This is a genomic window from Paenibacillus sp. Paensp111 (genome assembly GCF_059492195.1).
Map to the genome: position 1 here is coordinate 2,501 of NZ_CP168527.1, position 57,671 is coordinate 60,171.

Annotated in this window: 54 protein-coding genes, 2 rRNA genes and 1 riboswitch (2 of these 57 running past the window's edge); of the genes, 54 read left to right on the forward strand and 2 right to left on the reverse strand. The window is 49.8% G+C overall.

Translation table 11 applies throughout. The features are described from left to right. The 12 genes from ACEN86_RS00010 to rsmI form a co-directional block, all read left to right on the forward strand. Positions 1 to 2,546, forward strand: a 23S ribosomal RNA gene (locus ACEN86_RS00010) (it extends 381 nt beyond the left edge of the window). 155 nt (positions 2,547 to 2,701) lie between these two features. Next, positions 2,702 to 2,818 (forward strand): 5S ribosomal RNA (gene rrf / locus ACEN86_RS00015). A gap of 878 nt (positions 2,819 to 3,696) precedes the next feature. Further along, positions 3,697 to 3,882, forward strand: a complete 186-nt coding sequence (locus ACEN86_RS00020; RefSeq protein ID WP_127201030.1) for a sigma factor G inhibitor Gin — start codon at positions 3,697 to 3,699, stop codon at positions 3,880 to 3,882. A gap of 144 nt (positions 3,883 to 4,026) precedes the next feature. Next, complete coding sequence (locus ACEN86_RS00025; RefSeq protein ID WP_495632386.1) at positions 4,027 to 5,700, forward strand: aminotransferase class I/II-fold pyridoxal phosphate-dependent enzyme; 1,674 nt, start codon at positions 4,027 to 4,029, stop codon at positions 5,698 to 5,700. After that, positions 5,690 to 6,322, forward strand: coding sequence for a dTMP kinase (tmk, locus tag ACEN86_RS00030; protein WP_495632387.1), 633 nt, complete (start codon positions 5,690 to 5,692; stop codon positions 6,320 to 6,322). The genes ACEN86_RS00025 and tmk overlap by 11 nt, the downstream gene beginning before the upstream one ends. A gap of 64 nt (positions 6,323 to 6,386) precedes the next feature. Next, entirely contained in the window at positions 6,387 to 6,716 is a 330-nt protein-coding gene (gene darA, locus ACEN86_RS00035; protein WP_068621674.1) for a cyclic di-AMP receptor DarA, read from the forward strand. A gap of 62 nt (positions 6,717 to 6,778) precedes the next feature. Next, complete coding sequence (locus ACEN86_RS00040) at positions 6,779 to 7,222, forward strand: YaaR family protein (RefSeq protein ID WP_495632388.1); 444 nt, start codon at positions 6,779 to 6,781, stop codon at positions 7,220 to 7,222. Between the two features lie 37 nt (positions 7,223 to 7,259). Further along, the gene (gene holB, locus ACEN86_RS00045; protein ID WP_495632389.1) at positions 7,260 to 8,240 is read left to right on the forward strand and encodes a DNA polymerase III subunit delta'; all 981 of its coding nucleotides are present in this window, start codon (positions 7,260 to 7,262) and stop codon (positions 8,238 to 8,240) included. A 148-nt stretch (positions 8,241 to 8,388) separates the two neighbouring features. Next, positions 8,389 to 9,189 (forward strand): PSP1 domain-containing protein, encoded by an 801-nt coding sequence (locus tag ACEN86_RS00050; protein ID WP_127201035.1) that lies wholly within the window; start codon positions 8,389 to 8,391, stop codon positions 9,187 to 9,189. Positions 9,190 to 9,217: 28 nt separating this feature from the next. Further along, entirely contained in the window at positions 9,218 to 9,586 is a 369-nt protein-coding gene (yabA, locus tag ACEN86_RS00055) for a DNA replication initiation control protein YabA (protein ID WP_495632390.1), read from the forward strand. Between the two features lie 64 nt (positions 9,587 to 9,650). Further along, a complete protein-coding gene (locus ACEN86_RS00060; RefSeq protein WP_495632391.1) occupies positions 9,651 to 10,406 on the forward strand; it encodes a tRNA1(Val) (adenine(37)-N6)-methyltransferase in 756 nt (251 codons plus the stop codon). After that, positions 10,403 to 11,290, forward strand: coding sequence for a 16S rRNA (cytidine(1402)-2'-O)-methyltransferase (gene rsmI, locus ACEN86_RS00065; protein ID WP_495632392.1), 888 nt, complete (start codon positions 10,403 to 10,405; stop codon positions 11,288 to 11,290). Before ACEN86_RS00060 ends, rsmI begins: the two co-directional genes overlap by 4 nt. A gap of 138 nt (positions 11,291 to 11,428) precedes the next feature. Here rsmI and ACEN86_RS00070 read toward each other — a convergent pair whose 3' ends face one another. Beyond that, complete coding sequence (locus tag ACEN86_RS00070; protein WP_068621685.1) at positions 11,429 to 11,683, reverse strand: AbrB/MazE/SpoVT family DNA-binding domain-containing protein; 255 nt, start codon at positions 11,681 to 11,683, stop codon at positions 11,429 to 11,431. A 308-nt stretch (positions 11,684 to 11,991) separates the two neighbouring features. Between ACEN86_RS00070 and ACEN86_RS00075 the strand changes: the two genes are divergently transcribed. From ACEN86_RS00075 to ACEN86_RS00135, 13 genes are all read left to right on the forward strand, one after another. Then, positions 11,992 to 13,278, forward strand: a complete 1,287-nt coding sequence (locus ACEN86_RS00075; RefSeq protein ID WP_495632393.1) for an HD domain-containing protein — start codon at positions 11,992 to 11,994, stop codon at positions 13,276 to 13,278. A gap of 22 nt (positions 13,279 to 13,300) precedes the next feature. Continuing rightward, positions 13,301 to 14,065, forward strand: coding sequence for a TatD family hydrolase (locus ACEN86_RS00080; RefSeq protein WP_495632394.1), 765 nt, complete (start codon positions 13,301 to 13,303; stop codon positions 14,063 to 14,065). Positions 14,066 to 14,345: 280 nt separating this feature from the next. Next, positions 14,346 to 14,547: riboswitch (cyclic di-AMP (ydaO/yuaA leader) on the forward strand. A 260-nt stretch (positions 14,548 to 14,807) separates the two neighbouring features. Next, positions 14,808 to 15,953 carry a resuscitation-promoting factor gene (locus tag ACEN86_RS00085; protein WP_495632395.1) on the forward strand — a complete coding sequence of 382 codons (1,146 nt, stop codon included), beginning with the start codon at positions 14,808 to 14,810 and terminating at the stop codon, positions 15,951 to 15,953. A 250-nt stretch (positions 15,954 to 16,203) separates the two neighbouring features. Continuing rightward, entirely contained in the window at positions 16,204 to 16,749 is a 546-nt protein-coding gene (rnmV, locus tag ACEN86_RS00090) for a ribonuclease M5 (protein WP_495632396.1), read from the forward strand. Between the two features lie 5 nt (positions 16,750 to 16,754). Continuing rightward, on the forward strand, positions 16,755 to 17,639 hold the full coding sequence (rsmA, locus tag ACEN86_RS00095; protein ID WP_495632397.1) for a 16S rRNA (adenine(1518)-N(6)/adenine(1519)-N(6))-dimethyltransferase RsmA: 885 nt from the start codon (positions 16,755 to 16,757) through the stop codon (positions 17,637 to 17,639). A 54-nt stretch (positions 17,640 to 17,693) separates the two neighbouring features. Continuing rightward, positions 17,694 to 18,599 (forward strand): sporulation peptidase YabG, encoded by a 906-nt coding sequence (gene yabG / locus ACEN86_RS00100; protein WP_495632398.1) that lies wholly within the window; start codon positions 17,694 to 17,696, stop codon positions 18,597 to 18,599. Positions 18,600 to 18,862: 263 nt separating this feature from the next. Continuing rightward, on the forward strand, positions 18,863 to 19,144 hold the full coding sequence (gene veg, locus ACEN86_RS00105) for a biofilm formation stimulator Veg (protein WP_127201046.1): 282 nt from the start codon (positions 18,863 to 18,865) through the stop codon (positions 19,142 to 19,144). A gap of 169 nt (positions 19,145 to 19,313) precedes the next feature. Further along, the gene (locus ACEN86_RS00110) at positions 19,314 to 19,493 is read left to right on the forward strand and encodes a small, acid-soluble spore protein, alpha/beta type (RefSeq protein WP_495632399.1); all 180 of its coding nucleotides are present in this window, start codon (positions 19,314 to 19,316) and stop codon (positions 19,491 to 19,493) included. A gap of 181 nt (positions 19,494 to 19,674) precedes the next feature. Continuing rightward, positions 19,675 to 20,529, forward strand: coding sequence for a 4-(cytidine 5'-diphospho)-2-C-methyl-D-erythritol kinase (ispE, locus tag ACEN86_RS00115; protein ID WP_495632400.1), 855 nt, complete (start codon positions 19,675 to 19,677; stop codon positions 20,527 to 20,529). A gap of 140 nt (positions 20,530 to 20,669) precedes the next feature. Then, on the forward strand, positions 20,670 to 21,509 hold the full coding sequence (gene purR / locus ACEN86_RS00120; RefSeq protein WP_495632401.1) for a pur operon repressor: 840 nt from the start codon (positions 20,670 to 20,672) through the stop codon (positions 21,507 to 21,509). Positions 21,510 to 21,682: 173 nt separating this feature from the next. Then, on the forward strand, positions 21,683 to 21,973 hold the full coding sequence (spoVG, locus tag ACEN86_RS00125; protein WP_495632402.1) for a septation regulator SpoVG: 291 nt from the start codon (positions 21,683 to 21,685) through the stop codon (positions 21,971 to 21,973). A 136-nt stretch (positions 21,974 to 22,109) separates the two neighbouring features. After that, positions 22,110 to 23,507 (forward strand): bifunctional UDP-N-acetylglucosamine diphosphorylase/glucosamine-1-phosphate N-acetyltransferase GlmU, encoded by a 1,398-nt coding sequence (glmU, locus tag ACEN86_RS00130; RefSeq protein WP_495632403.1) that lies wholly within the window; start codon positions 22,110 to 22,112, stop codon positions 23,505 to 23,507. A 149-nt stretch (positions 23,508 to 23,656) separates the two neighbouring features. Then, complete coding sequence (locus ACEN86_RS00135) at positions 23,657 to 24,610, forward strand: ribose-phosphate diphosphokinase (RefSeq protein ID WP_068621711.1); 954 nt, start codon at positions 23,657 to 23,659, stop codon at positions 24,608 to 24,610. Between the two features lie 105 nt (positions 24,611 to 24,715). Here the strand turns inward: ACEN86_RS00135 and ACEN86_RS00140 are convergent, their stop codons facing one another. Continuing rightward, positions 24,716 to 24,916 carry a hypothetical protein gene (locus ACEN86_RS00140; protein WP_495632404.1) on the reverse strand — a complete coding sequence of 67 codons (201 nt, stop codon included), beginning with the start codon at positions 24,914 to 24,916 and terminating at the stop codon, positions 24,716 to 24,718. Between the two features lie 188 nt (positions 24,917 to 25,104). Between ACEN86_RS00140 and pth the strand changes: the two genes are divergently transcribed. From pth to folP, 29 genes are all read left to right on the forward strand, one after another. After that, on the forward strand, positions 25,105 to 25,665 hold the full coding sequence (gene pth / locus ACEN86_RS00145; protein ID WP_495632405.1) for an aminoacyl-tRNA hydrolase: 561 nt from the start codon (positions 25,105 to 25,107) through the stop codon (positions 25,663 to 25,665). 87 nt (positions 25,666 to 25,752) lie between these two features. Continuing rightward, complete coding sequence (fin, locus tag ACEN86_RS00150; RefSeq protein WP_127201053.1) at positions 25,753 to 25,983, forward strand: anti-sigma-F factor Fin; 231 nt, start codon at positions 25,753 to 25,755, stop codon at positions 25,981 to 25,983. A gap of 148 nt (positions 25,984 to 26,131) precedes the next feature. Further along, on the forward strand, positions 26,132 to 29,656 hold the full coding sequence (gene mfd / locus ACEN86_RS00155; RefSeq protein ID WP_495632406.1) for a transcription-repair coupling factor: 3,525 nt from the start codon (positions 26,132 to 26,134) through the stop codon (positions 29,654 to 29,656). Next, complete coding sequence (locus ACEN86_RS00160) at positions 29,643 to 30,770, forward strand: peptidylprolyl isomerase (RefSeq protein ID WP_495632407.1); 1,128 nt, start codon at positions 29,643 to 29,645, stop codon at positions 30,768 to 30,770. The genes mfd and ACEN86_RS00160 overlap by 14 nt, the downstream gene beginning before the upstream one ends. Positions 30,771 to 31,009: 239 nt before the next feature. Beyond that, positions 31,010 to 31,552 (forward strand): stage V sporulation protein T, encoded by a 543-nt coding sequence (gene spoVT, locus ACEN86_RS00165; RefSeq protein ID WP_127201056.1) that lies wholly within the window; start codon positions 31,010 to 31,012, stop codon positions 31,550 to 31,552. A gap of 166 nt (positions 31,553 to 31,718) precedes the next feature. Continuing rightward, the gene (locus tag ACEN86_RS00170) at positions 31,719 to 33,398 is read left to right on the forward strand and encodes a putative polysaccharide biosynthesis protein (RefSeq protein WP_495632408.1); all 1,680 of its coding nucleotides are present in this window, start codon (positions 31,719 to 31,721) and stop codon (positions 33,396 to 33,398) included. A gap of 112 nt (positions 33,399 to 33,510) precedes the next feature. Then, positions 33,511 to 35,019: a bifunctional methyltransferase/pyrophosphohydrolase YabN gene (yabN, locus tag ACEN86_RS00175; protein WP_495632409.1), complete on the forward strand. Its 1,509-nt coding sequence runs from the start codon at positions 33,511 to 33,513 to the stop codon at positions 35,017 to 35,019. Between the two features lie 191 nt (positions 35,020 to 35,210). Next, positions 35,211 to 35,483 (forward strand): HU family DNA-binding protein, encoded by a 273-nt coding sequence (locus tag ACEN86_RS00180; RefSeq protein ID WP_495632410.1) that lies wholly within the window; start codon positions 35,211 to 35,213, stop codon positions 35,481 to 35,483. Further along, on the forward strand, positions 35,483 to 35,764 hold the full coding sequence (locus ACEN86_RS00185) for an RNA-binding S4 domain-containing protein (protein WP_127201059.1): 282 nt from the start codon (positions 35,483 to 35,485) through the stop codon (positions 35,762 to 35,764). The genes ACEN86_RS00180 and ACEN86_RS00185 overlap by 1 nt, the downstream gene beginning before the upstream one ends. Positions 35,765 to 35,921: 157 nt before the next feature. Continuing rightward, complete coding sequence (yabP, locus tag ACEN86_RS00190) at positions 35,922 to 36,203, forward strand: sporulation protein YabP (protein ID WP_495632411.1); 282 nt, start codon at positions 35,922 to 35,924, stop codon at positions 36,201 to 36,203. Next, a complete protein-coding gene (gene yabQ / locus ACEN86_RS00195) occupies positions 36,200 to 36,769 on the forward strand; it encodes a spore cortex biosynthesis protein YabQ (protein ID WP_495632412.1) in 570 nt (189 codons plus the stop codon). The genes yabP and yabQ overlap by 4 nt, the downstream gene beginning before the upstream one ends. A 22-nt stretch (positions 36,770 to 36,791) precedes the next feature. Further along, positions 36,792 to 37,139 (forward strand): FtsB family cell division protein, encoded by a 348-nt coding sequence (locus ACEN86_RS00200; protein WP_495632413.1) that lies wholly within the window; start codon positions 36,792 to 36,794, stop codon positions 37,137 to 37,139. A gap of 119 nt (positions 37,140 to 37,258) precedes the next feature. Continuing rightward, the gene (locus tag ACEN86_RS00205) at positions 37,259 to 37,753 is read left to right on the forward strand and encodes a S1 domain-containing RNA-binding protein (RefSeq protein ID WP_495632414.1); all 495 of its coding nucleotides are present in this window, start codon (positions 37,259 to 37,261) and stop codon (positions 37,751 to 37,753) included. Between the two features lie 525 nt (positions 37,754 to 38,278). After that, a complete protein-coding gene (spoIIE, locus tag ACEN86_RS00210; RefSeq protein ID WP_495634171.1) occupies positions 38,279 to 40,780 on the forward strand; it encodes a stage II sporulation protein E in 2,502 nt (833 codons plus the stop codon). A gap of 235 nt (positions 40,781 to 41,015) precedes the next feature. Further along, on the forward strand, positions 41,016 to 41,756 hold the full coding sequence (locus ACEN86_RS00215; RefSeq protein ID WP_495632415.1) for a hypothetical protein: 741 nt from the start codon (positions 41,016 to 41,018) through the stop codon (positions 41,754 to 41,756). Further along, complete coding sequence (locus ACEN86_RS00220) at positions 41,740 to 42,669, forward strand: serine/threonine protein kinase (RefSeq protein ID WP_495632416.1); 930 nt, start codon at positions 41,740 to 41,742, stop codon at positions 42,667 to 42,669. The genes ACEN86_RS00215 and ACEN86_RS00220 overlap by 17 nt, the downstream gene beginning before the upstream one ends. A 57-nt stretch (positions 42,670 to 42,726) precedes the next feature. Next, positions 42,727 to 44,175 carry a tRNA lysidine(34) synthetase TilS gene (gene tilS, locus ACEN86_RS00225; RefSeq protein ID WP_495632417.1) on the forward strand — a complete coding sequence of 483 codons (1,449 nt, stop codon included), beginning with the start codon at positions 42,727 to 42,729 and terminating at the stop codon, positions 44,173 to 44,175. Between the two features lie 52 nt (positions 44,176 to 44,227). After that, positions 44,228 to 44,767, forward strand: coding sequence for a hypoxanthine phosphoribosyltransferase (gene hpt / locus ACEN86_RS00230; RefSeq protein ID WP_495632418.1), 540 nt, complete (start codon positions 44,228 to 44,230; stop codon positions 44,765 to 44,767). A 99-nt stretch (positions 44,768 to 44,866) separates the two neighbouring features. After that, entirely contained in the window at positions 44,867 to 46,984 is a 2,118-nt protein-coding gene (gene ftsH / locus ACEN86_RS00235; protein ID WP_495632419.1) for an ATP-dependent zinc metalloprotease FtsH, read from the forward strand. 243 nt (positions 46,985 to 47,227) lie between these two features. Beyond that, on the forward strand, positions 47,228 to 48,166 hold the full coding sequence (gene nadA / locus ACEN86_RS00240; protein ID WP_495632420.1) for a quinolinate synthase NadA: 939 nt from the start codon (positions 47,228 to 47,230) through the stop codon (positions 48,164 to 48,166). A gap of 39 nt (positions 48,167 to 48,205) precedes the next feature. Then, the gene (gene nadB, locus ACEN86_RS00245) at positions 48,206 to 49,822 is read left to right on the forward strand and encodes an L-aspartate oxidase (RefSeq protein WP_495632421.1); all 1,617 of its coding nucleotides are present in this window, start codon (positions 48,206 to 48,208) and stop codon (positions 49,820 to 49,822) included. Beyond that, positions 49,812 to 50,678, forward strand: coding sequence for a carboxylating nicotinate-nucleotide diphosphorylase (nadC, locus tag ACEN86_RS00250; RefSeq protein WP_495632422.1), 867 nt, complete (start codon positions 49,812 to 49,814; stop codon positions 50,676 to 50,678). The genes nadB and nadC overlap by 11 nt, the downstream gene beginning before the upstream one ends. A 5-nt stretch (positions 50,679 to 50,683) precedes the next feature. Next, the gene (locus tag ACEN86_RS00255; RefSeq protein WP_495632423.1) at positions 50,684 to 51,451 is read left to right on the forward strand and encodes a type III pantothenate kinase; all 768 of its coding nucleotides are present in this window, start codon (positions 50,684 to 50,686) and stop codon (positions 51,449 to 51,451) included. Between the two features lie 89 nt (positions 51,452 to 51,540). After that, entirely contained in the window at positions 51,541 to 52,428 is an 888-nt protein-coding gene (hslO, locus tag ACEN86_RS00260) for an Hsp33 family molecular chaperone HslO (protein WP_495632424.1), read from the forward strand. Positions 52,429 to 52,683: 255 nt separating this feature from the next. Continuing rightward, complete coding sequence (gene cysK, locus ACEN86_RS00265; protein WP_495632425.1) at positions 52,684 to 53,622, forward strand: cysteine synthase A; 939 nt, start codon at positions 52,684 to 52,686, stop codon at positions 53,620 to 53,622. Positions 53,623 to 53,818: 196 nt separating this feature from the next. Beyond that, a complete protein-coding gene (locus ACEN86_RS00270) occupies positions 53,819 to 55,405 on the forward strand; it encodes an anthranilate synthase component I family protein (protein ID WP_495632426.1) in 1,587 nt (528 codons plus the stop codon). Then, positions 55,402 to 55,983, forward strand: a complete 582-nt coding sequence (gene pabA / locus ACEN86_RS00275; protein ID WP_495632427.1) for an aminodeoxychorismate/anthranilate synthase component II — start codon at positions 55,402 to 55,404, stop codon at positions 55,981 to 55,983. The genes ACEN86_RS00270 and pabA overlap by 4 nt, the downstream gene beginning before the upstream one ends. Continuing rightward, positions 55,980 to 56,867 carry an aminodeoxychorismate lyase gene (gene pabC, locus ACEN86_RS00280; protein ID WP_495632428.1) on the forward strand — a complete coding sequence of 296 codons (888 nt, stop codon included), beginning with the start codon at positions 55,980 to 55,982 and terminating at the stop codon, positions 56,865 to 56,867. Before pabA ends, pabC begins: the two co-directional genes overlap by 4 nt. Next, positions 56,864 to 57,671, forward strand: the 5' portion of a protein-coding gene (gene folP / locus ACEN86_RS00285) for a dihydropteroate synthase (RefSeq protein ID WP_495632429.1). The gene runs 62 nt beyond the window's last position; only the first 808 of its 870 coding nucleotides appear in the window; its start codon is at positions 56,864 to 56,866; its stop codon lies off the right edge, out of view. Before pabC ends, folP begins: the two co-directional genes overlap by 4 nt.

Consider the following 57,671-nt stretch of genomic DNA (forward strand, 5'->3'; position numbering starts at 1 on the left):
TGTAACTGAAATTCTAATCCCTCCGAGACGGATCCCGAGTAGTGCGGGGCACGTGAAACCCCGTATGAATCCAGCAGGACCATCTGCTAAGGCTAAATACTCCCTAGCGACCGATAGTGAAGCAGTACCGTGAGGGAAAGGTGAAAAGCACCCCGGAAGGGGAGTGAAAGAGATCCTGAAACCGTGTGCTTACAAGAAGTCAGAGCCCTCTATATGGGTGATGGCGTGCCTTTTGTAGAATGAACCGGCGAGTTACGTTCCCGTGCAAGGTTAAGGTGAAGAGCCGTAGCCGCAGCGAAAGCGAGTCTGAATAGGGCGACTAAGTACGTGGACGTAGACCCGAAACCGTGTGATCTACCCCTGTCCAGGGTGAAGGTGCGGTAACACGCACTGGAGGCCCGAACCCACGTATGTTGAAAAATGCGGGGATGAGGTGGGGGTAGCGGAGAAATTCCAATCGAACTCGGAGATAGCTGGTTCTCCCCGAAATAGCTTTAGGGCTAGCCTCGGAAAATAGAGTTGTGGAGGTAGAGCACTGATTGGGTGCGGGGCCCGCCAAGGGTTACCAAGCTCAGTCAAACTCCGAATGCCATAAACTTGTATCCGGGAGTCAGACAGTGAGTGCTAAGATCCATTGTCAAAAGGGAAACAGCCCAGACCATCAGCTAAGGTCCCCAAGTGTGTGTTAAGTGGGAAAGGATGTGGAGTTGCACAGACAACCAGGATGTTGGCTTAGAAGCAGCCACCATTTAAAGAGTGCGTAATAGCTCACTGGTCGAGTGACTCTGCGCCGAAAATGTAACGGGGCTAAACACACCACCGAAGCTATGGCTTGATACATTGTATCAGGGGTAGGGGAGCGTTGTATGTAGGTTGAAGGTGTACCGTAAGGAGCGCTGGACAGCATACAAGTGAGAATGCCGGTATGAGTAACGAAAAGATCAGTGAGAATCTGATCCGCCGAAAGCCTAAGGGTTCCTGAGGAAGGTTCGTCCGCTCAGGGTAAGTCGGGACCTAAGGCGAGGCCGAAAGGCGTAGTCGAAGGACAACAGGTTGAAATTCCTGTACCACCGTAATCCGTTATGAGCAATGGGGTGACGCAGTAGGGTAGTGACGCGGACTGATGGATGTCCGTCTAAGCAGTGAGGCTGGTGTGTAGGCAAATCCGCACACCGTAAGGCTGGGCTGTGATGGGGAGCGAAAATTACAGTAGCGAAGGTCATGATCTCACACTGCCAAGAAAAGCCTCTAGCCAGGAGAAGGTGCCCGTACCGCAAACCGACACAGGTAGGCGAGAAGAGAATTCTAAGGCGCGCGGAAGAACTCTCGTTAAGGAACTCGGCAAAATGACCCCGTAACTTCGGGAGAAGGGGTGCCCCGGTAGTGTGAATAGCACGAGGGGGCCGCAGTGAAAAGGCCCAAGCGACTGTTTAGCAAAAACACAGGTCTGTGCGAAGCCGCAAGGCGAAGTATACGGGCTGACGCCTGCCCGGTGCTGGAAGGTTAAGGGGAGTGGTTAGGGGTAACCCGAAGCTATGAACCGAAGCCCCAGTAAACGGCGGCCGTAACTATAACGGTCCTAAGGTAGCGAAATTCCTTGTCAGGTAAATTCTGACCCGCACGAATGGCGTAACGACTTGGGCGCTGTCTCAACGAGAGATCCGGTGAAATTTTAATACCTGTGAAGATGCAGGTTACCCGCGACAAGACGGAAAGACCCCATGGAGCTTTACTGCAGCTTGATATTGGACTTTGATACGATTTGTACAGGATAGGTGGGAGCCTAAGAAGCAGGAGCGCCAGCTTCTGTGGAGGCAACGTTGGGATACCACCCTGATCGTATCGGAGTTCTAACCTGGTACCGTGATCCGGTATGGGGACAGTGTCAGGTGGGCAGTTTGACTGGGGCGGTCGCCTCCTAAAGAGTAACGGAGGCGCCCCAAGGTTCCCTCAGAATGGTTGGAAATCATTCGAAGAGTGCAAAGGCATAAGGGAGCTTGACTGCGAGACTGACAAGTCGAGCAGGGACGAAAGTCGGGCTTAGTGATCCGGTGGTACCGCATGGAAGGGCCATCGCTCAACGGATAAAAGCTACCCTGGGGATAACAGGCTTATCTCCCCCAAGAGTCCACATCGACGGGGAGGTTTGGCACCTCGATGTCGGCTCATCGCATCCTGGGGCTGAAGTAGGTCCCAAGGGTTGGGCTGTTCGCCCATTAAAGCGGTACGCGAGCTGGGTTCAGAACGTCGTGAGACAGTTCGGTCCCTATCTGTCGTGGGCGTAGGAAATTTGAGAGGAGCTGTCCTTAGTACGAGAGGACCGGGATGGACGCACCGCTGGTGCACCAGTTGTTCCGCCAGGAGCACAGCTGGGTAGCTAAGTGCGGAAGGGATAAGCGCTGAAAGCATCTAAGCGTGAAGCCCCCCTCAAGATGAGATTTCCCAATTCGTAAGACCCCTTGAAGACGACGAGGTAGATAGGCTGGGGGTGGAAGTGCAGTAATGCATGGAGCTGACCAGTACTAATCGGTCGAGGGCTTATCCAACAAGCTCGGAAGGACGCAGTCCAAGAAGAGCATACGCAGATTCGTTTCGTATCTAGTTTTCAGGCGATCAAGCTTGAAGAGAACATGTGGGTCTTTATTAAGGCCTGATATTTTCTTGCAGCGATTTCGAGAAGCGGAAGCTTCGAAAAATCATGTTTGGTGGCGATGGCGGAGGGGTTCCACGCGTACCCATCCCGAACACGACCGTTAAGCCCTCCAGCGCCGATGGTACTTGGACCGCAGGGTCCTGGGAGAGTAGGACGCCGCCAAGCGAAGAACCACTGCCGATATCGGTGGTGGTTTTTATTTTTTACACCAATCCATATCAATTACTTCATACATAAAGACAACCCGATTCTCTAAATTGAGAACCGGGTTGTTTGTGCTTACGTGATTTTAGGGCATGTAGTAGGAGATATCTTGTTCATTGAGCTTAACCATGCCGTCTCTAGGCTGTTTACGAAGGGCTAGGAAGCCGTAGTAACGGGGAAGCATAAGCCAAATATGCCAGAACAACATAGAGATTACAAAGGAAATTGGGGACCAAGGGAGGAGGATTGCGATTAGGCATAATCCTATCCAGGTCGTATGTAACTGAACCTTCTGGAAGGTCCGGTAGCTCACATGCTGATCCGGCATATAACCGATCCAGGGGAGCCTGTAACTAAATCTCCAGCGCTTGCTATAAGAGTGAAGGACAATGATAAGTACAGAACGGGAGATCGCCAACTGAAACCAAAGAATGATGGGTAAGGAGAAAATAAATGAGAAAATACTTGTCCATAGGATTACAATAATTTCGCCTAGTACACAGACTAAGGGTAATAATAGAAAAATAACAACAAGGGGCCTGGGGAATGTCACCTTCTTCAAGAGTCTGTACTGATAGAAGGTAGCCTGGCTGGTATTTTCAAGGGACATGAAGTAGCAAGTCCTCCTTTAGAAGATCACTTAATTATAAGCATGATATGTATGCATGTCTTATTAATATATCGGATGTAAAAAAGAATATTTGAGGTTTGCCCCGTACAAACACCTAAAGAAGTCCTGCTGCATACATATATAGAAACCATTGAAAGGGCTATGAAAGAGGTTTAAAATAATAGAAACTGTGCCATACTGATAGTAAAAAGATAAGGTGGGATCTTTGATGGACGGGCAGAGTGAAGAAAAGTGCATCATATGTGGCGAGCATAAACAAGAGGGCATCGTCATTGTCTCTGAATTTATCTGCGACGCATGTGAGGCTGAGATGGTTCATACCGATGTTAAGGATGATAAATACCACTTTTTCATCCACCGAATGAAGCAGATCTGGTTACAAAATAATGCTTAGGCCTTGATGAAAGGATCCACTTGAGACAAAGAGGGTCCTTTTTTGTTTAAATATTGTGGGACCGGCTCAGCTATGAAATATGTAGGACGCAGACTTATTATAAGATAAAATAAAGAGAAACGGCATGGAAGGATTTCATATGATATGTCTAACCGAAATGACAAGATAAAAGCTCCTTTGGCTGAGGCGCTTATGCGTTATGTGGAAAGGAAGGATGCTTCTTTTCATGTGCCTGGCCATAAAGATGGGCGTGTATTTCAGCGACTGGCTGGAGATCGATATAAGCTGCTGCGTGAAGTAGCGAGTGTCGATGCTACGGAGATATCCGGCCTGGATGATCTTCATCATCCAGAGGGTGTCATTGCTGAGGCTCAGGAAAAAGCAGCTCGCTTTTTCGGAGCCGAAGCGACTTATTTTTTGGTGGCCGGAAGCACCGCCGGCAACCTGGCCTTAATCCTCTCGGTGTGCACCGCACCGGGAGATGTGCTGCTCGTTCAGCGCAATGTACATAAGTCCGTCATTCACGGACTTATGCTGGCTGGCGCGAACGCCGTGTTCTTAGCGCCGCAGGCTGATGCCGCTAGCGGCCTTACGACCATCGCGTCAGCGGAGACGGTGCGTGAGGCTCTGCGCCGGTACCCAGGCGCCAAGGGCCTACTAGTGACGCACCCGAATTACTACGGGATGGGGGAGGGTCTGGCTGCGCTTGCCGAGTTGTGCCACAGCAGTGGTATCCCGCTGCTTGTAGATGAGGCTCACGGCGCCCATTTCGGGCTGCATCCTGCGCTGCCAAGGAGCGCAATCAGCGAAGGGGCAGACGGCGTTGTGCAATCGACGCACAAGATGCTGTCCGGGCTTACAATGAGCGCCATGCTGCATGTACAGGGCGATCTGATTGATCGGCAGCTGCTTGGCCAGCGGCTGTCCATGATTCAAAGCTCTAGTCCTTCTTATCCCCTTATGGCTTCCCTTGATCTTAGCCGGGGTCTGTTGGAGGCGGAAGGGCCTGCTATATTTGAAGAAGGACTTCAATGCGCAGTCAAACTTCGCAGAGAGATTAGGAAACTGAATAGATTTAGTGTATTAGATATAGAGCCGCCAGCCGGAAACCAGAGGGGCGAAGAAATAAAAGGGACTACGAATGGTTATACCTTTCAAGATCCTTTTAAAGTGGTCATCTATGACAAATGTGGACAGTTAAGCGGATATGAGCTGCAGGAGATTCTGGAACAAGCGGGGTGTATTCCAGAAATGAGTGATCCCCGCCATGTAGTCCTGGCCCTGAGTCTGGGGACAAGCCCTGACGATATTGAAAGGGTAATAGCAGCCTTGGTTAATCTGGAGGAAGAGATGAAGGAGATTAGCTCCATGAATGGACAACTTCAGAGCAGCAATCCTAATTCGAAGGCTCTGAGCGGGTACAGTAATACTTCTGATGCAGAGAAGGATACTTCTTTTACCTCTAAGAAAGAAAATGAAGTACTGAAAGTTAGTAATCAAGAACTTTCCACGTGGAACATTCCGATCGATATGGCTATCAGCACGGAGGTTCCTTTTCGCATGACTCCTATTAGGGAAGAGGATCGGGAAAGGATATCTATTCATCAAACAGAGGGGCGAGTGGCTGCAGAGATGGTTATCCCTTATCCTCCCGGTATTCCTTTGTTATATCCCGGGGAACCGATTACTGTAGAGATATCTCGGGTGCTTGTGAAGCTGCATCAGGCGGGTGCCAAATGCCAAGGAACAGTAGATTCTACATTAAGCACCCTGTGCGTATATAAAAATCAGAAAGTTGGAGTTAACCATGAATGCTAGCTGGGGAAAATTTATCACTTTTGAGGGAGGGGAAGGATCGGGAAAAACTACGGTCTTGAGCAGACTTTCAGAAATAATGAAGCAGCAAGATATTCCATTCATGCTCACCCGCGAGCCGGGTGGTATTGAAATTGCGGAGAAGATTAGAACCATTATCCTTGATCCTGCGAATACCGCGATGGATGGACGAACCGAGGCTCTGCTCTATGCGGCAGCCCGCAGGCAGCACTTGGCGGAGAAGGTCATTCCTGCACTGAGGCAAGGAATCCATGTATTCTGTGACCGTTACATTGATAGTAGTCTGGCTTACCAAGGACACGCACGCGGGCTGGGTATTGATCATATTTTATCGGTAAATTCCTTTGCGACAGAGGGGAAAATGCCTGACCGGACCTTTTACCTGGATATTGAGCCGGAGAAGGGCCTTGCGAGAATAGAGGCGAATCAAGGACGAGAGGTGAATCGTCTTGATCTCGAAGGGCTGAACTTTCACCATAAGGTAAGAGAGGGCTATCACTTGATTGCGAAGTCTTTTCCTGATCGGATCGTCGTTATTAATGCAGACAGGGATATAGAAACTGTGGTTGAAGATATAAAAGGCCACCTTAGCGTGATTTTATAGGGTTTTCGCGGGTAATTGTTGAATGGTATAATACTTTTATACGAATCTAAGGGGGACTGTAAAGATGAAGCTGATTGTTGCAATTATCCAAGACAAGGACAGTAACCGTCTATCGGGTGCGCTAGTGAAATCCAACTTCCGTGCAACCAAGTTGGCCAGTACGGGCGGCTTTCTTCGAGCCGGGAATACGACGTTTATGATCGGGGTAGACGACAATCAGGTAGAGACCGTACTAGGTGTCATTCGAAGCAGTTGTAAGGTTCGTGAGCAGCTAGTAACTCCAGTTACACCGATGAGTGGAACTACAGATTCATATCTCCCTCTTCCTGTCGAGGTACAGGTAGGCGGAGCTACCGTGTTCGTACTGCCAGTTGACCGGTTTGAACATTTCTGAACCAATTTAGGGGATCAAATGGGATCAAGGTAATGATTAAATGAGGAATGGCGTGATATAGATTGAAGATTGAACCGGGGTACAGACCGCTTACCAGCGGCAGGGGAATATCAGACGGGGCGAATAAGCCCGTAGCAGCCAAAAGCTTCTCAGATGCAATGCAGCAGCAAGGAGAGCAGGCATCACAGCAGGAACTGAATCGCCGAGTAAAAGAGATCCAGCTGCAGGGTGACCGTCTGGCACATTCCATGACGGTTCGAGAACTCAAAGCCTACCGGCTTCTAGTCAAACGTTTCTTGGAGGACACCGTTCGGCGCGGTGTCCGAATGAAAGAAGTGAAGGGCTGGGATCGGCGGGGAAGAGGCAAAAAGTATAATCTGATTGATGAAATAGACTCCGCCCTGCTCAGTATGGCAGATGAACTGCTCGAAAGTGAGCAGGGCAAGATTGAACTGCTCCAGAAGATTGGGGAAATACGCGGAATGCTGATTAATTTAAGCTTCTAAGCTGACAGGCCCTTCTGCGTAGAGGAAGAGAGGAACTATGTCTTTTAAGGAAATTGTCGGTCAGGAAGGGGCCAAGAAGCTGCTGCAAAACGGGCTTCGCCAGAACAAGATCTCACATGCATATCTGTTCAGCGGACCTGCGGGAAGCGGACAGAAGGAGATGGCCTTATCGTTCGTACAAGCTCTATTCTGTACGGAAGGTGGAGATGATGCATGCGGGGAATGCCTCGAATGCCGAAAGCTCCTACACGGCAATCATCCGGATCTGCATCTGATTGAACCGGAAGGAAACTCCATAAAAATTGACCAAATCCGCGATCTGCAGCGGATTTTCTCTTATCGCTCGGAAAGCGGAAATTTAAAAGCCTACATTATTCAAGATGCTGAGAAGATGACCGTACAGGCTGCTAACAGTCTGCTGAAATTTCTGGAGGAGCCCCCTTCTCCAGCAGTAGCAATTCTGCTGTCTGATAATGGACGAGCTCTGCTACCGACCATTCAGTCCAGATCACAGCTGGTCCCCTTTACGGCTCTAAGCCCGGGGCTCATGATGCAGGTTTTATCAGATGAGGAATATCCCGTCGCACTAGTCCGTGCAGCCGTGCATTTAGCGGCAGGTTTGGAGGCTTGCCGGGATCTGCTGAAGCAGAATTGGTTTGCAGAAATCAGAAATGTAGTGGTACAATTGGGAAAGGAATCGACGAGCAGAGCGGGTTCTACTCTAATTACAGCTCAGCAAAGCGTGATTAAAGCCGGACTCGGTGATCACTTGGATGTCCTATTCGACCTGTTTCATTTGTGGTTTAAAGATATGATTCATGCCAGTTATCAAAAGCACGATAGTATCGTTTTCATAGATGAGTGGGAGTTTATCTCCAACCATGCCAGAACAAGAAGCGCCGAAGAATGGATCTCCTATATGGCGCTGGCCGCAGACAGCAAGAAGAAGCTGCGGTATAATATGAACGGCCAGCTATGCCTGGAGCAGTTCCTGATTACTTTAATGGAACAGAAATGAAGCCGGTGCTTCATGGAAGGCTAGTAGGACAAACTTTCTCCCACATATATGGATTGAAGGATCTGATTCAATTTGTATAGGTTCAGAAATTAGTTACCAGGTGGGTAATTCCGCCGGATTAGCACAAGCTATACGAGGGGGTTAGTTTTTGTACACTGTAGTGGGTGTCCGTTTCAAAAAAGCGGGCAAAATTTATTACTTCGATCCACTCGAGCTTGCGGTGGAGAAAGAGAATTGCGTCATCGTAGAGACAGCAAGAGGGATTGAGTACGGTAAAGTGGTCGTCGGCAAGAAGACGGTGGACGAGTCGGATGTGGTACTTCCACTGAAGAAGGTCATCCGGGTTGCAGATGGATCAGATGCCAAAGTTGTTGAGGAGAATAAGCTTGCGGCGAAGAATGCTTTTGCCACATGTTTAAATAAAATCAAAGACCATGATTTGAAAATGAAGCTGGTCGATGTGGAATTTACTTTTGACCGTAATAAGATTATTTTTTATTTTACGGCTGAGGGTAGGGTTGATTTCCGGGAGCTTGTTAAGGATTTGGCAAGTATCTTCCGAACAAGAATTGAACTTCGTCAAATTGGAGTCAGAGATGAGGCGAAGATGCTGGGCGGGATTGGACCGTGCGGACGGGTGCTGTGCTGTTCGTCATGGCTTGGTGACTTTGAGCCCGTATCGATTAAGATGGCCAAGGATCAAAGCTTGTCCCTGAATCCTACCAAGATCTCCGGTCTGTGCGGCCGGTTGATGTGCTGCCTCAAGTTTGAGCATGATAACTATGAAAGTACCAAAGAAGAGCTGCCATCCGTAGGTAAAATGGTCATTACATCCCTGGGTGAAGGGAAAGTGGTGGGAATTAATGCCGGTTCACGGACTGTGCACGTACAGCTTTTTGAAATCGGCAAGGTTAAAGAACTTCCATTGGATGACGTAGTCATCAAGTAAACCATAGAGATGACTCTGGGGTGGGAACTTGGAAAAAAAAGATATTTATACAAACCTGCTTGATTTGGAGACCAAAATGGAGAGTCTGCATAGCGAGCTTGGAATTCTCAAGCTTGAAGTGAAGAAGCTCCTGGAGGAGAACCAGCGTTATTCTCTTGAGAATGAACAGCTGCGCAAAGTATTGAAGCGAGAAGCAGAAGCGACTGCCTCTGCATCATCGATATCTGATCATTCTGCCGAGCTCCATGAGGATGGGGAGAATATCGATATTGTTGGCGAGGGTTATGATAACTTGGCCCGCCTATATCATGAAGGATTCCACATTTGCAATGTGTATTATGGACATCTGCGTACAGAAGGCGACTGCCTTTTCTGCCTGTCTTTTCTTAATAAATAACAAGCCGTAGGAGTTTATTCCTACGGTTTTTTTCAAATTTGAATGAAATGGAAGTAATTAACGCATGCATACTGTACCGATTTATGAACAAGAACGGGTAGATGATTTGCTTACCCATGACCTGCATATTATACAAAGTGATGAGGTCTTCAGCTTCTCTATGGACGCTGTCCTGCTCGCAAGGTTCGCTTCTGTGCCTAAACACGGTAGAGTGCTGGATCTCTGCACGGGAAATGGGGTTGTGCCTCTTCTGCTAACTACAAGAACAGAAGCACAGATCGAAGGGATTGAGATCCAGGAACGTCTGGCAGATATGGCAGTCCGAAGCGTACAGATGAATGGACTGGAGGATCGGATTAAGATCAGACTTGGGGATCTAAGAGATCTGGTGAGCGAGACGGGACATGGCGCTTATGATGCGATTACCGTTAACCCTCCGTATATGCCGCTTAGAGCAGGGGAAATCAAACTTAATACACACCAGGCTATCGCCCGGCATGAGATTCACTGCAGCCTGGAAGAAGTGATACAAGCCTCTATGCGGCTTCTTCGTAATGGGGGAAAAGTCACGATGGTTCACAAGCCACAGCGGCTCGGGGAGATTATTACCCTGCTCAGGCAGTACCGGCTTGAACCTAAAGTAATCCGGTTCGTGCATCCACGCAAGCATATGGAGGCTAACATTGTGCTAATTGAGGCACTAAGGGATGGGAAACCGGATATGCGGATCCTTCCGCCTCTCATTGTATATCAGGAGGACGGCCAATACTGCCCGGAGATTATGGATATCTACTACGGATCAAATGAGGGAATTAAATGAGCATACACATACAGAAAAGCTTTCAGTTAGAAGGTGAACGTGAGGCCGGTAAACTGTTCCTGGTGGCTACACCCATTGGTAACCTGGAGGACATGACCTACCGAGCCGTGCGTACGCTGCAGGAAGCTGATATCATCGCAGCTGAAGACACCAGGCAGACCCGCAAGCTGCTGTCCCACTTTGAAATTTCACCTAAGAGGCTGCTCAGTTATCACGAGCACAACAAGGCGGCAAGCGGTCCTGAGCTTGTCAGACTTATAATAGAAGGAAACGATCTGGCACTCGTCAGTGACGCTGGTCTCCCGGCCATTTCTGATCCTGGACAAGACCTGGTTAAGCTGGCGCTTGAAGAGGGCATTTCGGTCATTCCGGTACCCGGAGCCAATGCCGCACTTTCCGCCTTGATAGTATCAGGGCTTCCGACTGATCGGTTCCAGTTCGCCGGATTCCTGCCCCGAGATAAGAAGGATAGGGAACGTGTTCTTAGCTCCCTGCGTGATTATGAGGGAACCATCCTGTTCTATGAGTCTCCTCACCGGATTACGAAGACCTTGCAGCATATTCATGAGGTGTGCGGAGATCGGAATATTGCCATGGCCAGGGAACTGACCAAGCGATATGAAGAGGTGGCAAGGGGGCCGATTAGTGCTTGTCTAAGCTGGCTGGAGGAGCATCCGCCGCTTGGCGAGTACTGCGTTGTGGTTGAAGGTGCACAAGAAGATGAGGTCCAGGAACGCAAAGGACTTTGGTGGCAGCCGCTGACTGTAGAGGATCATGTCACACACTATGAGCGGGAAGAAGGGCTTGGCAGGAAGGATGCGATGAAAAAAGCAGCGGTTGACCGCGGAGTATCCAAACGGGATATCTATAATGCTCTACTATAAAGACAAATTAAGGGTAATAAACGTTATACAAAAAAATGACCTTCTTCAGGCCGGATTCAGGGCTTGAAGAAGGTACTAAGGAGATATGAAAAAGGTTAGAATTAACAGTTTAAGTAAATCTATTATATCCTACTTTTCTTAATTTGTCACAGGTGCAGGAATTTCAGAAAGACACTCGTGACATACAATTTTGCCTTTAAAGTAAGTTACATTCTCAGCATTACCACAGAAAATGCAAGCAGGTTCGTATTTCTTGAGCATGATGCGTTCTCCATCTACATAAATTTCGAGTGCATCTTTCTCACCAATACCCAGAGTACGGCGTAATTCAATAGGAATAACCACCCGTCCCAGCTCGTCTACTTTTCTTACAATCCCTGTTGATTTCATCATAACCGATGATTGCCCCTCTCGCTATAATTTAAAAATGTCATAATTCGACACGGTTCTCTGTTTTATGATAATTATAATACCAACGATTGCCAAAACAGTCAACCTATTTAATGCTAACATGCTATATTTTTCTTTAAGCAATAGTTGCTCATCCCAAACAGGGCTTTAGATCTCCCCGATATCAGATTCGCGCGCACAATTCGACATTTGGAAATTGACATGCTTGTATATACGACAAAGTTCGACAAAAGTTGTGGTGAATTAACAAAAAATAATAAAAATAAATTCGGATTAAGGAGCTCGAGATCATGAACCATCCACTTTCTGAAGAAAAGGTATTCAAAGACCCGGTGCATAATTATGTTCACGTGCAGGACGACTTGATCTGGTCTCTCATCAATACGCCTGAATTTCAACGCCTGAGAAGGATTAGACAGCTTGGGACTTCTTATCTGACCTTTCACGGGGCGGAGCACAGCCGATTCTCCCATTCTCTCGGAGTCTATGAAATAACGCGCAGGATTATTTCGCAGTTTGAGCGGTCATCCTATACAGATTGGCCTCTAGAGGAGAAGCAGGTTGCTTTGTGCGCAGCTCTTCTTCACGATCTTGGGCATGGTCCCTTCTCCCATTCTATTGAGGAAGCCTTCCACATGAATCATGAGGACTGGACATGCCGGATTGTACTTGGGAATACCGAGGTTAATAAGGTGCTTAGAAGAGAAGGCGATGAATTCCCGGAAAAGGTGGCCTCAGTGATACGCAAGGACTACGATAAGGCCATTGTGGTCAATCTGGTGTCGAGCCCGCTTGATGCGGATCGAATGGATTATCTGCTTCGGGATGCCTACTTTACAGGTGTTAACTACGGAACTATAGATATTGATCGGATTCTGCGAATGCTTCGTCCTTTTCAAGGCAGAGTGGTTGTTAAGGAATCGGGGATGCATGCTGTAGAGGATTACCTCATGTCGAGGTATCAAATGTACTGGCAGGTGTATTTCCACCCGGTTACCCGCAGCTCAGAAATTATCCTGCGGCAAATTTTCCGCAGAGCGAAGGAGCTTCATCAGGAGGGATTCCAATTCAGGTTTCTGCCAGACCCTCTGCCTGGTCTTTTTAAACGCGATTTAACGGTAGAGGAGTATTTACTGCTTGATGAAGCATTAGTACAGACCTCGTTCGTGCAGTGGAGGCGGGAAGGAGATACGCTTCTTGCCGATTTATGTTCCCGCTTTATCGATCGTAAGCTGTATAAATACACTGAACTGGAAATGTTAGATATGGAAATTATTGATGAAATACGCAGAGTCTTTCGAGAGTTAGGACTTGATCCTAATTACGACTTGGAAATTGATTTCCCTACGGATCTCCCCTATGATGTGTTTCGGCCTGAGGATGACTCCAATAAAAAGCAAATTTTGCTGCTCGATCGGCAAGACAGACTGCGCGAAATTTCGGAGGTATCTGACATTGTTCGTTCGATCAGCGGAATTCACCGCGGTAAATATCATATGTACTATCCAGAAGACAAGCTGCGCGCAGTGGCTCATATGCTGCCTGATGAAATAGCCGGATTATTTAATTTGCAGTAACTTTTAAGGAGGAGAATTCACGATGCTATTTGATACACATACCCACTTGGACGCTGCTCAATTCGACGAGGATCGCGAGGAGGTCATTGCCCGCGCGGTAGAGCAGGGGGTGACCCGGATGATTAATGTCGGATTTAACCGGGAGACGATTCCCACCACCATGCAGCTCGCGGAGAGCTACGATTTCATCTACGCTGCCGTCGGGTGGCACCCGCAGGATGCAATTACGATGAAGGATGGAGACCTGGAATGGATAGCCGAGCTGTGCAGGCATAAGAAAGTCGTAGCCATCGGCGAGATCGGACTGGACTACTACTGGGATACTTCACCGAAGGATGTCCAGCACGAGGTATTCCGTAAGCAAATTGGACTGGCCCGCAGTCTGAATATGCCGATTGTTATTCATAACCGGGATGCCCATGAAGATGTCATTCGAATCCTGAGGGAAGAGAAGGCTAACGAGGTGGGAGGAGTGATGCACTCATTCTCGGGCAGCTGGGAGACGGCCAAGATGTGCCTGGACCTGGGATTCCATATTTCCTTCGGAGGACCTATTACCTTCAAGAATGCCAAACAGCCAAAAGAAGTGTTAAAACAGATCCCGAATGATCGCCTGCTGATCGAAACGGATTCCCCATATTTGACCCCGCATCCATTCCGAGGCAAGAGAAACGAGTCGTCCTATGTACGACTAGTAGCTGAAATGGCAGCAGAGCTGAAAGGCATTTCGGTGGAGGAATTAGCGGAAATTACAACCAAAAATGCACTGGAACGATTTGGAATATGATGAAATCGGGAGCAAATGCGGTGAAATAAAGAGTATTTTGAAAAGATGAATAGTTTTTAATCACTAAAAGGGTGATTATTACAAAAAATTAACCAAATATTTAAAAAAACTAGTTGATTCCTGCTTTACAACATGCATACAAACAGGATAGAATCTTTTCAGTAATTGATTTGTAAGTTTTGTAAAGCGGCATGGATTTGCTAGCTGAGTGAATTGAACCCATGTGATGGGTAGATTACGAAGCTAGGATTCAAGCACACAATCAATTACAAGGTTCCAAGAACCAGTCTCGCTGAATCTCCCTCACCGGAGAACGGGGGAACCAATGCGGATATTTAGTATAAATATTCCGTATTTGATTTCTTTACGGGTCTTTGGGGTGAATTCAAGGTCATTGCGCCATGAGCGGATGAACTAAGATAGGGCAGCTCTCTACGCCCGAACCCGACAGCTAACCTCGTAAGCGTATGAAGAGAGAGGCATACTCGTGCATCCTACATTCCTTTAGTCAGCCGGAAGCCACGAAAGAGATCCTCTTAAACTCTTTCTTTAGGCTTCTTTTTGTTTTGAATAAAGGTGATAGGGCCGTCATACAGTGGTATGACAGAGGAGACGCCTAACAGGCTGGAGCAGGATACGAACATGCCGCATGTCGGGCATTTCGTAAAAAACGGTATATAGTCGCGTCAAATTCTATATGAGTCGATCTTAGACGGCGGGGCTATGAAGGAGGACGTAAGAAGTGGGCTTTTTCGGACCTAAAGAAACTACCCATGGTTCACGATCATCCAGCATGTCTTACGCGTTGCGATGGAAGCAAGAGAACAAGCGTCAAATTATAGTTGGAGGAATCATCACCGTCGCATTGCTTGTCAGCGTAATGGCTTGGTTCTACACCCAGGCTGACAAGAGCATTTACTTGGTTGCAGATGGCAATACGCAGTCTGCCGGTACGCCGGAGACGAAGCCAGATCAAGTGCTGGAACAGCAAGAAACTAATCTGAATACAGAAGACCCGGGTTCACTATCTCTCAGCGGTACTTTTCAAGATGGGAATCAGCTCTTCATCGACCGTGTAGTTCCGGTTAAGGTCACAGCGGATGGTGTGACCAGTCAGCACCTTACTACAGCGGACAGTGTTCAGGAAGCTATATCCAAGCTGGGCGTATCTGTATCAAGCGAAGACAAAGTGTATCCTTCCTTGAACAGTCCGATTCAATCGGACCTGCATATCCGTATCGTCCGGGTTGCTAAGCATACCCTGAAGAGAACGGAGAGCATTCCTTACACCTTTGTTAAGACTTCAGATCCTTCTCTGGAGAAGGGCAAGACCAAGCTGGTCCAGAAGGGCCATACAGGTGTTGTAGTTCATGAAATCGAAAAGGTGTATCAAGATGGCCAGTTGGTGTCGAAACGGTTAGTTAATAAGTCCGTGGAGAAGCAGCCATCAACGAAAGTTTTGGCTGTAGGCACGAAGCCAAAGACCCAAGTTCTAGCAGCGAGCATTGACCGTTCCAACCAGGCTGTGAAGATCAGTCAGAACAACAGCGTCAAAAAGGGCGGCGTGCAGTTCAAATATAAAAAAGTGCTGAAGAACGTATCTTTGACTGCTTACTCTTCCGAAGAGAGCGGTATTGGTACCAAGACAGCTTCTGGAGCCCGTGTAAGCGAAGGAAGAACCATTGCGGTAGATACGAATGTGATTCCTATGGGCTGGTGGGTCTATATTGAAGGCGTGGGCTTCCGCAAAGCGGAGGATACCGGCAGCGCCATTAAAGGCAACAAAATCGATGTGTATTATGACAGTTTGAAGGCTGCAAATAACTTTGGACGCAAAAAAGGACGTACGGTCTATGTTATTGGTCCTGTCAAACCGGAATTGAACTAATCCATTCTGTACTGACATTTACTTTGAACGTGGAATAAGGTACCATTACAGATGTTGAATAGTTATATGCTAAGAAGAGGAGACTTCCTCTTCTTTTTGTTATTCTGGGTTGTATAAGACTTAGAAGAGCTGAATACTTTATATATCGTATAATAGGCTGTGTTTTTTAAGTGGTTCCAGGAATTACCTGAACAGGCGCCGAAAGGTGCTTTTCTTTTTATAATAAGCTGTTGTGGAAAGGATGGCGTCCATGATTAAGGAGGTCATTGTAGTAGAAGGACGGGACGATACCGTAGCCGTCAAGAGGGCGGTAGAGGCGGATACCATTGAGACCGGCGGATCGGCCATTGGGCCCGCTGTCCTCAAGAAGATCCAGCTGGCACAGGAGCGCCGGGGAGTTATTATCTTTACAGACCCGGATCATGCCGGAGAACGCATACGCAAGATTGTAGCTGCCAAGGTACCTGGATGCAAGCACGCCTTCCTGACGGAAGCAGAAGCGACTTACCGGGGGGATATCGGAGTGGAGAATGCCTCACCCGAGACGATCCGTGAGGCGCTGTCCCGGGTGCGCAGTGAATATACCGCAGAAGAGACGCTGATCGACTTTAACGATCTGATTGAGGCGGGGTTGATTGTACATCCGAATGCTGCCGCCAGGCGTCACTTTATGGGTGAACAGCTGGGGATCGGTTACTGCAATGGGAAGCAGTTCTTTAAGCGGCTGCGGATCTTTCAGATCAGCAGAGAGGAATTCGCTGCAGCCCTTCATCAATTAGAGGACAAAGGAGTATAACCCGAATGAGCAGGATGGAAGATATATCAACCCCGAAGCGGACGAAGGAAATTATTCAGCGGCATGGATTCGCATTTAAGAAAAGTCTGGGTCAGAACTTTCTTATAGACCAGAATATCCTGTCCAAGATTGTAGGAGCGGCCGAGCTCGATGACACGAAGGGTGCGCTTGAGATCGGACCCGGCATAGGTGCATTGACTCAGAAGCTCGCTGAAACGGCCGCTAAGGTCACTGCTGTTGAGATCGATCAAAGGCTGATCCCGATCCTGAAGGAAGTACTTGAGCCCTACCCTCATATCCAGATCGTACATGGAGACGTACTCAAGCTGGACCTCAAGACGTTGATCGAGACGGAATACGCAGGGCTGAGCGGTATCAGTGTGGTGGCCAACCTCCCTTACTATGTAACGACACCGATCATTATGAAGCTGCTGGAAGAGCACCTGCCGCTAGAGAATATTGTCGTGATGATTCAGAAGGAAGTAGCTGAACGTATGGCGGCAGCACCCGGAGGCAAGGAATACGGCAGTCTCAGTATTGCGGTCCAATATTATTGTGAACCTGAGCTGGTCTGTATCGTCCCACATACCGTGTTCATTCCGCAGCCGAACGTGGATTCAGCCGTCATTCGCCTAAAGGTTCGTAAAGAGCCTCCCGTTGCGGTGGATAACGAAGAGTTCTTTTTTGATGTAGTCCAAGCCTCATTCGCCCAGCGGAGAAAGACGATCTCCAATAATCTCAAAAGCCGGTTCTTCGCAAAAGAGGGGCGTGAGGAGCTGGAGAGGTTGCTTCAAGAAGCGGAGATCGTCCCGTCAAGACGTGCGGAGACTTTGAGCCTGCAAGAATTTGCAAGGCTCAGCAATGTGCTGCTCCGGGCCGGGCTCAAATAGCTTGGCTTTAAGGAACCAAAGTACACATTTGCCCATACGATGAGTCTAGAGGTGATGGACTTGACGAATTTGGGAGACTTGGTTGTGCGCAGATCATACGGAGGCGACGTTACCTTTCGTGTGGAATCCATGACACGCAGCCAGGCAATCATTAAAGGAACTGAGTTTCGATTACTGGCGGATGCCCCGCTTACGGATCTGGTTAGAGTGGAACGCCCCGTACCCTCCGAGAAGTCTCAGCGGGCCAGAGTGAAGGCCACGGAATCGCTGGAGCGGCTTCAGCAGGATCGGAAGAACCAGGATGAACGCAATCAGGCCGAACTGATGCAGGAGCTGCATTCACTGAATGGCCCCGTCTATTTCGAGGTGCCGGGAAAGGTGCTGCATTTGGACGGAGACCCGGCTTATTTGAAGAAGAGCCTAGATCTTTATGAAAAGCTGCGGGTTCCAGCAGAGGGTTACTATGTTCAAGAGCCAGCCATGGCGGATGCCCTGCGCAGTCTGCTGCCCAGGGTGCGACCGGATATTCTGGTCATTACGGGCCACGATGGGGTGCTTAAGGGATTAATTAACCAGGATCTGTACAATTTGAACAGCTACAAGAACTCTCGCAGCTTCGTAGAGGCTGTGCAGGTGGCTCGTCAGTATGAGCGCGGCTTTGATGCGCTGACGATCGTCGCAGGGGCGTGTCAGTCCCACTTTGAGGCGCTGCTGCAGGCAGGGGCTAATTTTGCGAGTTCACCAGCCCGTATTCTGATTCATGCGCTGGACCCTGTGTATGTGGCGGCTAAGGCTTCTTTTACCCCGATTAGGAATACGATTCATATTACAGATGTGCTTAACCATACCATCAGCGGTCTACAGGGCGTAGGGGGAATTGAGACCCGCGGCAGCTATCGGATTGGCCTGCCAAGATTCCGGGATCTTTCGACCCTAAAAGTGGTTCCCTCAGCTAACTAACTTCGTTCTAAAGTATATGTTCTATGTAGGTCCCGGGATACGGGGCCTATTTGTTTTGTCCGGATTGCTGCTAAATTTCAGAACAACTACATAAGCTAAACAGGTCAGTTAAATGTTTTTTTTCTTGGCACAACAAGGGTTCTGACGGGTTCGCAAAAAAAATCGTTGACAACGGATTTTGACCCTTGATATAATTATTTATTTTGATTTGACAAAGTGTGAGTATAGGAGTATAATGGACAAGAAAGAGGTGGTCATAGGTAATGGCGAAAAATGCGCTGTCGGAAATTAAGAACAATCTCGAAGCTCACGTTGGACAGAAGATTCTGCTGCGTGCGAACGGGGGTCGCCGTAAGACCGTTGAACGCACGGGTGTTCTGGAGGAGACCTATCCCTCTGTCTTTATTGTCAAGCTCGATCAAGAGCAGCAGACTTTCAAACGCGTATCCTACAGTTATGCCGATATACTAACCGAATCCGTGGAAGTAACGATCTGTGATGATAATGCAGACAGCGAGATGAGGATTTCGTATATTAAACCTTAGAACATCATGTTATACAGTTCACAAGCGGCCTTGGCGCTTTACGTCGGGGCTGCTTTTTTTATTGGCGGGAGTCCTGTGCGAAATTGGCTGCAGATCCTGTGCATGAGATCCGGAAGGCGCGTCATACTAACAGGGTTCCTTACTTATAGATCTTAAAGGAGGGCCTCTCATGTCGCGCAGAAGACGCAGTGTCATGTCCGAAGACCTGAAGGTGGAGCTTGCCAAGGATCTGGGCTTCTATGATACCGTACAAAAAGAGGGATGGGGCGCAATCAAGGCTAAAGACGCAGGCAACATGATTAAACGCGCCATACAAATGGCTGAGCAGTCCGCATCCCGCAATTCGTAAACCCGCAAAGACTCCTCCATGGCTTATGGAGGGGTCTTTTGTCTCTATTCCGCTGCATAAATAAGACTTCATATAAACTTTTTGTTATAATGAACAAAATAACCATGCAGTGCTTATGGAATGGGCTCATCAGTAGCGAGTTCAAGCCATCTAGACGGAAACTTAAGAGTGGGTGAACGCCTTGAAGATTTACGAAAAAGCACCGGCGAAGATTAATCTTATGCTGGATGTCCTACATAAACGGCCTGACGGCTATCACGAAGTGGAAATGATTATGACCATGGTCGATTTGGCCGACCGATTGGAAATGAAGGAGCTGCCGCGGGATATGATTATCATCTCCAGCCAGGTGGGTTACATTCCGCTGGATGAGAAGAACTTGGCGTTCCAAGCCGCGAAGCTTATTAAAGAACGATATCAGGTATCCAAAGGGGTATATATCCATCTGGACAAAAAGATTCCGGTAGCTGCGGGGCTGGCCGGCGGCAGCAGTGATGCCGCTGCAGCGCTTAGAGGGCTGAACCGTCTATGGAATCTGAACATCCCGTTAGAGGAGCTGCAGGCACTCGGAGCCGAGCTTGGTTCTGATGTGCCCTTCTGTGTGACTGGAGGGACCGCGCTCGCTACAGGACGCGGGGAGCAGCTTACTCCGCTCCCGGATCCACCGCAGTGCTGGGTCATCCTCGCCAAGCTGCCGATTAATGTATCTACCGCAGAGGTGTACGGGCGCTTTCGCAGCGACAAGATCGAGAAGCATCCTTCCGCGCAGCGCATGCAGCAAGCCATTGAGCAGGGGTCGTTCCCTGCGGTATGCAGCGAGCTTGGCAATGTGCTTGAGGATGTGACGCTGCAGATGCACCCGGAAGTGGCTCAGCTCAGAGAGACGATGATTCGGCTCGGGGCAGACGGGGTGCTGATGTCGGGCAGCGGGCCTACGGTATTCGGCCTGGTGTCCAAGGAATCCAAAGTGGCCCGTATATACAACGGCCTTAGGGGCTTCTGCAAAGAAGTGTATGCCGTGCGACTGCTCACATAAGCTGAGAGGGCGCCGTGGAACATTTTTTGGACATATCCGTACAAAGATGGTATATTTTCTTTAAAATATTCGGATTTTATAGAGTAGGAACTCGGGGCCAGACATAATCCGGGTTCTATCTATTTAGCGAGGGGTCTTTCGTGAAAAAATTAAAAAGAAGCGCCAGATTGGTGGAAATGACCCAGTATCTGTTACTCCGTCCGCATCACCTGATTCCACTAACTACATTTGCTGAACGATATGGAGCTGCCAAGTCTTCGATTAGTGAGGATCTGTCGATCATCAAGGAAGTATTTGAAGATGAGGGTATGGGGGATCTGCTGACCCTTGCCGGTGCAGCAGGGGGCGTGAAGTTCATTCCTAAAGTCGGGGAAACGCAGGCACGTGAGTTTATTGAGCAGCTGTGCGGCATGCTGTCTGACCGGAATCGAATTCTGCCGGGCGGCTATTTGTATATGTCGGACTTACTGGGTCTTCCGAATTTGATGAACGAAGCGGGGAGGCTGTTCGCTACCGTATTCGCCAATCAGAATATTGATGTGATTATGACCGTTGAGACGAAAGGCATTCCGCTAGCCTATGCTACTGGAGCGCAGCTTAACCTTCCGGTTGTGCTGGTACGCAGAGACCATCAGGTAACCGAAGGGTCTGCCGTAAGTATCAACTATGTCTCAGGCTCACATAAGAGTCTGCATACCATGACGTTATCCCGGCGGGCACTCAAGGAGAATTCCCGTGTGCTGATTGTGGATGACTTCATGAAAGCTGGGGGAACGATTCAGGGTATGGTCGATCTGCTGGCAGAGTTTAACGCTACTGTAGCCGGTGTAGGGGTACTTGTAGAGTCGGGGGAAGTGGAATCCGAGCAGCGCCTTCTCCATGATTATGTATCCTTGGCTACGTTAACAGCCGTAGATCCGAAAGTGAAGGAAATTGTAGTTCAGCCAGGCAACTATTTCAGTAAATTTGACGCCAAATAGATTTTGTCGAAAATCCCAAATATCTTAGCAGATTCTCACGAATTTAGTCGAAAAGGCCGTCTTACAAAAAAAATTCCTTAATTTAGGGCTTTTTGTTCGCCAAAAAAGAGGATTTCCGTCTGCAATGTGGAATATTACACCAAGTCTCTGATGGAAAAAGGTGGTGAACACATATGCAAATTACGGATGTAAGACTTCGCCGTGTAAGCTCAGAAGGCAGAATGAAAGCAATCGCATCCATTACCATCGATAACGAATTCGTTGTTCATGACATTCGCGTCATCGACGGTAACAATGGAATGTTTGTCGCTATGCCTAGCAAGCGCACACCGGATGGTGAATTCCGGGACATCGCTCATCCGATTTCTTCCGGTACCCGTGAGAAGATCCAAGCTGCGGTCCTCGCTGAGTATGATCGCGCTGCGGTCGAAGAGGAAGAGGAAGTTATCGTTGAAGGGGCTTAAGATTCAATCTGTGTAGGAGTTATGTCTTATCTTATTGGGGTTCAAGAAAAGAGGGCCATGTACTTGTGGCTCTCTTTTCTTTTTGCGCAGAATAAGATATATTCAGTAATGAGTTCAAGAGAAGGAGGCCGTGGCCTTGAAAAGATTAGCAATTGTTCTGGCTGCAGGAAAGGGAAAACGCATGAAATCAAAGCTATACAAAGTGCTGCATCCTGTATGTGGCAAACCGATGGTTGGACATGTTCTAGACACCGTGAAAAAAGTCAATTGTGAACGCAGTATCGTGGTCGTAGGTCATGGTGCAGAAGCCGTCCAGTCTTATCTTGGAACATCAGCTGAATACGTACTGCAGGCACAACAGCTCGGTACGGGTCATGCTGTTAAGCAGGCCAAGGACCTGCTAGGGAGTGAAGAGGGAACAACAATTGTGATTTGCGGAGATACTCCTCTTGTTACACCAGAGACGCTGGAAGAGCTGATGAAGGTTCACCAAAGTAAGGGCGCAGCCGCAACGGTGCTATCCGCTGTGATGGACAACCCTAAGGGGTATGGACGTATCATTAGAGGTGAAGATGGTGCTGTTGTTCAGATCGTTGAACAGAAGGACTGCACACCGGAGCAGGATGCCGTAAAGGAAATCAACACAGGCACTTATTGCTTTGATAATGCTAAATTATTTGCCGCGCTGGAGAAGGTTACGAATCAAAATGCTCAGCAGGAATATTACTTAACAGATGTAATCGGCATTTTCGTAGGGGAAGGTGAGGTTGTTAGCGCTTACGTGACGGATGACCATGCGGAATCCATCGGCGTCAATGACCGTGTTGCTCTATCAGAGGCTGAAGGCTTTATGCGTCAGCGGATTGTTAAGAAGCATATGTTGAATGGTGTTACAATTATCGATCCAAGCTCAACATATATCGGTGCTGATGTAACGATCGGCTCAGATACCGTGATCTACCCGGGAACTACCATTTCCGGAAATACTATAATCGGGGAACAATGTGTAATAGGGCCTTCTACAGAGATTGCAGACAGCAATCTTCAGGACGGCGTTACTATTAAACATTCCGTACTCCATCAGGCGGAAGCCGGCAGTGGAACAACGGTCGGACCTTTCGCTTATTTGCGTCCAGGCACTAAACTGGGGCAGCAGGTAAAAGTAGGCGATTTCGTAGAAATCAAGAATGCCTCACTGGATGACGGCTCCAAGGTATCTCATTTGAGCTATATTGGGGACGCTAAAGTCGGTAAGAATGTAAATATCGGCTGTGGGGCGATTACGGTAAATTATGATGGTTATAATAAGTCAATTACCGAAATCGAAGACGATGCTTTTATCGGCAGCAATGTGAATTTGATTGCACCTGTCAAGGTAGGTAAAGGAGCATACGTAGTAGCGGGCTCCACCATTACGCAGTCGGTATCAGACAACGATTTGGCTATTGCCAGACAGCGCCAGGAGAATAAATCCGGTTATGCGGAGAAGATTCGGGCCCGTGCACAAGCGAAGAAGCAAAGAGAACAGGATTAGACCAAGCACCAAGATCTGCACGGAATATTTCAATGACCATACAAGTATGGAAAGAACTAAATTTAGTGATCAATCCGTATGGATTGAGCTAAAGCCTGGTCATCGATATTCTTTAGTTCAATCTATTTAGCACGGAGGGTTTTAATTTTATGACTTATTGCGATTCCAAACTAAAGATTTTCACATGTAACTCCAACCCTAAGCTTGCTCATCAGATTGCGGACTATATCGGCATTCCTATGGGCGATTCGGAGACCACGAGCTTTAGTGACGGGGAAATTCAAGTGAAGCTGTCGGAAAGTGTTCGCGGTTCTCACGTATATGTTGTTCAATCCACATGTGGACCTGTCAACGATAACCTGATGGAGCTTCTGGTCATGGTGGATGCTCTTAAGCGGGCGTCTGCAAAAAGCATCAACGTCGTGATTCCGTACTACGGATATGCACGTCAGGATCGCAAGGCACGCTCCCGTGATCCAATTACGGCCAAGCTTGTAGCGAACCTGATCGAAAAGGCCGGAGCTCACCGCGTCATTACGATGGACCTGCATGCTATGCAGATTCAGGGATTCTTCGATATTCCTGTCGACCATATGCTCGGAGTTCCGATCCTGGCTCAATATTTCCGCTCCAAGCAAATTGAGAATCCGGTTGTTGTCTCTCCTGACCACGGGGGTGTTGTCAGAGCCCGTAAATTGGCTGACTTCCTGAATGCGCCGCTTGCCATCATCGATAAGCGCCGTCCGGAACCCAATGTCAGTGAAGTGATGAATATCATCGGAAATATCGAGGGTAAAACAGCCATTCTCGTGGACGATATCATTGATACGGCCGGAACTATCGTACTGGGTGCGAATGCGCTCAAAGAAGGCGGAGTGAAGGAAGTGTATGCGTGCTGTACACATCCGGTTCTGTCTGGACCGGCTATGGAACGCCTTGAGAACTCCCCGCTTAAAGAAGTCATCGTGACGGATACGATTCCGATTACGCATCCGAATCCTACAAGCAAGCTTAAGGTGTTATCGGTGGCTCCCCTTATGGGTGAAGCGATTATCCGTGTACACGAGGAGTTATCAATCAGTAAACTGTTTGAAATCGAGTAAGAAGGACTTCTAGAAATGCAGAGGGGTTACCGCTCCCATTGGGGAGGGGTAACCCCTATCGGCGTATAACGCTAGGCGGTAGAATACGGGGAACCCGGACGGTCACTAATAACCGGGCCGGGATATGAAGTTGTAAGCTGTTCTTCTGTACAGCGTGTCACCGACCAAGACGGCATGCTCATCAAAGTCCCTTATCCAGCCAATATCGACATGAATGCCGTGGCGGTAAATCTGGACGGGGATGGCATGTTCTAAATGGTCCTGGAAGTGGGAATCTTGTTTAAGTTCTGAGCCAAATGCATGCAAAGATGTCTCACCTTCTAACGATATAATGGTTAGTGGTTGTTAGTAATATGGGATAATGGTGACTCATGCATTTATTTTAATCAATAATGGACCAAATGAGAACGATTTCTTTTTACAAAGAACACAAACCCTTGATTCTACAGGAAAATAGAAAGGGTATGATTATAGAAAAGGGGTAAGCGCAGAGTATGAAATGGATTGTAGGGCTCGGCAACCCAGGCCCAAACTATGAGAAAACAAGACACAATATCGGGTTTATGGCACTGGATGCTCTGGCCGCCAGGCACGGAATCGCAATTAAGATGAGCAAATGTAAGGCTATCATAGGGGAAGGGCATATTTCAGGGACCAAGGTTGCTCTAATTAAGCCGATGACCTATATGAATCTTTCAGGTGAGTCAGTCCGGGCCTTCATGGATTATTACAAGGTACCCTTGGAGGACCTTATTGTAGTATATGATGACCTGGATACGGAAATTGGGCGTAATCGCCTTCGTTATCAAGGCAGTGCGGGTGGCCATAATGGAATCAAGTCCATTATTCAGCATACCGGAACCCAAGTGTTCAACCGGATCCGCATGGGGATTTCGCGCCCACAGCCCGGATATCCGATTGTGGACTATGTGCTGGCCCCTTTTCCGAAGAAAGAGGCAGAGCTGCTTCAGCAGTCGATAGACGAAGCGGGGGACGCGATTGAATACGCGCTGACCCATACGTTTGAACAGACGATGGCCAAGTTTAACAAGTAAATAATAAGCTCAAGGCACCCCGGGGGCTTAGAATGGTGGATTTGCGGACATACTGAGAGGTATAATTCACCTTCTGGAGGCATAACCATGGCAGTAAACTATGTATGCCGGCACTGCCGGACTTTTATTGGAAGAATTGATTCCGAACTGGTGTCCGAATCCAGGCTCGGTTTCCAATTCTTGACCCCCGATGAGCGGAGAGATATAATAGCGTATGATTCAAACGGGGAAATGACCGTAAGGGTTACCTGCGATTACTGCAGGGAAGCACTAGAGAATCATCCGGAGTTAACTCTTCTTTCGAACCCGCTTCAATAGCAGGGGTAGTGTGATTTCGGTGGTTCTACCGAAGACGTATTGTAGAGCCTTGGCACGAATGCTGAGGCTTATTTCTGGTTATTTACGGCCTGCTTCGGCCTATGGATAGGGCGGGCAAGGATTAGTAAGCATAAGAGAGGTGCAACTCTTGTTACAAGCACTTATAGAAGCATTTTCTAAAGATCCGGACTTTGAGTCTCTAAGCACCGGTGTAACCGCCGGTATGAAGGAACAGCTCATCTCCGGCCTATCAGGATCATCCAGACAGGTGATGCTCGCAGCTCTGCATGAACAGATTCAGCGCCCGCTGCTGGTTGTGACACACAACATGTTCTCCGCCCAAAAAATTGCCGAGGATCTGCAGGAGGCGTTATCGCCGGATCAGGTGCTCTTATACCCGGCGAATGAACTTGTGGCAGCAGAGGCTGCCGTATCGAGCCCTGAAACTCTGGCTCAGAGAATAGAAGTACTGCTCAAATGCTCGCAGGGGTTCCGCGGGATTGTTGTCGTGCCCTTCTCCGGGGTTCGCAGGTATGTGCCTGCTCCGGAAATGTTGGCCACAGCAGAGCTGAAGCTTGAGTTAGGCGGCACGATTCAGCTGGATTCCTTCCTGACTCAAATGGTGGAACTCGGTTATGAGCGGGTCCAGCGTGTCGAGAACCGGGGAGAAATGAGTGTCCGCGGAGGAATCATAGATATTTATCCGCTAATGTCCAAGCTTGCATACCGGATTGAGCTGTTCGACGACGAGATCGATTCGATTCGTACGTTCGATCCTGTGGATCAAAGATCTGTGGATCAGATCAAAGAGGTATCTCTTCCTCCGAGCAAAGAGCTTATCGCTTCAGGGGAACGCCTGGATCGTGCGGCTGAAGCGGTTAATGCGAGGCTTGCGGATCAGCTGGATAAGATGACGGACCGTCAGGCCAAGCTGAAGCTCAAGGAAGAAGTATCCCGCGAGATTGAGCTGATGAAGGAGCATGTTAATTTTCCCGAACTCTATAAATATATTTCTCTGATTTATCCCGAGAATAAGACTTTGTATGATTACATGCCTAAGGATACACTGCTCATTATGGATGAGCCGGCAAGACTGCTGGAGACGGGCAAGCAGCTTGAGCGCGATGAGGCGGAGTGGCATCTTCATTTGTTCCAGAACGGAAAGACTCTCCCGGAGCTTCCTTTATCGGTGGATAGCGACAAGGCCATCTATGAGCGTCCATTCCAGACTCTCTTCATGTCGTTATTTCTGCGGCAGGTGCCTCACATCCAGCCCCAGAATATCCTGAATTTCACTAGCAGGACTATGCAGGACTTCCACGGACAGATGAACGTACTGAAGTCGGAGATGGACCGCTGGAAGAAGAGCGGCGCGAATGTGCTTATGCTGGCCAGCAATGAGGAACGAATTGAGCGTATGCGGCGCGTTCTTCAGGATTACAATATTGACGAGCCGACCCTGCTGCAGGGCAATTTGCAGACGGGTTTTGAGCTTCCCTCCATTCACCTGGTTGTCATTACCGAAGGAGAGATGTTCTCACAGAAGCAGCGTAAAGCCCGCAAGGTTGGACGCAGCATGGATAATGCGGAGCGCATCAAAAGCTATACGGAGCTGAAGATCGGTGATTATGTCGTTCATCAGAATCACGGCATAGGGAAGTACATTGGAATCGGAACCCTTGAGGTTGGCGGCATTCACAAGGATTATCTTCACATCATGTACGCGGGTGGTGACAAGCTGTCCGTACCGATCGACCAAATCGATCTTATTCAGAAGTACGTGGGATCTGAAGACAAGGAGCCCAAGGTATATAAGCTGGGCGGTACGGAATGGACACGGGTTAAGAGCAAGGTCCAGTCCTCGGTTCAGGATATTGCGGATGAATTGATCAAGCTGTATGCTGAGCGCCAGGCTTCTCCGGGTTACGGATTCGAGAAGGATACACCGGAGCAGCAGGAATTCGAGGCCATGTTCCCTTATGATGAGACACGTGACCAGATGCGGGCCATCGAAGAGATCAAGAAGGATATGGAGCAGAATCGTCCGATGGACCGCCTGCTCTGCGGCGACGTTGGCTACGGCAAGACGGAGGTCGCGATCCGGGCAGCATTTAAGTGTGCGATGGAAGGCAAGCAGGTGGCTGTGCTTGTACCAACTACGATTTTGGCTCAGCAGCACTATGAGACCTTCCGCGAACGGTTCTCTGGCTATCCGATCAACATTCAGGTACTCAGCCGCTTCCGCAGTCGGAAGGAACAGAACGAGACAACGAAAGGGATCAAATCGGGGACTGTAGATATTGTGATCGGGACCCATCGTCTGCTCTCGCAGGATTTGGTGTTCAAGGATCTTGGCCTGTTGATAGTGGACGAGGAGCAGCGGTTTGGCGTCACGCATAAAGAGAAGCTTAAGCGGCTTAAAGTCAATGTCGATGTTCTCACGCTGACGGCAACGCCTATTCCACGGACCCTTCATATGTCGATGCTTGGGGTGCGGGATCTGTCGGTCATCGAGACACCTCCGGAGAACCGGTTCCCGGTACAGACGTATGTGGTTGAGCACAGTCAGGCACTTGTCCGGGAAGCGATCGAAAGAGAGCTGGCACGCGGAGGCCAGGTGTACTACCTGTATAACCGGGTTCAGGGGATTCAGGAGATGGCCGCCCAAATCTCCATGCTTGTGCCGGGGGCCAAGGTAGGAATTGGGCATGGCCAGATGTCGGAGCAGGAGCTGGAGAAGACGATTCTAGACTTCCTGGATGGGGAATATGATGTCCTTGTAAGTACGAGCATTATTGAGACGGGTGTAGATATCCCGAATGTAAATACATTAATTGTGCATGATGCGGACAAAATGGGGCTGTCCCAGCTGTATCAGCTGCGCGGACGGGTAGGACGTTCCAACCGGATTGCCTATGCCTACTTCACCTATCAGCGCGATAAGTCGCTGACTGAGGTGGCGGAGAAGCGGCTGCAGTCCATCAAGGAGTTCACGGAGCTTGGCTCCGGCTTCAAGATTGCCATGCGGGACTTGTCGATCCGCGGGGCGGGGAACCTGCTTGGCGCGGAGCAGCATGGCTTCATTGCGTCTGTCGGCTTTGACCTGTACTCCCAGATGCTGGCGGAAGAGATTCAGAAGCGCAAGGTGACCCTGCTTGGTGAGGAGCCGCCAGAGAAGCATGAATGGAACACGGTGCTTGATTTGAGCATTGATGCCTATTTACCGCCTGAATATATTTATGATAGTATTCAAAAAATTGAGATCTACAAAAAGGCAGCCACGCTTACGACACTCGAAGAGGTGTCCGAGCTTGCGGACGAGCTTCTTGACCGGTTCGGAGAACTGCCGGAGGCTGTAGAGAACCTGCTGGCCGCAGCAAGACTGAAGATCTACGCGAAGCAGTATGGAATTGAGTCGATTACACGGCGCGGGGATGAAGTCCAGCTGAAGTTCCACGAAGGGCGGGAAAAGGCATTAATCCCAGCCCAATTCGCCGAAGTTGGAAATCAGTTCGGAAGACGTGTACAATTTAACCAAGGGACAGGCATTCTGATCCAGATTAAAATTAAAGGTTTGAGTGACAAAGAGATGATGGATCTGCTGGAACAGTTCCTTGAATCCCTTAAAGATGCATTCAAATCGAAGGGAGAACTACAAGATGTTGCAAAATAATAGCAGGTCCTGGAAGACTCTGCTTGTGGCTTTAATTGCAGTGCTGACCTTTTCCATACTGGCCGGTTGTTCCAAGAAGTCTGAGCAGACTCCAGCGGATACCAGCAAGAATGCGGCCACGGAGACTAAGAAGGATACCAGCAAGGTCGTGGCTACGTATGAAGGCGGCGAGATCACGGCTAACGAGTTCGATTTAGAGCAGCGAATTATGCTGCTTATGTCTCCAGAAATGGAGCAGTTAGCTCAGATGGATGAGTTCCGTGATTACCTGATTAAGCAGGAAATTGCCTACGCTTATCTAAGCTCCAAGGCCGATGATAAGTCCAAGCAGGAAGGCGAGAAGAAAGCGGATGAGCAGATTGCCCAGATGAAGAAGCAGCTGGGTGACGCGCAGTTCAAGAAGATGCTTGATAGCAAGAAGATATCCGATACCGACTTCAAAGCCTATATGGTCAAAGTCTTCACCGTTATTCAAAGTGAGACCTCCAAAATAACTGATGATGAAGTGAAGAAGGAGTTCGAGAGCAAGAAGGGCGACTTTACCGTAGCTACAGTGCGTCACATCCTCATTGGTCTTACCGATGCTAACGGCAAGGAACGCAAGCAGGCAGATGCCCTCAAGCTGGCCAAAGAAATTAAGGCTAAGCTGGATAAAGGCGCTGACTTCGCAGAGCTTGCCAAGAAGTACTCTGAAGACCCGGGTTCCAAGGATCAAGGCGGTCTTTATAAAGACGCAACGGCAGGTGACTGGGTTCAGCAGTTCAAGGAGAAAGCCTTGACTCTGCCGCTGAACAAGATCAGTGATCCGGTTGAAACCGATTATGGATACCATATTATGCGTGTAGAAGCCCGTACGGAGAAGACCTTCAATGACCTGACTCAGGCACAGAAGGACACTCTCAAGACGAGTGTGGCTTCGGCCAAGCTGGATGATTTCATGCAGACTGGCTTAACCAAAATCATCAAGAAAATCGATCTTCCTAAGGTTGAGACCAAGAAGGAAGGCGCTGCGGATTCCTCCAAGAGTGGGGCAGCAACTACGCCTTCTGGCACAACCGATAAAGGAACTACCACCAATGAAGGCACAGCACCTAGTTCAGGCACAGGTAAATAACAGCAATTTCTTGGCCTAGGGGGCAGCGCGAGATGATCGCGCTGCTTTTTGTCCCCATTTTGGTGCGAAAGTTTAAGGATAAGGTTAATGTATAAGGAATTGGGAGCAGCCTAATACTATGGTCAAGAATTAAGTGATATGGATTTAACCAATCCAGTCCATATTATCTGGACCCTTCTCTATTCATAAAAAGCTACAGTAGTTCAATAACTTCTTTAGAAAGCGGGGCAACATGTGAAATGAAAGCTACTGGAATTGTACGTCGTATTGATGATCTGGGCAGGGTTGTTATTCCTAAAGAAATCCGCCGGACCTTGCGTATTCGCGAGGGGGATCCGCTTGAAATCTTTGTGGATCGTGACGGTGAGGTTATTTTGAAGAAATATTCTCCGATTGGGGAGCTTGGCGACTTTGCCAAAGAATATGCGGAATCCTTATATGAGAGTACAGGACATATTACGCTGATCTCAGACCGTGATACCATTATTGCGGTGGCAGGAGCCTCCAAGAAGGAATATCTGGACAAGCAGGTTAGTATTCTGCTGGAGAACAGTATGGACAGCCGTAAAATTATGGTTGAAGCGAATACCGGGACCTATGAACTTATTAAGGATCATGCGGAAACGATATCGACCTTCGTTATTGCACCTATTATTGCGGGTGGAGATCCGATCGGTTCAGTGACCCTTGTGAACAAGGATGAATCGGTCAAGATGTCCCAGCTCGAATCCAAGATGGCCGAGACGGCTGCAGGATTCCTTGGCAAGCAAATGGAGCAGTAGGTATAAGGAGCTTCATACATTTGTACACGTAAAACTCCCACTGCCTTATCTTCGGCCAAATGGCCGGCAAAGCAGAGGGGGTTTTTTTGTGGTCATTTCCCTGGGGTGCGGACAAGGATTATAATGGAATGAGGTTAAGTATTGCTACAGTAAAGTGGGGAACCTCATGAATGAAACTTCCAGGTCCGGAAGAATGCTTAAAGGGGCAGTGCTGCTGAGCCTGGCGGCGATTGTGACCAAGCTGCTGGGGACGCTGCAGAAGATCCCGCTGCAAAATATCGGGGGAGACGGGGTATTCGGCATTTATAATACGGTCTATCCCTTTTATACCCTGCTGCTTACGCTTGCCACCGCGGGCTTTCCCACCGCGGTATCCAGGTTCGTCGCCGAGCGCGAAGCCGCCGGCAACCGGGTAGGGTCGGCCGAGGTGCTTCGGCTGTCGGCCGTGGTCATGCTGGCCCTGGGCTGTGCCGGGGGCCTCGGGATGTACTTTGGCGCACCGTTGCTTGCCTATTGGATTGGCAACCAGCACTTGGTCCCCGCGCTGAGATGTACGGCGCCGGCCCTCTTCTTCGTGCCTGTTTCTGCGGCGCTGCGCGGATACTTTCAAGGCCTGCAGGATATGCTGCCGACCGCTGTGTCGCAGGTTATTGAACAGGCTGTAAGGGTTGGCGTCATGATTGTGCTGCTCCTTTCCTTCACCGCTGCCGGATCTTCCGACAGCACCGTGGCTTCTGGAGCGATGATTGGCTCAGCTGCAGGTGGACTGGCCGGGCTCGTGGTTATGCTGCTGTTTTGGCAGCGGTACCGCAGTCGTACGGAGGTCATGTCTTGGAGGAAGAGCGGAGACGAGTGGAAGGGAAGTCCGCTGACCCAGGCCGAAGCCAAGGGATTAAGGGATGCACGAGAGCCGCGAATCAGGCTGCTAAAGCAGCTGCTGGCTTACGCCATTCCTATCTGCCTGGCTGCCTTGGCTGTACCGCTGATTGGCCTTGTAGACACCTTCACGCTGCCGCGCCTGCTGAAGCAGGGCGGATGGGATGAGCTTGGTGCCATGATTCAGGTGGGCATCTATAACCGCGGTATCCCGCTTGTCCAGCTTGTGACCATGCTGGCCGCTTCCTTGTCGGTGCTGTTCATTCCTGCACTCGCAGAGTTCAAGTACCGGGGGGACCGGGAGAGTATCGAATCCCATTCCCGTCTTGCCCTGCGCTGGTTCTGGCTGATTGGCCTTGCGGCTTCGGCCGGGCTTGCGGCGCTTGCGGAGCCCATCAACATCATGCTCTACAAGGACGCTGCCGGGACCCAGGCGATGCAGTGGATCGCCCTGACTGCAGCACCGAGCACGATGCTCACTCTGACGGCCGCCCTGCTTCAGGGGCTGGGCACCGTCCGGGCGCCGACCCTATATCTGGCTGGGGCCGCGGCGCTCAAGATCGTGCTCAACCTGCTGCTGGTGCCGCAGCTTGGCATCACCGGGGCCGCCATCGCAGGCGTGGCGGCCTACAGCCTTGCCGCAGCGCTAAGCCTCGCGCTGCTGGTGAAGACCGCCGCGCTGCGGCTGCGCCTGGCAAAGGCTGTACTGAAGCCAGCGCTGCTGATATTCGCGCTGGTGTTGCCCGTGCTTGCCCTGCGCTGGCTCGCAGATGCAGCCGGCCTAGGGCCGAGCCGCACCGCCGCCTGCGCCGAGAGTCTGCTCGGCGTCTTCCTGGGCGGTGCGGTCTTCGCGGCCGGCGTACTGCGGCTGCGCCTGATGACAGGGCCGGAGCTTGAGGCCCTGCCGAGGATCGGGCCGAAGCTCGCCAGGCTGCTTCGGCGGCTTCGACTGCTGCCGGAGCAGAAGTAGATGAGCTCGGCATACTCGTTGTAAGTAAACTTTTTGCGCCTATTACCGATTATTTATTATAAAAGTCAGCTATTACACCCGCCAGCAGCGGGAATTCAGGAGTGTGATACAAGTGAGTGCTGCAATTACTGTTATAGGTCTGGGATCGGGGGATCCGGACAAGCTGACTGTAGGGAGCCTGAATAAGCTCCGTCAGGCGGAGCTCCGTTATGTGCGGACTCTGGACCATCCGGTCATTACCTGGCTGGAGGAGTCCGGAATCTCCTTCACATCGTTCGACAAGGTGTATGAAGAGAAGGATGATTTCCCATCCGTGTACGAGGAAATAGTCAATCAACTGCTTGCTGCTGCGTCAGAGCTGCCGCCGGAACGTGAGATCATCTACGCAGTTCCCGGGCATCCCATGGTAGCGGAGTCAACCGTCAAGCTGCTTCGTGAACGCTGCCCGCAGCGGGGAATCCGGCTAGAAATAACCGGCGGGGAGAGCTTTCTGGATGTAGCTTTTACCCGTCTTGGGTTCGACCCGATTGAAGGGTTCCAGCTGTTGGACGCCTCAGGGCTAGCTCCCTCCTTAGTAGAGCCGAGGGTACATACGTTGATTGGGCAGGTCTACGACAGCTTTACGGCTTCCGATGTGAAGCTGAGCCTGATGGAGACCTACCCGGATGATTATCCGGTTACGGTTGGACACGCTTTGGGTGTAGCCGGGGAGGAGAAGATCGAGCAGGTTCCCCTGCACGAGCTTGACCGTGTAGAGGGATATGGCAACTTATCGTTGATCTATATTCCACGTGATGAGAATGAAATGCTGCGTCAGCGCAGCTTCGAGAGATTGCATGAGATTGTAACGGTCCTTCGCAGCCCTGAAGGCTGCCCATGGGACCGGGAGCAGACCCACCAGTCGATCCGCAAGAATCTGATTGAAGAGACCTATGAAGTGATTGAGACCATTGATGAGGATGACCCGGATCATATGCAGGAAGAGCTGGGGGATCTGCTGCTTCAGATCATGCTGCATTCGCAGATGGAAGAGGAGACCGGAATGTTCTCGGTCTATGATGTGATTGGCAGTCTGAACGACAAGCTGATCTTCCGCCATCCGCATGTATTCGGGGATCTGTCCGCTGAAGATGCGGAAGAGGCCCTGAACAACTGGGAAGGCATGAAGGCGGAGGAGAAGCGGAAGAAGGGGATCGAGCCTGAGAAGCAATCGGCACTTAGCGGCGTTCCCCGGGACCTTCCTGCACTCATGAAGGCCTTCAAGCTCCAGAAGAAGGCCTCCAAGGTCGGGTTCGACTGGGAGGATGTCGAGGGTACCCTGAGCAAGATTGATGAGGAATTGGCCGAACTTAAGCAAGCGGTAAGAGAAGGGCAAGCGGCGTCAGAGCAGGCTTTGGAGCTGGGCGACGTTCTATTCACCGTAGTCAATGTCGCCAGGTTCATCGGAGCTGATCCCGAGGAAGCGCTTAGTCTGGTTAATCGCAAATTCATATCCCGCTTCGAATATGTGGAGAGCAAGCTGAGGGAGGCCGGCAGGACAATGCCGGAGAGCAGCTTGGAGGAGATGGATCGCCTGTGGGATGAAGCCAAGGAAGTAGAGCGTTCCGGCCGTAAGCTGTAAGCCTGGCAGGTGAGAGTGTGTCCAGCTTGTGGTATTTTTGAAGAATACAAAGAATTTAGGATCAGCAAGCAGGAATTTGTTATTGAAGCAAGAATTACCTTAAGACCACTTTGCGGTTGATCTTCGGCTGAACCAGCCTGTTCACTACCGCATCTACTCTATTTTTTTGAATATTGGGAGGCTTTTAATTTATGAACAAGACAGATCTGATTAACAACATTTCGAGCAAAAGCGGTTTGACCAAAAGAGACGTTGAAGCCGTGCTCAACGGATTTCTTGGTGAAATTACGGATGCCCTTTCCAGCGGAGACAAGGTTCAATTGATCGGCTTTGGTACTTTCGAGACCCGCAAGCGTTCCGGCCGTACAGGACGCAACCCGCAGACAGGTAAGACTATCGAGATTCCAGAATCCAATGTTCCTGCATTCAAAGCAGGCAACAAGCTCAAAGAAGCTGTAAAATAATGCGACTTGATAAATTCCTGAAGGTCTCAAGGTTGATTAAACGGCGCACCGTAGCGAAAGACGTCTCCGAACAAGGCAGAGTGCTGATTAATGACCGGGAAGCCAAGCCGAGCAGTTCCGTCAAAGTGGGCGATGAAATCACCGTTCAATTTGGACAGAAGCTGGTTACGGTTAGGGTGGAACGGCTTGCCGAGAACACCCGCAAGGAAGAAGCATCAAGCCTATATACGTTAGTGAAAGAAGAGCCAATTGCGAAGGATCAGGGTCTGGATTGGACCTAGAGCCCTAAGCTTGTCTCCTTAAAGAGGGCTGTTCCCAGGCAGATTGATCTGCCCTTGGGGACAGCCCTTTAGTTTTTTATACAAATGAAGAATCACTCGGTTCTAAAGGCTGTATTCCCTCCATAAGATGGTTACTGTAGAGGGAGGGGTACATGCCATGAATGATCAAGGAAGAGGAAAGCTGCAGGAAGTGCACATGCATAACCGCAAGCTGCTTGAAATATCCGGTGTGAACAACGTGGAGAGCTTTGACAGTGAGGAGTTTCTGCTCCAGACAGAGCTTGGCCATCTTACCATCCGCGGACAGAATCTCCATATCAAGAATCTAAGCCTGGAACAGGGGCTTATAGCCATTGAGGGAGTTGTGAATTCCCTGTCGTATTCAAACCCCGGATCAAAGCCTAAAACCAAGGGTTTCATGGGGAAGCTGTTTAAATGAATTTGCATGTGCAGTGGGTGACCCTGTTATGGATGTTTGTGTCCGGGGGAATACTGGGGGTCGCCTTTGACAGCTACCGTGTTGTATCGGGTCAGCTGCGCTTTCCGCGGTGGACGGTTCACGCCCTGGATCTGCTCTATTGGGCCGCGGCTTCGATCTTTGTCTTTCGGGTGCTGTATCAGAGTAATCAGGGTCAACTCCGATTCTATGTGTTCCTGGGTTTATTTGTAGGCGTATGGATTTATTTTTTATTCTTAAGTGTTATAACCGAGCGTTTTGTGGTAATGTTAATGGTGGTAACCAAACGAATTTATGCTTTGGTTCTGCGAATAATTCAGCTATTTATTATTGGTCCTATTCGCATTTTGCTGAAAGGCGCCAAGCTTGCGCTGGGCTTTATGTGGGTTGTCGTTCTCTTTCTGGGACGAATCTCGCTGCTGCCGGTATGGAGAATCCTAAGATGGATGACCCTGCCTCTGCTGAGACGCTTTCATATTCCTGAGCAGGCTGACAAGCTGAGAGCATGGGCGGTTCAGCTTTGGAACCGTTGGTTCACCAAGAATTAAAGGGTTTTGGAGGTGGGATATTTTGCGCGTTGTATCCGGGAATGGGACTAAGAACAGTGAACCTGTCAGTGTCAAGAATGCAGGAGCTCGCAGACGTTATAGGCTGTGGCTTGCTTTTATTGTCATTTTTATTGGTTGGGCAGGGTATACGTACATCTCCCAGGCCAGCCAGATTGGGGCGGGCTCGCGTGAACTCTCAGAGAAACAGGACTCCAAGGCCAAGAGTGACCAAGCTTTAGATCAACTCAAAAATGAAATAGAACGTCTGAAGGATCCGGAGTACATTGGTCAAATTGCAATGAAGAAGTACGGGCTCTACAGACCCGGAGAAGTGCCGATCCGTGTACCGGATTCCGAGGACGAGAAATAGATAAACTCATACAGGATATACGTCTGTTGACCTTGTTTGAGTCATTCGGTATAATCAAATCACCGAAGCCAAGATCATGATGTCTTGGTGACATTTTTAAGGGAGGATCATTTTATTTTATGGCAATAGAAGTGGGCACCAAGTTAGAAGGCAAGGTGACGGGCATCACGCACTTTGGAGCATTTGTGGATCTATCAGGAGGTGTCACCGGTCTCGTACACATCTCGGAGATCGCCGATAACTACGTCAAGGATGTTAACGATCATCTCAAGATCAACGATGTTGTGACGGTTAAGGTCATTAACGTTGATAAGGACGGCAAGATCGGGCTTTCGATTAAGCAGACTGTAGATAAGCCTGTGGAAGCACCAAGACCTCCACGTGCACCAAGACCAGATCGCCCAAGTGGCGGCGGCAGAGACGGAGATCGTCCAAGTGGTGGCGGAGGCGGTTTCAACCGGGATCGCGGAGGGCGCTCATTCAAACCTCCAGTGGGCAAAGCTTCTTTTGAAGATAAAATGTCACGCTTCCTCAAAGATAGTGAAGAGCGTATTTCGTCGCTGAAGAAGAACACCGAAGGCAAACGCGGTGGACGCGGCGCAAAACGAGTGTAATTCATCTTTAATATTTGATACAACAGACCGTAAGCCCAGCGCTTACGGTTTTTTTGTCGCCTGCGTTTATCCTCATGTTTATCGTCATGTTTTATGCCAGGTTTGTCGCCAGAAAAGGGCTTACATTTTTTTACCGACAACTTCCAACGCATTTCCGTAAGTCTCAGGGCAAATCGCTAAGAACGCAGGGCGAACATAGTGGATCATCTGGCGCCGCTGCAGGCGAACATAGATTTGGTTAAGGGCCGCTGTACCGAGTGCTGGCAAGGGGTCAAGGGCGGAGTATAAGCCCTCTCAATTTGTCGTAAATTTCTTTGCGGCTTACCCCGCCTTCTGACAAACTTTCCATAGACGCGCTCCTATAATGGGACATACCTCGTTATGCAGATTGAGCTAAAGACAGTGGGGCTGAAGACTCCAGGTTGGAATGAATACATAGGGAATGAACCGAGACTGTTCGGTGCCCTAGTGCTTGACGTTCATCTCTTTAGTTCAATCTGTATTAAATCCAGAGAAGGTGGTGCCATGATGGAGAAATGGAATGTGATTGCTTTTCCGGGAATGAAGAAGGCGAAGGAGCAGGATGGGGAGAAGTGGTGGCTTAAATGGAGACAGACCTCGGCTGCTATGAAGACAAGCCGTTTTGTCGCTGCGAACAAATGGGCGTTCCTTCTGACGATGATGGGATTCTTGCTGGGTAAGGCTACAATTCTGAATGAGTTGTCCCCTTTTGCTGTCGCTTACTTTGCTGTTATCGCATTCATGCGGCGGGATCTGCTTCTTCCGGTCTTTGCATCCGTTGTAGCGGGCGCTATATTTGCTCCTCACCATCACTTTCTCTCCGTAGTCTGGGAGCTCATTATCATCTTCTTGATGCAAAAGGGTCTCGAATCCTTCGAGAAAGCGGAAATTTCTTATGCTCCGATCATGGTCTTTACCTCAGCCTTCCTAGTTAACCTGTTCGGAGCCCTTATCGGACCGTCCCTTTCCTGGTATACCCTGACCATGACGGTGATGGATGCGGTACTCAGCTTCGTGCTCACACTGGTATTCTTGCAGGCCGTACCCATCTTCACTTATAGAAAGAAGAACTATAGTCTGCGTAACGAGGAGATCCTGTGCCTAATCATTCTGCTGGCCTCGGTCATGACGGGGGCGGTCGGATGGCAGATTAATGGGCTGTCCCTGGAGCATATCCTATCCCGCTATCTCATTCTATTGTTCGCGTTGGTAGGCGGGGCGCCCCTGGGAGCCTCGGTAGGCGTCATTACTGGGCTGATCTTAAGCTTGGCCGATATGTCAGCCATCTATCAAATGAGTCTGCTGGCGTTCTCCGGGATGCTCGCCGGCATGCTGCGCGAAGGCCGGAAATGGTCAGTAGGGCTTGGCATGCTGCTGGGCTCCTCAATCCTCTCGATCTATCTGACCGGCCCAGGTGATGTGATGACCTCCACATGGGAGACCTGTGCAGCCGTGCTCCTATTCATGCTCACGCCAAAGACCGTGATCGGTTTTATAGCCAAGTATGTGCCTGGAACCAAGGATTACACCGAATCGCAGCATGAGTATGCCAAGCGGATTCGGGATATTACCGCCGAGCGGGTTACCCAGTTCTCCCACGTCTTCAAGCAGTTGTCCCGCAGTTTTGGACAAGTCTCCAGCTCAGGTGAAATTACTAGGCGCGGAGAGGAAATGGATCATTTCATGAATGCGGCGACCGAGGGAGCCTGCGGCTCCTGCTTCCGAAAGAATCACTGCTGGGACGGGAACTTTTATCAGACTTATAAATTTATGACCGAGATGATGACTACGATTGAAGAGAATCCGGAGGTTCGGCATGATGAGCTTCCAGTTAAATGGAACAAAGTGTGCAAGAAGACGGACCAGGTCCTGAATATTATGAAGCGGGAATATGACCTCTACCAAAATGATATGCACTGGAAGCGGCAAATATACGACAGTCGTCAGCTGGTGGCTGAGCAGCTCTCCGGGGTGTCCCAGGTTATGGAAGACTTGGCCAGAGAGATCAAGAGAGAGAGTCAGACGATGTACCGCCAGGAAGAGCAGATTCGAGAGGCTCTGGAGATTATGGGCTTGTCCATTCACAGCGTGGATATCATTTGCTTGGACCATGGCAATGTTGAAATTGAGATTACCCACGCGTATACCCGAGGTTATGATGAATGCCGCAAAATTATAGCTCCTTTGTTATCCGATATTCTGGATGAACACATCGCGGTGATGAATGAATCCGTCCCATCCGGCAAAGAGGGTCTGGCGAATGTAACCTTTGGTTCGGCAAAGTCCTACGAGATCTCCACCGGGGTCGCGGGTACCGCCAAAGGGGGAGACCTGCTTTCAGGAGACAGCTTCAGTGCAGCAGAGCTCGGTAACGGGACCTTTGCGGTAGCCTTGAGTGACGGCATGGGGAATGGGGAACGGGCGAGACTGGAGAGCAGCACAGCCTTAAACATTTTGGAGCAGCTGCTTCAGTCGGGAATGGATGAGACGTTGGCAATCAAATCCGTGAATTCGGTGCTGATGCTCAGATCCCCGGACGAAATTTATGCAACGGTGGATATGGCTCTTATTGATGAGCACTCGGCGCGAACGACCTTCATGAAGATCGGTTCGTCGCCAAGCTTTATCAAGAGAGGGAATGAAGTGATCTCTGTCTCTGCAAGCAATCTACCGATCGGGATTATCCAGGATATTGAGGTAGACCTCGTAACGGTGCAGCTGTTACCCGGGGATATCCTGATTATGATGACCGACGGCATTTATGACGCCCCGGGTTATGCAGTGAACAAGGAGCTGTGGATCAAGCGTCTCATTCAAGAGATTACTACGGAAGAGCCACAGGCTATTGCCGATTGTCTGCTCGACGCTGTCATCCGCTATCAAGGAAATCAGATTAATGATGATATGACCGTAGCTGTCGCCAAGGTGGATCATCGGCGTCCGGAGTGGTCTACGCTTCACATTCCGGGAGTAGACCGTTTGGAACGCCCAAGAACCGTTAGCTGATGGGCTGTATTTCCGTGGTAGGACCGGCATTTTACAAGCTTAATGCATTGCCCGGGAAATGGAGGCTGCTTGACTGGGCTCTCCATTTTCTTATCCTTTCAGGATCGGATGTCCCCATTCCCAATATAGTTAATGCCCTTTACCCGATTCTTTCAATCTCTTAGGTTTGAACCTGCCACCGGTTGGAAATAACTAGACAAGAGAATCTGGAATCCTGAAGGGACGGCGAATATTAATGAAGCAAATTCTATTAATTACAGACGGCTGCTCTAATGTGGGACAAAGCCCGGTAATGACTGCCTCATTGGCACGTCAGGAAGGAATTACAGTGAATGTGATCGGGATCGTGGATTATGGAACCATTGGAGAGCTGGGTAGCTTGGAGATTAAGGAGATTGCCAAGGCAGGCGGCGGGATGAGCCGCTTGTCTGGAACCGAGCAGCTTGCGCAGACGATGCAGATGATGACCAGGAAGACCGTGGTTCAGACGATTCAGCAGGCGGTTAATAGAGAATTGAAACATATTTTGGGAAAAACAACGGTCGAGGACCTTCCCCCTGACAAGCGGTCTGAGGTCGTCGAGGTGGTAGATGAGCTTACAGAGACTACCCCGCTCGAAGTGGCACTCTTAATTGATGCAAGTGCGAGCATGAAGCCAAAGCTTGCCGCCGTAGAGGAAGCAATTCGGGATTTAATGATCAGCCTCAGTGCTCGGGAAGGGATGAGCCGGATAGCCGTCTTCCATTTCCCTGGCCGTCATGGGGGAGAAGATGCCGTTCTCGATCAGGGATGGACCTCCGATCTGGGCGGAGTACGGAACCTCTTTCAACGCTTGGTGATGAGAGGAGCTACCCCAACCGGGCCGGCGATCCTTAAGGTGATTGATTTCTTTCGATATGGTACAATAAATGGAAATCAGACTAGGCCGGAGGACAATGATGAAAGAGAAGGGATGCTCGGTGACTACGTCGTATAGAACCGGCATCCCTGCCGGGACGCTTGTAACAGGCCGCTGGCGCGGAGGACGATATCTTGTTCAGCGGCTCCTCGGTCAGGGAGCGAATGGAATTGTATATCTTGTACAGCAGGCCGGGACCCGCAACTTATATGCCCTCAAGATGGGGTATGACGCCTTGGATCTGCAATCAGAGATCAATGTGCTGAAGGCGCTGCAGCGGCAGAATCAGCAGAGCGGTGAGGATCGGGATCTTTCTTATCTGGTGGAGGTGGATGATTACACCTTGGGGGATAGGGAGATTCCTTTCTATGTTATGAGGTATGTAAAAGGTGAGCCGCTGAGTAAGTTCCTCACCCGCAGGGGAGGGCAGTGGCTTGACTTGGCCGGACTTAACCTGCTTAAGCAGCTGGCAGCTCTTCATAAGGGAGGCTGGGTATTCGGTGACTTGAAGCCAGACAATGTCCTGGTGTCTGCGTATGGTGATGTAGAACTCATTGATTATGGCGGCGTAAGCCAGAACGGACGAAGTGTGAAGCAGTTCACGGAGTGGTATGACCGCGGATTCTGGAATGCAGGCGGCCGGACAGCCGATGCCGCTTATGATTGGTTCTCTTTTGCCGTGGTATGTATCCATATGCTGGCGGAGTCTCGTCTTAAAATTGCGGCGAACCAGCTTCCGCAGACCCGAAGCGCAGCCGATCTGATCCAGATCCTGAATCAGGAGCCGCGTCTTCGCCCCTATTCCAGTTGGCTGAAGAAGGCGATTAGCGGGGGGTTCAAGCATACGGATGAGGCTTATGATACGTGGAAAATCATGATCTCGCGGAAGCCGACCCGTCAATCTGTCCGGAGAACACCGGGCTGGCTTAAGAGCGCTTTTGCCATATCATTATTTTTGCTAGTCTGCGCGATCTATTTAACGCTGCGTTAGCAAGTGCCGGCATGCTCACATTCGGTTGATGGGTCAACCTAGCAAGGGGAGAACGCAATGGAAGACTTGAACCAGCTTGTAACTTATGTGCGCAGCATGGCGCGCAAATACGACTTATGGTCTGCTCATGACTGTATTGTAGTCGCAGTATCCGGCGGCCCGGACTCTGTGGCTCTTTTGCATGCACTTCATCAAATAGCCGGGGAGCCGGGCATTTCACTCCGCTTGGTGTGTGCGCACGTGAACCACGGATTTCGCGGCGCGGAGTCAGATGCCGAGGCTGAATTCGTGAGGGACACAGCGGCTAGACTGGGTATTCCCTTTGAGCTGGGCAATTATGATGTGCCGGCTTTTATTGAAGAGACGGGGATGAGCCTGCAGACAGCAGCCAGAGAGAAGCGGTATGAATTCCTGCACAGCATTGCCGGTAAATATCACGCTTCCGCTATCGCATTAGCCCATCATGGAGATGATCAGGCAGAGACCGTTATGCTGCGTCTGCTTAGGGGAACGGGCATGACGGGACTTGCCGGAATGAGAATCAAGCGGCGCGAAAAAAATGTGGAACTAATCAGACCCCTGCTGCGTATATACAAGACGGACTTGATCCGGGTGTGTCATAATTGTGGTCTGGCGTATGTGACAGACAGCAGTAATCTGAGCAATAAATATGCCCGCAATGCTGTCCGATTGGATGTACTGCCCTTTTTGGGGCAATATAATGGTCAGTTGGCTGAATCCCTGAATCGCCTGGCTGAGGTAGCCGGCGAGGAAGATGATTATATGCATCAGGCGGCCAAGGAGGCATATGGCAGACTTGCCAGGTCAGCAGGAGGGGGAATTGCCTTCTCTGCCAAAGATTTTGGCCGCTTACATGCTGCTTTACAACGGAGGTTGATTAAACTAATATTAAATTATCTGCCTTTGAACACCGATGACATTGATTTCCTTAAAATTGAGGTCATTCGTGAGCGTGTTTTGCAGGAATTTCCCTCCAACTGGAGTCTCGATTTGGGCGGGGGCCTGCGCTGCATAAGGGAGTATGATGAAGTTTCTATTTTACCGGAGAATACGGATAAGGTTAAGCTGGAATATACATACCGTCTGGAGGAAGTTCCTGCAAGATTACCGATACCCGAAACCGGAAGAGAATTAAGATTTACTTTACGGCCGCGTGGCGCACAGTCTGCGGAGTCAGACTGGAAGGCATCCGGTAATGACGAAGCACTATTTGATGCGGATAAGATTAACTATCCGCTGATCATACGTTCACGCCAGCCGGGAGATATCATGAAAGTCATGGGATTAAACGGAAGCAAAAAGGTTAAAGATATTTTCATTGATCAGAAAATACCTCCATCTGTCCGCTGGGCCACTCCCGTTATAACGGATGCAGCCGGCCGCATATTATGGCTGCCCGGTGTCCGCAGATCCGCACACGCGGCTGTAGGGAATCATACCTCTTCCATCTTGCGCATGCAGATGGATTGTAAGGGCGGAAGGTAACCGGTTATCGCCATAGTCAGGCTTTCATAGTATAACTTAGGAGGTTCTTGCATTGCAGAACGATATCAAAGAAGTCCTTATTAGCCGGGAACAGATTCAAGAGAAAGTGGTGGAACTCGGCCAAATCCTCAGCAAGGAATATGAAGGCCGCAACCCGCTCGTTATTTGTATTCTCAAAGGAGCCTTTATTTTTATGGCCGATTTGGTTAAAGAGATAACAGTACCTTTGGAGCTGGATTTTATGGCTGTCTCCAGTTACGGTGCATCCACGAAGTCCTCAGGGGTCGTGAAGATCATCAAGGATCTTGACACTTCTGTAGAAGGACGTGATGTACTCATCGTCGAAGATATTATTGATAGCGGACTTACGCTAAGCTATCTGATCGATGTGCTCGAGCGCCGCAATGCGAAGTCCACTACTGTAGTAACGCTGTTCGATAAGCCGGCTCGCCGGACGGTGGATCTGGAAGCGGATTACACCGGGTTTGTCCTTCCTGACGAGTTCGTAGTTGGGTATGGTCTGGACTATGCCGAGAAGTACCGCAACCTCCCTTACATCGGGATTTTGAAGCCTGAGGTTTACACCAGCTAAGACAGCACTCCGCAAGTGCCTAGTGCCTCCCGTGCCATTGTTGAGATGGCAAGACAGGCTATGGTAAAATAACTTAAGTGTTTTGAGAGGAGGTAGGGGATGAATCGGTTCATCCGGAATTCTGGTTTTTATTTAATTCTTTTCTTAGTCGTGGTGGGCATCGTCCAATTCCTCAGCGGTGGGGGCGAGGCGGCCGACACCCCTAGATATGACCAATTGCGCCAGCAGCTTCAGGCGAATAATGTCAAGGAAATGACAGGTCAATTCGATGGTTACGCCTATCTGGTAAAAGGTAAATACAGGGACAAGGCGAAAGCTGATAATAAAGAAAGCTTTCAGACCTATGTTCCATATGATACAAATGTGGTAACTGAGCTTACCGCTTACAGCGAGAAGAACAACGTGCACTTGTCCTGGAGCAAGATGGAGGGCGACAGCATTTGGCTCACACTCCTGACCTCCATTGTTCCACTCGCGATTATGTTCATTCTGTTCTTCTTCCTCTTCAACCAGGCTCAAGGCGGCGGCGGTAAGGTAATGAACTTCGGCAAGAGCCGTGCCCGGTTATATAATGAAGAGAAGAAGAAGGTTACCTTTGAAGATGTAGCCGGTGCCGATGAGGAGAAGCAGGAGCTCGTAGAAGTCGTTGAGTTCTTGAAGGATCCCCGCAAATTCGCGGCTGTTGGTGCCCGTATTCCTAAAGGGGTGCTCCTGGTGGGCCCTCCAGGTACAGGTAAAACCTTGCTTGCCCGTGCAGTAGCCGGTGAAGCAGGCGTTCCTTTCTTCAGTATTTCAGGTTCGGACTTTGTGGAAATGTTCGTCGGTGTCGGCGCATCCCGTGTCCGTGACTTGTTCGAGAATGCGAAGAAGAATGCCCCTTGTATCATCTTCATTGATGAGATTGATGCGGTTGGTCGTCAGCGCGGTGCCGGACTCGGCGGCGGACATGACGAACGTGAGCAGACGCTCAACCAATTGCTCGTAGAAATGGACGGCTTCGGAGGCAACGAAGGAATTATCATCGTAGCCGCAACGAACCGTGCCGATATTCTTGATCCGGCGCTCCTTCGTCCGGGACGTTTCGACCGTCAGATTACGGTTGACCGCCCAGATGTGAAAGGCCGTGAAGCTGTACTTAAGGTACATGCGCGTAACAAGCCTTTGACCAAGGATGTTCGCCTGGATGTTATTGCTAAGCGTACCACGGGATTCACAGGTGCAGACCTGGAGAACCTGCTTAACGAAGCGGCCCTGCTTGCTGCACGCCGCAACCGCAAGGATATCTCCATGCGCGAGGTAGATGAAGCAATCGACCGTGTTATCGTAGGTACGGAGAAGCGCAGCCGCGTGGTCAGCGACCGTGAGAAGCGTATTGTGGCGTTCCACGAAGCGGGTCATACGATTGTGGGTTACTTCCTAGAGCATGCAGACATGGTTCACAAGGTTACCATTATTCCGCGTGGCCGTGCCGGCGGGTATGTAATTATGATGCCTAAGGAAGACCGCATGCTGGTCACCAAGCAGGAGCTGCTTGATAAAGTTACCGGTCTCCTCGGAGGACGTGTATCCGAGGAACTGTTCATCGGTGAAATCGGTACCGGAGCTTACAGTGACTTCCAGCAGGCTACCAGCATTGTCCGCAGTATGATTGTGGAATATGGTATGAGTGAGAAGCTCGGTCCAATGCAGTTCGGGACTTCCCAAGGCCAAGTGTTCTTAGGCCGCGATATTGGGCACGAGCAGAACTATAGTGATGCGATTGCTTATGAAATCGATCAGGAAATGCAGCGCTTCATTAATGAAAGCTATGAACGCTGTAAGCAGCTGTTGATGAAGTATTCCAAAGAGGTTCATCTCATTGCTGAAACACTCCTTGAGGTGGAGACACTCGAACTGGATCAAATCAAACAGTTGATCGAGACAGGCAAGCTTACACCGGATCCGGATGGAGACGGAAGCGGGTCCTCGGAATCTGGCTCTCCGATTGTAGATACCATTGGAGATGTGAATGTTCGCATTCAAGCTAGAGACGAGGAAGCTCAGCCGCAAGTTCCAGGCGGAGATATCCCGAATGACGTTCCAGGAAGCTCGGCGAATGATATCCGCGGAGATCATCCGGTGGATACTCCCGAGGGAACCGTGAAGGATGCCCCTGCAACATCACCGCAGCCGAAGGATCAAGATAGAAGCGGAAATGGTGGCAGCACACCGCTATAACTAAGCGACTCCTTATAATTACCAACAAAGGTATATATGGAGCAATCGACCAGCAAACCGGAAAACACTTGGTGTTTTCCGGTTTTTTTGCGGATTGCAGCAGATTGACAGCAGAACTCACGTTGTGTAAATTAATTGTTAAACAATGCACAAAGTTTTTGGGATATCCGGATAGATACAGAGACCGGGTTTGAGAGACTCATTTTAATCCATATTGCTGTAAGATACAGGGGAGGATGTCGGGTGGAGGCATTAGCTTTGGAACGCAAAGCAGAGCAGAACCGCGAACTTCGGGAGCGGCTTGCACAGCTTAAGAAGGAAAGAAACGCCATTATTTTAGCGCATTACTATCAAAGGGATGAGATTCAGGAAGTTGCTGATTTTCGTGGAGACTCTTTTTTGCTGGCACAAAAAGCGGCACAGACCGATGCTGAGGTAATTGTATTCTGCGGAGTTCACTTCATGGGGGAAAGTGCCAAGATTCTGGCTCCGAACAAGACAGTCCTTATTCCTGACGAGCGGGCAGGCTGTCCGATGGCTGATATGGTAAATGTGGACGGCTTGCGGAAGGTGAAGGCCGAGCATCCGAATGCCAAGGTCGTTACTTATATTAATTCATCTGCCGAAATCAAGGCGGAGACTGATATTTGCTGTACTTCTTCAAATGCCGTGAAAGTGATTAATTCTGTAGATGCAGACGAAATTATTTGGGTTCCGGATAAGAACCTGGGCTCTTATGTTCAGCAGCATACCGATAAGAAAATGATTATCTGGGAAGGGTACTGCAACACCCATGATATGCTGACAGTTAAAGATGTAGTTGAGATGAAGGCCAAATACCCGGAGGCTCAGTTCGTGGTTCATCCGGAGTGCCGCCCAGAGGTTGTTGAGATGGGGGACTTTGTAGGCAGCACGACAGCTATTCTTGATTATTGCAAGCAGTCTGACTGTAAGCAATTCATCGTGGGGACCGAAGACGGTACAGGTTATCAGCTTAGATTGGATAGTCCGGATAAGGAATTCTTTTTTGCTACCAAATTTCTCGTATGTCCGAATATGAAAGTAAATAATCTGAAGAAGCTGGTCAAATGTCTGGAGACCATGCAGCCGCAAGTGTATGTTCCACCGGCTGTGGCGGACAAAGCTAGAGCATCCCTAGAGCGCATGTTACAGGTTAAGTAGCATGCGCTACTCTCTTGCCCTAAAGACAGGTGAAATGAAATGATACCTAAATACTTAGTGGATTTTGATCTTGGAGAAGTTCCGGTGCGCGAGACAGACGTCATTGTGATTGGTACGGGAATCGCGGGTCTATTCGCAGCCATTAAAGCTAGTGAAGACCGGCGGGTCGTCATGATTACGAAGCAGGGCTTAATGGAAAGCAATACGAGATATGCGCAGGGAGGAATTGCGGCCGTGATCTCGGAGGAGGACTCACCTGAGTCTCACCGGGATGATACTCTTTTTGCAGGGGCGGACTTCTGTTTGCGGTCGGCGGTAGATGTGCTTGTCCATGAAGGCTCCGAAGGCGTAAGAGACCTTATACGGATGGGGGCTGCTTTTGACCAGGAGAACGGTGAATTAGCACTGACCCAGGAGGCTGCCCACAGCCATCGGCGTATTCTTCATGCAAATGGAGATGCTACAGGATATGAGATTGTACGGGCTCTTGCTCAGAAGGTCCGTGAGATTGAGAATATCGAGATTCTAGAATATCATTATGTCATTGACCTCATTACGGAAATGGAAGAATGCCAGGGCGCGTTGCTTCAGGGACCGGATGGGAAGCGGCTGTTCCTGCGTGCGGATGCGACAATTTTGTGCAGCGGCGGGGCAGGTCAGCTTTATCGATACACAACCAATCCAGAAGTAGCTACCGGGGATGGGGTAGCGATTGCTTACCGGGCTGGCGCTCATATCCGGGATATGGAATTCATTCAATTTCATCCTACGGCACTAAGTTATTCCGGAGCTCCGCGATTTCTAATCTCGGAAGCGGTAAGAGGAGAAGGTGCGATACTTCGTAATATCCATGGTGAGCGATTCATGGAGAAGTATCATGCCCAGCTGGAGCTTGCACCCCGGGATATCGTGGCCCGGGCGATCGTAAGTGAGATGGAAGCTACAAAGTCGACGTTTGTATATTTAGATATCACACATGAGCTCCCAGAGACGGTGAGGAACCGTTTCCCAACCATCTATGAGACTTGTATCCGGTATGGGCTGGATATTACCAGCGACTGGATTCCGGTCGCTCCGGCTGCACATTATATGATGGGCGGGGTTCAGACGAACCTGCAGGGGGAGACTACGATTGCACGGCTGTATGCCTGTGGCGAAGTATCTTCAACAGGAATCCACGGAGCTAACCGGTTAGCCAGCAATTCACTGACGGAAGCGATTGTATTCGGCCGCCGGATTGTGGAACAGATCCGCAAGCTCACTCCCTTGAAGGCAGATTGGAGGCATATCTCCAATCATGAACAACGAACTGGCGTATACCCTTCTAAGATCAGTGAGCGGAAGCTGAAGCTGCAGAAGATCATGGTTCGGCATGTGGGAGTCAGACGGGATGAGGATTTGCTTAAGAAAGGTCTTCAGGAGCTGCAGCAGCAGACAGATATTTTTGGATATGAACTGCGGCGGAGTGAGGAACTGGAGTATGCGAATATGCTGACCTGTGCCCTTCTCGTAACGGAATCTGCACTGGCTCGTCAAGAAAGCCGGGGGGGACATTACCGGGAGGATTATCCGGAACGCAGAGATCTGGACTGGCTGAAGCGAATTGTCCGCCATCGCGAAAAAGGAATGTTGGAGGCTGCAATCGATGATATTTAATGGATATAATGAAGGCCTTATAGAATCTATACGTGGCTGGCTGAAAGAAGACGTTGGGTCCGGTGACGTGACCACATCGGTGACTATACCATTTGGACATGAATCCAAGGGAATTATCCATGCTAAAGATAACGGAATTATAGCCGGAATTCCCGTAGCGCAGCTGGTGTTTGAAGTGGTCGATCCCATGCTTTCTTTCAAGGCGCATGCCGAGGAAGGACAGTATGCTGCCAAGGGTGACGTCTTGATTGAGGTGGAGGGAAGCACGCACAGCATCCTCACCGGCGAACGTCTGGCTCTGAACTTGTTGCAGCGCCTCTCCGGAATTGCTACACGTACGCGTACGTATGTAGATGCCTTGGAAGGCCTTGATGTGAGACTGGTTGATACGCGCAAAACAACTCCAGGCCACCGTGTGTTAGAGAAGTACGCGGTACGCATGGGAGGAGGGGCCAATCACCGATTCGGCCTGTATGATGCGGTTATGATTAAGGATAATCATATTAAGGGAGCAGGCGGTATCGCACAGGCGGTCAGCAGGGCGCGGGCGAATATCCCGCACACGATGACCGTTGAAGTCGAGACCGAGAATATGGAGCAGGTCGAAGAGGCTCTGGCAGCGGGAGCAGACATTATTATGCTCGACAATATGAAGCCTGAATTAATGAAGCAAGCGGTTCAGCGGATTAAATCGGCGGCGCCCCATGTGACGGTAGAAGCTTCTGGGAATGTGTCGCTGGATACAATAAGGGGTATAGCCGAATGTGGAGTAGATGTCATATCTGTAGGCAGACTAACCTACTCCTTCGAAAGTCTGGACATCAGTCTGGATCTGAATGACAAGAAAGTGAGGTGAGAGCCATGATCCTTGTGGTTGACGTGGGCAATACGAACATCGTGCTCGGGATCTACAAGAACCGTGAGCTGCTGCACCATTTCCGTTTGGGGACCAATCGGCAGTCTACAGGAGACGAATACGGCGTTTTAATACATAATCTGTTTAGAATGTCGCATATTGATATACGGGATATAGAGGGCGTCATTATATCCTCCGTTGTTCCACCTCTAATGCATGTACTTGAGCAAATGTGTGAGACGTATTTGAAGAAAGCTCCGCTGATCGTAGGTCCTGGCATCAAGACAGGACTTAATCTGCGATATGAGAATCCGCGCGAGGTCGGAGCTGACCGAATTGTCAATGCGGTGGCTGCTGTAGAGCTTTATGGCGGCGGTCCTTTGGTGGTGGTTGACTTCGGCACGGCGACAACTTTTGATTGTATAGATGATAAAGGCAATTATTTGGGCGGTGCTATTGTACCCGGCATTGGAATTGCAACGGAAGCCCTCTATCAGCGAGCTTCAAAGCTACCGAGGATCGAGCTTGAGAAGCCGAAGAAGGTAATTGGGCGCAATACGATCCACGCTATGCAGGCGGGCATTATTTTTGGATATGCGGGTCAGGTTGATGGTATAGTGGATAGGATCGGCAGAGAAATGAATGCGAAGCCCAAAGTGGTGGCTACTGGCGGCTTGGCTGAGCTGATTGCCAGCGAGACAAGCAGCATTGAAGAGGTGAATCCTCTTCTCACCTTGGAAGGGTTAAGGTTGATCTACGAACGCAATTGTTAATGCGATACTTATCTATTTGAGCAATTAAGAAGCCAGGCATCCTTATACTAAGCTGGAACATCTGAGAACTTTGAGGAGGCGTAACGAATATGAGCCAAGAGAAGGATCGTTTGATAAGAGGAACGGCAATGGATGGGAAAGTGCGTGCCTTTGCTGTAAGAACAACACAGCTTGTAGACGAGCTGCGCCGCCGGCATGACACTTATCCGACTGCAACGGCCGCCCTTGGGCGTACGCTTACGGCCGCAGCCATGATGGGTTCGATGATGAAAGGCAATGAGAAGTTAACGGTTCAGGTTAAGGGTGACGGTCCCCTTGGACAAATTGTAGTCGATGCGAACGCCAATGGAGAAGTCCGCGGGTATGTGAATGATCCGCATGTGCATCTTCCCAGCAATAGCCTAGGCAAGCTCGATGTGGCCGGAGCCGTGGGAACAAGCGGTTTTATCCATGTCATCAAAGATCTGGGGCTCAAGGAACCTTACCGGGGCAGTGTGCCTATTATCTCCGGTGAGCTGGGGGAAGATTTCACTTATTACTTCGCGGTATCGGAGCAGACCCCATCTGCTGTAGGGTTGGGTGTGCTGGTAGATAGCGATTCCTCGGTCATTGTAGCCGGGGGCTTTATTATTCAGCTTCTCCCTGGTCTGGAGGATAAGGAGATCGCAGCCATCGAACAAGCGATTGGTATGCTTCCACCGGTTACCTCTTTGCTGGATCAAGGCCTGGAGCTGGAAGAAATGCTGAAGTGGGTTATTCCGGACGTGAGAGTTCTGGATGAAATGGACATTACCTTCGCATGCACCTGTTCCCGTGAACGTGTGGAGAAGACTTTGATCAGCTTAGGAGAAAGTGAGCTGAATCAGCTTATAGAAGAAGATGAACAGACCGAAGTGGTATGTGACTTCTGCAGGGAATCCTATGTATTCCAGCGTGAGGAACTTCGGGAGCTGCTGGAACAGGCGAAAAGTAAATAATACGAGATAAAATACTTTGCTGTGCAGGTTCAGACTTTTGACACGGATAGCAAAGTATTTTTGTCGTCCATTATTGACAACTCCCCGTAGGTATTGATAAGATAAGACTATCAAAAACCTACTTAATTACTCGGATATCATAACAGCCAGGATCTAATGATTCATTAGAACTCCTGAGCTTGTGCTATATACAGCTTAAGTACCATCATACTTTTTTTCATGCAATGGGTTACTAATCAGGGGAGGGTTTATATCATGGCAAAAGTCGTAAATAATGTAACAGAACTAATTGGCGGAACACCTTTGGTACGTTTGCAGCGCATTGTACCGGAAGACAGCGCAGAAATTTATGCAAAGCTTGAGTACCAGAACCCGGGTTCAAGCGTCAAAGACCGTATCGCGATCAGCATTGTGGAAGAAGCTGAGAAGCAAGGTAAGCTCAAGCCAGGCGGCACAATCATTGAAGCTACAAGCGGCAACACCGGTATCGGTCTTGCTCTAGTAGCGGCTGCTAAAGGATACAAGGCGGTTATCGTTATGCCTGAGACGATGAGTATTGAGCGTCGCAACCTGCTTCGTGCATACGGCGCAGAGCTGGTACTGACTCCAGGAGCAGAGGGCATGAACGGAGCCGTGAAGAAAGCAGAAGAAATTCTGGCAGCTAACCCTGACTATTTCCTCGCAGATCAGTTCAGAAACCAGGCTAACGTGAAGATTCACCGTGAGACTACAGGTCCTGAAATTGTAGAAGCGATCGAGTCCCTGGACGGCAAGCTGGATGCATTCGTGGCTGGTATCGGTACAGGCGGAACGATCTCTGGTGCGGGTGAAGTCCTGAAGAATCGCTTCCCTGATATCAAAATTGTAGCTGTTGAGCCAGCGGCTTCCCCAATCTTGGCCGGCGGCAAGCCAGGTCCTCACAAGATCCAGGGTCTGGGTGCGAACTTCATCCCGGAAATTCTGAATCGTGAGATTTATGATGAAATCATTCATATCGAGAACGAAGAAGCTTTCGAACAGGCTCGCAAAGTAGCCAAAGAAGAAGGCATCCTTTCCGGTATTTCCTCTGGTGCAGCAGTTCTGGCTGCTCTGAAGGTAGCTAAAGAGCTTGGCAAAGGCAAACGTGTAGTTGTAGTCATTCCAAGTAATGGCGAGCGTTACCTGAGCACACCACTTTATAACTTCGAAGGTTAAGACGCTAAGTTAGACTTTTAATATAACAAGATTGAATCGGCCCCTATGAATTCCTGAGTGGAGTTTATGGGGGCCGATTCTCTATATTCAGCCTAAGCTTATCGTAGACAGCACAAGATTGGGGCTTTCATCGGAATGGAACCTTTAGTATACTAGCAAACAATAGACAGGCTTTTGAGCAGGAGGTTGAAGGTGGATGAAAGTATTAACGGCATGGAAGCAGTGGCAGCAGTGGGCTCGCGAAGCATATACCCTGCTTCCACTGGCTGTGCGAATCAGCGAGGGGAAGGCCCTGCCCCTTTCCTGGATGCGTGCATGGGAATACGCCTCCCCTTATTCCTTCGTGCTGGAAAGCGGCAAGGACGGCAGATTTACATTTCTCGGGTTGAACCCTGTTTCGGTAATCCGCGGTAAAGGCAGTCAGGCGGAGGTTAGTGACCTGACTACAGGGGAGAGTAGTCGCCTTCACGGCGCCCCTCTGAAGTTGATCGAGCAGTGGATGGAACCTTATAGAGCACCAGCTTTGGAGGGCTTGCCCAAATTTAGCGGGGGCTGTGTCGGGTTCCTGGGTTATGATGTTGCCCGCTCCTTAGAGAATTTGCCTAGTAAGGCGAAGGATGATCTGCTGCTGGACGATTACGTCTGGATGCGGATGAATGAGCTGTGGATTGTAGACCACGAGGAGCAGGCGGTCTACGCCGTTGTTCATCTTCCGCTTGATGGAGTCCAGGCGACTAAGGGTGATATGCAACAGGACCTGCTAGCCACTTTATACGAGGATGCCTGCCAGCGTGCGGCGAAGATGGGTGAGCAGTGGAAGAGCATCATGAGCTGGGGACAATCAGATGAAGCGGCGCAAGAGATTCAGCGCCGGAAAGCGAGAACACGGCAGGTCCAGGAGGCAGGGCAGTGGCCGGAGAGCGGATTAACCACCTCTTTTGAGCAAAAAGACTTCGAGAAGGCGGTTACCCGGATCCAGCAGTACATCTCAGCCGGGGACGTGTTCCAAGTGAATCTGTCATTACGTCAGCAGCGCAATCTCAGCTCCACGCCGGAAGAGATCTATGAATGGCTGCGGCATTTGAATCCCTCGCCATACATGGGTCTGCTCCGGTTCCCGGAATACCAGCTCGTGTCCGGTTCCCCGGAGCTGCTTGTGAAGCTGGAACAGGGAGAGATGAGTGCAAGGCCCATCGCCGGAACAAGGCGGCGGGGTAGAACGGCCGAGGAAGACTGTCGTATGGCGGAAGAGCTCCGCTGCAGCGAGAAGGAGCGGGCCGAACACATCATGCTGGTTGACCTGGAACGTAATGACCTTGGCCGGGTAGCGGCCTATGGATCGGTGAAGGTGAGCGAACTGCTTGCCGTCGAGTATTACTCGCACGTCATGCACTTGGTCTCCGAGGTGAAGGGTCAGCTGGCTTCAGGACGAACCTTATATGATGTTATTGCTGCCAAGTTCCCGGGGGGAACAATCACCGGCGCACCCAAGGTACGGACAATGGAGATTATTGAAGAGCTTGAGCCTGTAACGCGAGGGCCTTATACCGGGTCCATGGGCTGGATTGACTATCGTGGTAATATGGAATTAAACATTATTATCAGGACGTTAGTAGTTAAAGACAAGGTCGGTTACATTCAGACCGGAGCAGGGATTGTAATCGACTCGGAGCCATACCGTGAGTATAGAGAATGTCATAATAAGGCCCGTGCCATGGCACTTGCCGTGGAGCTTAGTGAAGAGGCTGCCCAAATCAACCGAGGACAGGAGATGTTGACATGATTTTAGTTATCGATAACTACGATTCGTTCACTTATAACCTAGTACAGTATCTTGGCGAGCTTGGAGAAGAGGTTACCGTTCGGCGTAATGATGAGATTGATATTGAAGGAATCAGGCAGCTTGCTCCAGACCATATCCTCATATCCCCAGGTCCCTGCACGCCCAACGAGGCCGGCATTAGCTTAGAGGTCATCGAGAATTTCAAAGGAATTATTCCGATCTTTGGCGTATGTCTGGGTCACCAGGCTATTGGCCAGGCTTTTGGAGGCAATGTGATTCGGGCTGAACGTCTGATGCATGGCAAAACCTCACCGATTCGCCACCAGGGCGCCTCGGTATTTGAAGGTCTTCCAACACCATTCACTGCGACTCGCTATCACTCGCTGCTTGTTGAACGGGATACGCTGCCCGATTGCCTCGAGATTACAGCCGAGACCGAGGAAGGCGAGATTATGGGACTTCGCCACAAAGAATACGATGTGGAAGGTGTTCAGTTCCACCCCGAGTCCATTATTACCGATCATGGCCACCAAATTCTGCGCAACTTCCTCAGCCGCAAGGCGGGAGCCAGAGCTTGAATTTCATCGGAATAGGTGGAAGAGTTGTACCAGCAGATAAAGCCGTGATATCCGTTATGGATCACGGCTTTATGTACGGACTCGGTCTGTTCGAGACGTTTCGGACCTATAACGGAGTTCCTTCGCTGCTGCTTCGCCATTTGGATCGTCTTACTGCCGGCTGTGAGTCACTGGGTATTTATTATCAACCTAATCTAGATAAGTTGATGAACCATATTTCCGAGCTGCTTGCTGCATCTAATCTAACTGAAGCTTATATTCGCTATACGCTAACGGCAGGGGAAGGCGATTTAGGTCTCCCGGTGGGTGATTATAGTTCACCGCAGGAAATTATTTATGTTAAGCCGCTTCCGGAACCCCCGGCTTCGCTCTATACGGAAGGAAGGCCGCTTAGATTACTGCACACCCGGCGGAATACGCCGGAAGGAGCCGTTCGTTTAAAATCACTGCATTATATGAATAATATATTAGCTAAGAGAGAATTGACGGCCAGCAGTAAGCTGGGGGCCGGGCCGGTGGAGGGGCTTCTTTTAACAGCGGAGGGGTATCTTTCGGAAGGGATCGTGAGCAACCTGTTTTTTGTGAAGGACGGGTTGCTGTATACCCCTGCTGTCCAGACCGGGATCCTGCCCGGGATTACGAGAAGCTGTGTAATTGAAGCTGCAGGTGAACTGGGATTGGCGTGCGAAGAGGGCTTTTACACATGGGAAGAGCTTCTGAGTGCGGATGAGATTTTTACAACCAATTCGATTCAGGAGTTAGTACCTGTCCCTGCTCTAATTGACTCGGAAGATAGGCGGAAGACTGTGGGACCTGGCCGGTGCGGAGAAGTAACAGCTATGCTATTGCAAGCTTACCGGAAGAAAGCGAGGAATTTGGCGTGAGACCTAAGTTCTATGACCGCAGCTACCGCTGTGGAGAGACTACCCTAACGCTTGGACACAGAACCTTGATCATGGGAATTTTGAATGTAACTCCCGATTCGTTCTCGGATGGGGGGAAATATATAGACCCTGATGCAGCGGTAAGTCACGCCCTTCAAATGGTAGCGGACGGCGCGGATATCATTGATATTGGCGGGGAGTCGACTCGTCCGGGTCATGAGCCGGTAAGCCAGGAAGAAGAACTGAACAGGGTGATTCCTGTGATTAAGGCGATTCACCAGGCGGCGCCGCACATCGTACTTTCCATTGATACGTACAAAGCAGAGGTGGCCAGGCAAGCTCTTCTGGCAGGGGCGCATATTATCAACGATATATGGGGGGCCAAGGCCGACCCGCAGATGGCCTGCGTTGCCGCCGAATTTGGATGTCCAATCATCCTGATGCATAACCGGCATGACCGGAATTACAGCAGTTATATCGAGGATATTGTACACGACCTTCAGGAGAGTATCGATATCGCAGTCCGCGCGGGCGTTGCGACAGAGAATATTATTCTCGATCCGGGTGTTGGCTTTGCCAAGGACCACGATGAGAATTTGCGCATCATGCGTTCTCTGGACCGCTTAACGGAGATGGGATTCCCCGTACTGCTTGCCACCTCTCGCAAAAAGTTCATTCGAACCACGCTGGATCTGCCAGCTGATGACGTAATCGAGGGGACGGCTGCAACAGCTGCACTGGGCATCGCCCAAGGCTGCCAGATTATTCGGGTGCACGATATCGCACCCCTAAAACGTACCATAG

Excerpts from the sequence above, each read along its gene's own strand:
- pth (WP_495632405.1), top strand. The coding sequence starts at position 25,105 with ATGAAATGGATTGTAGGGCTCGGCAACCCAGGCCCAAACTATGAGAAA.
- ACEN86_RS00070 (WP_068621685.1), bottom strand. The coding sequence starts at position 11,683 with ATGATGAAATCAACAGGGATTGTAAGAAAAGTAGACGAGCTGGGACGG.
- tmk (WP_495632387.1), top strand. The coding sequence starts at position 5,690 with ATGAATGCTAGCTGGGGAAAATTTATCACTTTTGAGGGAGGGGAAGGA.
- yabQ (WP_495632412.1), top strand. The coding sequence starts at position 36,200 with ATGAATTTGCATGTGCAGTGGGTGACCCTGTTATGGATGTTTGTGTCC.
- ACEN86_RS00170 (WP_495632408.1), top strand. The coding sequence starts at position 31,719 with ATGAATGAAACTTCCAGGTCCGGAAGAATGCTTAAAGGGGCAGTGCTG.
- ACEN86_RS00060 (WP_495632391.1), top strand. The coding sequence starts at position 9,651 with ATGCATACTGTACCGATTTATGAACAAGAACGGGTAGATGATTTGCTT.
- tilS (WP_495632417.1), top strand. The coding sequence starts at position 42,727 with ATGGAAGACTTGAACCAGCTTGTAACTTATGTGCGCAGCATGGCGCGC.
- darA (WP_068621674.1), top strand. The coding sequence starts at position 6,387 with ATGAAGCTGATTGTTGCAATTATCCAAGACAAGGACAGTAACCGTCTA.
- fin (WP_127201053.1), top strand. The coding sequence starts at position 25,753 with ATGGCAGTAAACTATGTATGCCGGCACTGCCGGACTTTTATTGGAAGA.
- ftsH (WP_495632419.1), top strand. The coding sequence starts at position 44,867 with ATGAATCGGTTCATCCGGAATTCTGGTTTTTATTTAATTCTTTTCTTA.
- spoVT (WP_127201056.1), top strand. The coding sequence starts at position 31,010 with ATGAAAGCTACTGGAATTGTACGTCGTATTGATGATCTGGGCAGGGTT.
- ACEN86_RS00205 (WP_495632414.1), top strand. The coding sequence starts at position 37,259 with ATGGCAATAGAAGTGGGCACCAAGTTAGAAGGCAAGGTGACGGGCATC.
- nadC (WP_495632422.1), top strand. The coding sequence starts at position 49,812 with ATGATATTTAATGGATATAATGAAGGCCTTATAGAATCTATACGTGGC.
- rnmV (WP_495632396.1), top strand. The coding sequence starts at position 16,204 with ATGATTAAGGAGGTCATTGTAGTAGAAGGACGGGACGATACCGTAGCC.
- rsmI (WP_495632392.1), top strand. The coding sequence starts at position 10,403 with ATGAGCATACACATACAGAAAAGCTTTCAGTTAGAAGGTGAACGTGAG.
- ACEN86_RS00215 (WP_495632415.1), top strand. The coding sequence starts at position 41,016 with ATGAAGCAAATTCTATTAATTACAGACGGCTGCTCTAATGTGGGACAA.
- ACEN86_RS00255 (WP_495632423.1), top strand. The coding sequence starts at position 50,684 with ATGATCCTTGTGGTTGACGTGGGCAATACGAACATCGTGCTCGGGATC.
- ACEN86_RS00270 (WP_495632426.1), top strand. The coding sequence starts at position 53,819 with ATGAAAGTATTAACGGCATGGAAGCAGTGGCAGCAGTGGGCTCGCGAA.
- spoVG (WP_495632402.1), top strand. The coding sequence starts at position 21,683 with ATGCAAATTACGGATGTAAGACTTCGCCGTGTAAGCTCAGAAGGCAGA.
- ACEN86_RS00020 (WP_127201030.1), top strand. The coding sequence starts at position 3,697 with ATGGACGGGCAGAGTGAAGAAAAGTGCATCATATGTGGCGAGCATAAA.
- rsmA (WP_495632397.1), top strand. The coding sequence starts at position 16,755 with ATGAGCAGGATGGAAGATATATCAACCCCGAAGCGGACGAAGGAAATT.
- hslO (WP_495632424.1), top strand. The coding sequence starts at position 51,541 with ATGAGCCAAGAGAAGGATCGTTTGATAAGAGGAACGGCAATGGATGGG.
- yabP (WP_495632411.1), top strand. The coding sequence starts at position 35,922 with ATGAATGATCAAGGAAGAGGAAAGCTGCAGGAAGTGCACATGCATAAC.
- ACEN86_RS00180 (WP_495632410.1), top strand. The coding sequence starts at position 35,211 with ATGAACAAGACAGATCTGATTAACAACATTTCGAGCAAAAGCGGTTTG.
- pabA (WP_495632427.1), top strand. The coding sequence starts at position 55,402 with ATGATTTTAGTTATCGATAACTACGATTCGTTCACTTATAACCTAGTA.
- ACEN86_RS00160 (WP_495632407.1), top strand. The coding sequence starts at position 29,643 with ATGTTGCAAAATAATAGCAGGTCCTGGAAGACTCTGCTTGTGGCTTTA.
- yabG (WP_495632398.1), top strand. The coding sequence starts at position 17,694 with ATGGACTTGACGAATTTGGGAGACTTGGTTGTGCGCAGATCATACGGA.
- cysK (WP_495632425.1), top strand. The coding sequence starts at position 52,684 with ATGGCAAAAGTCGTAAATAATGTAACAGAACTAATTGGCGGAACACCT.
- holB (WP_495632389.1), top strand. The coding sequence starts at position 7,260 with ATGTCTTTTAAGGAAATTGTCGGTCAGGAAGGGGCCAAGAAGCTGCTG.
- ACEN86_RS00025 (WP_495632386.1), top strand. The coding sequence starts at position 4,027 with ATGTCTAACCGAAATGACAAGATAAAAGCTCCTTTGGCTGAGGCGCTT.
- nadB (WP_495632421.1), top strand. The coding sequence starts at position 48,206 with ATGATACCTAAATACTTAGTGGATTTTGATCTTGGAGAAGTTCCGGTG.
- ACEN86_RS00080 (WP_495632394.1), top strand. The coding sequence starts at position 13,301 with ATGCTATTTGATACACATACCCACTTGGACGCTGCTCAATTCGACGAG.
- ACEN86_RS00075 (WP_495632393.1), top strand. The coding sequence starts at position 11,992 with ATGAACCATCCACTTTCTGAAGAAAAGGTATTCAAAGACCCGGTGCAT.
- veg (WP_127201046.1), top strand. The coding sequence starts at position 18,863 with ATGGCGAAAAATGCGCTGTCGGAAATTAAGAACAATCTCGAAGCTCAC.
- ACEN86_RS00135 (WP_068621711.1), top strand. The coding sequence starts at position 23,657 with ATGACTTATTGCGATTCCAAACTAAAGATTTTCACATGTAACTCCAAC.
- ACEN86_RS00110 (WP_495632399.1), top strand. The coding sequence starts at position 19,314 with ATGTCGCGCAGAAGACGCAGTGTCATGTCCGAAGACCTGAAGGTGGAG.
- ACEN86_RS00185 (WP_127201059.1), top strand. The coding sequence starts at position 35,483 with ATGCGACTTGATAAATTCCTGAAGGTCTCAAGGTTGATTAAACGGCGC.
- spoIIE (WP_495634171.1), top strand. The coding sequence starts at position 38,279 with ATGATGGAGAAATGGAATGTGATTGCTTTTCCGGGAATGAAGAAGGCG.